Origin of the sequence: Ruegeria atlantica, assembly GCF_013032455.1 — a bacterium.
GTDB lineage: Bacteria > Pseudomonadota > Alphaproteobacteria > Rhodobacterales > Rhodobacteraceae > Ruegeria > Ruegeria atlantica_B.
Genome location: NZ_WQCF01000004.1, coordinates 170185 through 225433 on the forward strand (window position 1 = coordinate 170185; position 55249 = coordinate 225433).

The 55249-nt window shown below is 57.3% G+C and carries 59 protein-coding genes and 1 pseudogene (2 of these 60 running past the window's edge); 29 read left to right on the top strand and 31 right to left on the bottom strand.

The window, feature by feature from the left end:
* From GOW93_RS09630 to GOW93_RS09660, 7 genes are all read left to right on the top strand, one after another.
* Positions 1–434 carry the 3' end of an N-acetylmuramic acid 6-phosphate etherase gene (locus GOW93_RS09630; protein ID WP_170383514.1) on the top strand. Its footprint begins 451 nt before the window's first position, so only the last 434 of its 885 coding nucleotides appear in the window; its start codon lies off the left edge, out of view; its stop codon occupies positions 432–434.
* Between the two features lie 27 nt (positions 435–461).
* Positions 462–1715, top strand: a complete 1254-nt coding sequence (locus GOW93_RS09635) for an ABC transporter substrate-binding protein (RefSeq protein WP_170383516.1) — start codon at positions 462–464, stop codon at positions 1713–1715.
* A gap of 68 nt (positions 1716–1783) precedes the next feature.
* A complete protein-coding gene (locus GOW93_RS09640; protein WP_170383518.1) occupies positions 1784–2698 on the top strand; it encodes a carbohydrate ABC transporter permease in 915 nt (304 codons plus the stop codon).
* 10 nt (positions 2699–2708) lie between these two features.
* Positions 2709–3548: a carbohydrate ABC transporter permease gene (locus GOW93_RS09645; protein WP_170383520.1), complete on the top strand. Its 840-nt coding sequence runs from the start codon at positions 2709–2711 to the stop codon at positions 3546–3548.
* The gene (locus GOW93_RS09650) at positions 3545–4579 is read left to right on the top strand and encodes a Gfo/Idh/MocA family protein (protein ID WP_170383522.1); all 1035 of its coding nucleotides are present in this window, start codon (positions 3545–3547) and stop codon (positions 4577–4579) included. The genes GOW93_RS09645 and GOW93_RS09650 overlap by 4 nt, the downstream gene beginning before the upstream one ends.
* Entirely contained in the window at positions 4576–5571 is a 996-nt protein-coding gene (locus tag GOW93_RS09655) for an ABC transporter ATP-binding protein (RefSeq protein WP_170383524.1), read from the top strand. Before GOW93_RS09650 ends, GOW93_RS09655 begins: the two co-directional genes overlap by 4 nt.
* A 200-nt stretch (positions 5572–5771) precedes the next feature.
* The gene (locus GOW93_RS09660; protein WP_170383526.1) at positions 5772–7661 is read left to right on the top strand and encodes a PhoX family protein; all 1890 of its coding nucleotides are present in this window, start codon (positions 5772–5774) and stop codon (positions 7659–7661) included.
* A 46-nt stretch (positions 7662–7707) separates the two neighbouring features.
* On the opposite strand, the gene GOW93_RS09665 is transcribed toward GOW93_RS09660, so the two are convergent.
* Positions 7708–8271, bottom strand: a complete 564-nt coding sequence (locus GOW93_RS09665) for a tetratricopeptide repeat protein (protein ID WP_170383528.1) — start codon at positions 8269–8271, stop codon at positions 7708–7710.
* 30 nt (positions 8272–8301) lie between these two features.
* Positions 8302–8790, bottom strand: a complete 489-nt coding sequence (locus GOW93_RS09670) for an Lrp/AsnC family transcriptional regulator (protein ID WP_170383529.1) — start codon at positions 8788–8790, stop codon at positions 8302–8304.
* Positions 8791–8892: 102 nt separating this feature from the next.
* On the opposite strand from GOW93_RS09670, the gene putA reads away from it, so the two are divergent.
* Positions 8893–12294 (top strand): bifunctional proline dehydrogenase/L-glutamate gamma-semialdehyde dehydrogenase PutA, encoded by a 3402-nt coding sequence (gene putA, locus GOW93_RS09675; protein ID WP_170383531.1) that lies wholly within the window; start codon positions 8893–8895, stop codon positions 12292–12294.
* 42 nt (positions 12295–12336) lie between these two features.
* The gene (locus GOW93_RS09680; protein WP_170383533.1) at positions 12337–13080 is read left to right on the top strand and encodes a rhomboid family intramembrane serine protease; all 744 of its coding nucleotides are present in this window, start codon (positions 12337–12339) and stop codon (positions 13078–13080) included.
* Between the two features lie 342 nt (positions 13081–13422).
* On the opposite strand, the gene GOW93_RS09685 is transcribed toward GOW93_RS09680, so the two are convergent.
* A complete protein-coding gene (locus GOW93_RS09685) occupies positions 13423–14208 on the bottom strand; it encodes an inositol monophosphatase family protein (protein WP_170383535.1) in 786 nt (261 codons plus the stop codon).
* A gap of 96 nt (positions 14209–14304) precedes the next feature.
* Positions 14305–15210: a LysR family transcriptional regulator gene (locus tag GOW93_RS09690; protein WP_170383805.1), complete on the bottom strand. Its 906-nt coding sequence runs from the start codon at positions 15208–15210 to the stop codon at positions 14305–14307.
* Positions 15211–15304: 94 nt separating this feature from the next.
* Between GOW93_RS09690 and metF the strand changes: the two genes are divergently transcribed.
* Together metF and GOW93_RS09700 are read left to right on the top strand one after the other, a co-directional pair.
* On the top strand, positions 15305–16171 hold the full coding sequence (metF, locus tag GOW93_RS09695; RefSeq protein WP_170383537.1) for a methylenetetrahydrofolate reductase [NAD(P)H]: 867 nt from the start codon (positions 15305–15307) through the stop codon (positions 16169–16171).
* A gap of 213 nt (positions 16172–16384) precedes the next feature.
* Complete coding sequence (locus GOW93_RS09700) at positions 16385–17038, top strand: DnaJ domain-containing protein (protein WP_170383539.1); 654 nt, start codon at positions 16385–16387, stop codon at positions 17036–17038.
* 48 nt (positions 17039–17086) lie between these two features.
* On the opposite strand, the gene GOW93_RS09705 is transcribed toward GOW93_RS09700, so the two are convergent.
* Positions 17087–17605, bottom strand: a complete 519-nt coding sequence (locus tag GOW93_RS09705; RefSeq protein ID WP_170383541.1) for a YHS domain-containing (seleno)protein — start codon at positions 17603–17605, stop codon at positions 17087–17089.
* Between the two features lie 231 nt (positions 17606–17836).
* Here GOW93_RS09705 and yghU point away from each other — a divergent pair, with 231 nt between their 5' ends.
* Entirely contained in the window at positions 17837–18715 is an 879-nt protein-coding gene (yghU, locus tag GOW93_RS09710; protein ID WP_170383542.1) for a glutathione-dependent disulfide-bond oxidoreductase, read from the top strand.
* Between the two features lie 40 nt (positions 18716–18755).
* Here yghU and GOW93_RS09715 read toward each other — a convergent pair whose 3' ends face one another.
* A complete protein-coding gene (locus tag GOW93_RS09715) occupies positions 18756–19544 on the bottom strand; it encodes an SseB family protein (protein WP_170383544.1) in 789 nt (262 codons plus the stop codon).
* Positions 19537–20124, bottom strand: coding sequence for a uracil-DNA glycosylase family protein (locus GOW93_RS09720; protein WP_170383546.1), 588 nt, complete (start codon positions 20122–20124; stop codon positions 19537–19539). The genes GOW93_RS09715 and GOW93_RS09720 overlap by 8 nt, the downstream gene beginning before the upstream one ends.
* Positions 20125–20355: 231 nt before the next feature.
* Here GOW93_RS09720 and GOW93_RS09725 point away from each other — a divergent pair, with 231 nt between their 5' ends.
* The 4 genes from GOW93_RS09725 to GOW93_RS09740 are packed head-to-tail and all read left to right on the top strand — an operon-like array spanning position 20356 to position 24918.
* Positions 20356–21015 (top strand): ABC transporter ATP-binding protein, encoded by a 660-nt coding sequence (locus GOW93_RS09725; RefSeq protein WP_170383548.1) that lies wholly within the window; start codon positions 20356–20358, stop codon positions 21013–21015.
* Positions 20993–22567: a capsule biosynthesis protein gene (locus GOW93_RS09730; protein ID WP_170383550.1), complete on the top strand. Its 1575-nt coding sequence runs from the start codon at positions 20993–20995 to the stop codon at positions 22565–22567. Before GOW93_RS09725 ends, GOW93_RS09730 begins: the two co-directional genes overlap by 23 nt.
* Before the next feature lie 5 nt (positions 22568–22572).
* Positions 22573–23406, top strand: coding sequence for a 3-deoxy-8-phosphooctulonate synthase (gene kdsA, locus GOW93_RS09735; protein ID WP_170383551.1), 834 nt, complete (start codon positions 22573–22575; stop codon positions 23404–23406).
* Positions 23407–23421: 15 nt separating this feature from the next.
* Positions 23422–24918 carry a phosphomannomutase/phosphoglucomutase gene (locus GOW93_RS09740; protein WP_170383553.1) on the top strand — a complete coding sequence of 499 codons (1497 nt, stop codon included), beginning with the start codon at positions 23422–23424 and terminating at the stop codon, positions 24916–24918.
* A gap of 33 nt (positions 24919–24951) precedes the next feature.
* Here GOW93_RS09740 and GOW93_RS09745 read toward each other — a convergent pair whose 3' ends face one another.
* Both GOW93_RS09745 and GOW93_RS21015 read right to left on the bottom strand, forming a co-directional pair.
* The gene (locus GOW93_RS09745) at positions 24952–26325 is read right to left on the bottom strand and encodes an AsmA family protein (RefSeq protein WP_438826192.1); all 1374 of its coding nucleotides are present in this window, start codon (positions 26323–26325) and stop codon (positions 24952–24954) included.
* 51 nt (positions 26326–26376) lie between these two features.
* Positions 26377–26910, bottom strand: a pseudogene (locus GOW93_RS21015) (AsmA family protein); the annotation flags it as partial.
* A gap of 96 nt (positions 26911–27006) precedes the next feature.
* Here GOW93_RS21015 and rimO point away from each other — a divergent pair.
* Positions 27007–28395: a 30S ribosomal protein S12 methylthiotransferase RimO gene (gene rimO / locus GOW93_RS09750; RefSeq protein WP_170383557.1), complete on the top strand. Its 1389-nt coding sequence runs from the start codon at positions 27007–27009 to the stop codon at positions 28393–28395.
* A 105-nt stretch (positions 28396–28500) separates the two neighbouring features.
* Positions 28501–28905, top strand: a complete 405-nt coding sequence (locus GOW93_RS09755) for a hypothetical protein (RefSeq protein WP_170383559.1) — start codon at positions 28501–28503, stop codon at positions 28903–28905.
* A gap of 10 nt (positions 28906–28915) precedes the next feature.
* On the opposite strand, the gene GOW93_RS09760 is transcribed toward GOW93_RS09755, so the two are convergent.
* Positions 28916–29272 carry a diacylglycerol kinase gene (locus GOW93_RS09760; protein ID WP_170383561.1) on the bottom strand — a complete coding sequence of 119 codons (357 nt, stop codon included), beginning with the start codon at positions 29270–29272 and terminating at the stop codon, positions 28916–28918.
* A 131-nt stretch (positions 29273–29403) separates the two neighbouring features.
* Positions 29404–29592, bottom strand: a complete 189-nt coding sequence (locus GOW93_RS09765; RefSeq protein ID WP_170347886.1) for a hypothetical protein — start codon at positions 29590–29592, stop codon at positions 29404–29406.
* A 224-nt stretch (positions 29593–29816) separates the two neighbouring features.
* On the opposite strand from GOW93_RS09765, the gene GOW93_RS09770 reads away from it, so the two are divergent.
* Complete coding sequence (locus GOW93_RS09770; RefSeq protein WP_170383563.1) at positions 29817–30059, top strand: CDGSH iron-sulfur domain-containing protein; 243 nt, start codon at positions 29817–29819, stop codon at positions 30057–30059.
* Here the strand turns inward: GOW93_RS09770 and GOW93_RS09775 are convergent, their stop codons facing one another.
* From GOW93_RS09775 to GOW93_RS09795, 5 genes are all read right to left on the bottom strand, one after another.
* Positions 30060–30320 carry a DUF6455 family protein gene (locus GOW93_RS09775; RefSeq protein WP_170383565.1) on the bottom strand — a complete coding sequence of 87 codons (261 nt, stop codon included), beginning with the start codon at positions 30318–30320 and terminating at the stop codon, positions 30060–30062.
* Positions 30320–30589 (bottom strand): DUF6455 family protein, encoded by a 270-nt coding sequence (locus GOW93_RS09780; RefSeq protein ID WP_302477004.1) that lies wholly within the window; start codon positions 30587–30589, stop codon positions 30320–30322. Before GOW93_RS09780 ends, GOW93_RS09775 begins: the two co-directional genes overlap by 1 nt.
* Before the next feature lie 14 nt (positions 30590–30603).
* A complete protein-coding gene (locus GOW93_RS09785) occupies positions 30604–30855 on the bottom strand; it encodes a DUF6455 family protein (RefSeq protein WP_170383569.1) in 252 nt (83 codons plus the stop codon).
* Positions 30856–30926: 71 nt separating this feature from the next.
* Positions 30927–31295: a YigZ family protein gene (locus tag GOW93_RS09790; protein ID WP_170383571.1), complete on the bottom strand. Its 369-nt coding sequence runs from the start codon at positions 31293–31295 to the stop codon at positions 30927–30929.
* Positions 31292–31999 (bottom strand): M48 family metallopeptidase, encoded by a 708-nt coding sequence (locus GOW93_RS09795; RefSeq protein ID WP_170383573.1) that lies wholly within the window; start codon positions 31997–31999, stop codon positions 31292–31294. The genes GOW93_RS09790 and GOW93_RS09795 overlap by 4 nt, the downstream gene beginning before the upstream one ends.
* Positions 32000–32121: 122 nt before the next feature.
* Here GOW93_RS09795 and GOW93_RS09800 point away from each other — a divergent pair, with 122 nt between their 5' ends.
* Complete coding sequence (locus GOW93_RS09800; RefSeq protein WP_170383807.1) at positions 32122–32370, top strand: hypothetical protein; 249 nt, start codon at positions 32122–32124, stop codon at positions 32368–32370.
* On the opposite strand, the gene GOW93_RS20905 is transcribed toward GOW93_RS09800, so the two are convergent.
* Positions 32358–32837 (bottom strand): DUF167 domain-containing protein, encoded by a 480-nt coding sequence (locus GOW93_RS20905; protein ID WP_368039656.1) that lies wholly within the window; start codon positions 32835–32837, stop codon positions 32358–32360. The two genes, GOW93_RS09800 and GOW93_RS20905, sit on opposite strands and share 13 nt — an antisense overlap.
* On the opposite strand from GOW93_RS20905, the gene GOW93_RS09810 reads away from it, so the two are divergent.
* On the top strand, positions 32771–33349 hold the full coding sequence (locus GOW93_RS09810) for a nitroreductase family protein (RefSeq protein WP_170383577.1): 579 nt from the start codon (positions 32771–32773) through the stop codon (positions 33347–33349). The genes GOW93_RS20905 and GOW93_RS09810 overlap by 67 nt on opposite strands.
* Positions 33349–34044: an EI24 domain-containing protein gene (locus GOW93_RS09815; RefSeq protein ID WP_170383809.1), complete on the top strand. Its 696-nt coding sequence runs from the start codon at positions 33349–33351 to the stop codon at positions 34042–34044. Before GOW93_RS09810 ends, GOW93_RS09815 begins: the two co-directional genes overlap by 1 nt.
* 3 nt (positions 34045–34047) lie before the next feature.
* Here GOW93_RS09815 and GOW93_RS09820 read toward each other — a convergent pair whose 3' ends face one another.
* Positions 34048–34323 (bottom strand): DUF1467 family protein, encoded by a 276-nt coding sequence (locus tag GOW93_RS09820; RefSeq protein ID WP_170383579.1) that lies wholly within the window; start codon positions 34321–34323, stop codon positions 34048–34050.
* 16 nt (positions 34324–34339) lie between these two features.
* On the bottom strand, positions 34340–34744 hold the full coding sequence (gene mce / locus GOW93_RS09825; RefSeq protein ID WP_109313240.1) for a methylmalonyl-CoA epimerase: 405 nt from the start codon (positions 34742–34744) through the stop codon (positions 34340–34342).
* 134 nt (positions 34745–34878) lie between these two features.
* Here mce and GOW93_RS09830 point away from each other — a divergent pair, with 134 nt between their 5' ends.
* A complete protein-coding gene (locus tag GOW93_RS09830) occupies positions 34879–35595 on the top strand; it encodes a response regulator (RefSeq protein ID WP_170383581.1) in 717 nt (238 codons plus the stop codon).
* A gap of 1 nt (position 35596) precedes the next feature.
* Positions 35597–35809 carry a hypothetical protein gene (locus tag GOW93_RS09835; RefSeq protein ID WP_170383583.1) on the top strand — a complete coding sequence of 71 codons (213 nt, stop codon included), beginning with the start codon at positions 35597–35599 and terminating at the stop codon, positions 35807–35809.
* A gap of 4 nt (positions 35810–35813) precedes the next feature.
* Here the strand turns inward: GOW93_RS09835 and aspS are convergent, their stop codons facing one another.
* The 4 genes from aspS to GOW93_RS09855 all read right to left on the bottom strand — a co-directional run bounded on the left by aspS (position 35814) and on the right by GOW93_RS09855 (position 40306).
* Positions 35814–37829, bottom strand: a complete 2016-nt coding sequence (aspS, locus tag GOW93_RS09840; protein WP_170383585.1) for an aspartate--tRNA ligase — start codon at positions 37827–37829, stop codon at positions 35814–35816.
* Between the two features lie 79 nt (positions 37830–37908).
* Positions 37909–38580: a CPBP family intramembrane glutamic endopeptidase gene (locus GOW93_RS09845; RefSeq protein ID WP_170383587.1), complete on the bottom strand. Its 672-nt coding sequence runs from the start codon at positions 38578–38580 to the stop codon at positions 37909–37911.
* Positions 38577–39224, bottom strand: a complete 648-nt coding sequence (locus GOW93_RS09850; protein WP_170383589.1) for an aminotransferase class IV family protein — start codon at positions 39222–39224, stop codon at positions 38577–38579. Before GOW93_RS09850 ends, GOW93_RS09845 begins: the two co-directional genes overlap by 4 nt.
* Complete coding sequence (locus GOW93_RS09855) at positions 39179–40306, bottom strand: aminodeoxychorismate synthase component I (RefSeq protein ID WP_170383591.1); 1128 nt, start codon at positions 40304–40306, stop codon at positions 39179–39181. The genes GOW93_RS09850 and GOW93_RS09855 overlap by 46 nt, the downstream gene beginning before the upstream one ends.
* Before the next feature lie 176 nt (positions 40307–40482).
* Between GOW93_RS09855 and carB the strand changes: the two genes are divergently transcribed.
* Positions 40483–43827, top strand: coding sequence for a carbamoyl-phosphate synthase large subunit (gene carB, locus GOW93_RS09860; protein WP_170383593.1), 3345 nt, complete (start codon positions 40483–40485; stop codon positions 43825–43827).
* Positions 43828–44091: 264 nt separating this feature from the next.
* Complete coding sequence (locus GOW93_RS09865; protein ID WP_170383595.1) at positions 44092–44502, top strand: VOC family protein; 411 nt, start codon at positions 44092–44094, stop codon at positions 44500–44502.
* A 19-nt stretch (positions 44503–44521) separates the two neighbouring features.
* Here GOW93_RS09865 and GOW93_RS09870 read toward each other — a convergent pair whose 3' ends face one another.
* The 3 genes from GOW93_RS09870 to GOW93_RS09880 are packed head-to-tail and all read right to left on the bottom strand — an operon-like array spanning position 44522 to position 49075.
* Positions 44522–47563 (bottom strand): efflux RND transporter permease subunit, encoded by a 3042-nt coding sequence (locus GOW93_RS09870; RefSeq protein ID WP_170383597.1) that lies wholly within the window; start codon positions 47561–47563, stop codon positions 44522–44524.
* Positions 47564–47573: 10 nt separating this feature from the next.
* Positions 47574–48611, bottom strand: a complete 1038-nt coding sequence (locus tag GOW93_RS09875) for an efflux RND transporter periplasmic adaptor subunit (protein WP_170383599.1) — start codon at positions 48609–48611, stop codon at positions 47574–47576.
* Positions 48608–49075 carry a MarR family winged helix-turn-helix transcriptional regulator gene (locus GOW93_RS09880; RefSeq protein WP_170383601.1) on the bottom strand — a complete coding sequence of 156 codons (468 nt, stop codon included), beginning with the start codon at positions 49073–49075 and terminating at the stop codon, positions 48608–48610. The genes GOW93_RS09875 and GOW93_RS09880 overlap by 4 nt, the downstream gene beginning before the upstream one ends.
* 167 nt (positions 49076–49242) lie before the next feature.
* On the opposite strand from GOW93_RS09880, the gene GOW93_RS09885 reads away from it, so the two are divergent.
* Together GOW93_RS09885 and GOW93_RS09890 are read left to right on the top strand one after the other, a co-directional pair.
* A complete protein-coding gene (locus GOW93_RS09885; RefSeq protein ID WP_170383603.1) occupies positions 49243–50367 on the top strand; it encodes a beta-ketoacyl-ACP synthase III in 1125 nt (374 codons plus the stop codon).
* 268 nt (positions 50368–50635) lie between these two features.
* Positions 50636–51427, top strand: coding sequence for an alpha/beta fold hydrolase (locus GOW93_RS09890; protein WP_368039660.1), 792 nt, complete (start codon positions 50636–50638; stop codon positions 51425–51427).
* A gap of 85 nt (positions 51428–51512) precedes the next feature.
* Here GOW93_RS09890 and GOW93_RS09895 read toward each other — a convergent pair whose 3' ends face one another.
* Complete coding sequence (locus GOW93_RS09895) at positions 51513–51974, bottom strand: hypothetical protein (RefSeq protein WP_170383811.1); 462 nt, start codon at positions 51972–51974, stop codon at positions 51513–51515.
* Between the two features lie 356 nt (positions 51975–52330).
* Here GOW93_RS09895 and GOW93_RS09900 point away from each other — a divergent pair, with 356 nt between their 5' ends.
* Positions 52331–52909: a thymidine kinase gene (locus GOW93_RS09900; RefSeq protein ID WP_170383607.1), complete on the top strand. Its 579-nt coding sequence runs from the start codon at positions 52331–52333 to the stop codon at positions 52907–52909.
* Here GOW93_RS09900 and GOW93_RS09905 read toward each other — a convergent pair.
* The 4 genes in view from GOW93_RS09905 to GOW93_RS09920 are tightly spaced (at most 36 nt apart) and all read right to left on the bottom strand, a layout consistent with a single transcriptional unit that may run on beyond the window.
* On the bottom strand, positions 52906–53856 hold the full coding sequence (locus GOW93_RS09905; protein ID WP_170383609.1) for a 2-hydroxyacid dehydrogenase: 951 nt from the start codon (positions 53854–53856) through the stop codon (positions 52906–52908). The genes GOW93_RS09900 and GOW93_RS09905 overlap by 4 nt on opposite strands.
* Entirely contained in the window at positions 53856–54194 is a 339-nt protein-coding gene (locus GOW93_RS09910) for a tRNA-binding protein (protein ID WP_170383611.1), read from the bottom strand. The genes GOW93_RS09905 and GOW93_RS09910 overlap by 1 nt, the downstream gene beginning before the upstream one ends.
* Positions 54187–55002, bottom strand: coding sequence for a pyrroline-5-carboxylate reductase (proC, locus tag GOW93_RS09915; RefSeq protein WP_170383613.1), 816 nt, complete (start codon positions 55000–55002; stop codon positions 54187–54189). Before proC ends, GOW93_RS09910 begins: the two co-directional genes overlap by 8 nt.
* 36 nt (positions 55003–55038) lie before the next feature.
* Positions 55039–55249, bottom strand: the 3' end of a protein-coding gene (locus GOW93_RS09920) for a YbjN domain-containing protein (RefSeq protein WP_170383614.1). It continues 290 nt past the right edge of the window; only the last 211 of its 501 coding nucleotides appear in the window; its start codon lies beyond the right edge, outside the window; it ends in the stop codon at positions 55039–55041.

Consider the following 55249-nt stretch of genomic DNA (forward strand, 5'->3'; position numbering starts at 1 on the left):
AGACCTGCGGCGCGACTGTTATCGGCATTGCGAATAACGCAGGCAGCCCCCTGTTGGAAGCGGCCGATATTCCCATCCTGCTGGCGACCCCACCCGAGCTGATCTCAGGATCGACGCGCATGGGTGCAGGGACCGCTCAAAAGATCGCGTTGAACATGCTGTCTTCGCTGATGGCGGTCGAATTGGGCCACGTGCACGAAGGCATGATGGTGAATCTGCGCGCGGACAATGACAAGCTGCGCGGACGCGCAATCGGCATCGTCGCCGGAATAGCCGAAGTTGACCCTGATACTGCGAAGCACGCCTTAGACATCGCCGGCGGAGATGTGAAACCCGCCATCCTGATCGCCGCGCAGGGTGTTTCACCAGAGCAAGCCCACGCACGCCTACAGGCGACAAATGGAATATTGAGCATCGCGCTCGCACAAGAATGACAAAGATAAATAAACCGGGAGAAAGACATGAAAAACAAAAGCCTGAAACTGGCCTTACTTGGCTCTACACTAATGGCCACGACCGCCTATGCCGAGGACGTGACCCTGACCATCGAAAGCTGGCGCAATGACGATCTGACCCTTTGGCAGGACCAAATCATTCCAGCGTTTGAGGCAAAGCATCCGGGCATCAAGTTAGTATTCTCCCCTTTTGCCCCAACAGAATACGACGCCGCCTTGAACGCGAAACTTGAAGCCGGGTCCGCAGGTGACATCCTAACCTGCCGCCCGTTTGATCAATCACTGGGTCTCTATAACGCCGGACATCTGGCGGACCTGTCTGGATTGGATGCAATGGCCAACTTTTCCGACGTTGCCAAATCTGCCTGGCAGACGGACGATGGGTCGGCCACATTCTGCGTTCCGATGGCTTCGGTAATCCACGGTTTCATCTACAACAAGGAAGCTTTCGCGGAACTGGGCATCGAGGTTCCGACTACCGAAGACGAATTCTTTGCAGCGCTCGACAAGATCAGGGAGGACGGCACCTATATCCCGATGGCAATGGGTACCAACGACCAGTGGGAAGCTGCGACGATGGGCTACAACAACATCGGTCCAAACTACTGGAAGGGTGAAGAAGGGCGTCTTGCACTGATTGGTGGCACACAGAAATTGACCGATCCGCAGTGGGTCGAGCCCTATGTGACATTGGCTAGGTGGAAAGACTATCTCGGAGACGGTTTCGAGGCGCAAACCTACCCCGATAGTCAGAATCTGTTCACGCTCGGTCGTGCCGCCATCTACCCAGCCGGCAGTTGGGAAATTTCAGGTTTCAACACTCAGGCCGATTTTGAGATGGGTGCGTTCAAACCGCCGGTTCGCGCAGCGAATGACACCTGCTATATCTCGGACCACACCGATATCGGGATCGGCATGAACGCCGCCACGGAAAACCGCGAAGCGGCCGAGACATTCCTGGCGTGGGTTGCCAGCCCGGAATTCGCAGAGATTTTCGGCAATGCCCTGCCCGGCTTCTTCCCTCTGTCGAATGCGCCGGTCGAACTGCAGGACCCTCTAGCCAAGGAATTTGTCGGTTGGCGGGATGAATGTGAGTCCACCATCCGTTCGACCTATCAAATACTGTCGCGCGGCGAGCCTAACCTTGAGCTAGAAACATGGAACGCATCGGCCAATGTCGTTCGGGGCGCGGAAAGCGCTGCTGACGCAGGTCATCGTCTGCAGGAAGGGCTTTCCAACTGGTACGCGCCACACCAGTGAGCTAACACCTACCTGGGCGGCGGTGGTGATCGCCCGGGTAATCCCGACACCTTATTGAAAGCTGTCCCATGAACCGCCCCCGCTTCCGCTGGCATATCGTCGTGTTTCTTGCACCAGCCGTACTTGTCTACACGGCGGTGATGATCTTTCCTCTGTTCAACACACTGCGTCTGGCGCTGTTTACAGAGATCGACCAGACCCGCGTATTTGTCGGTTTGCAGAACTTTGAGACACTGTTTTTCGATCCGATCTGGTCCGAGCAGTTCTGGAATGCGTTGGGCAATAACTTCTGGTTCTTCCTGATCCACATGCTGGTGCAGAACCCCATCGGGATCGCGCTAGCAGCGCTGCTGAGCCATCCACGACTGCGGTTTGCAGCGCTGTACCGCTCGGCGATTTTCATCCCCACGATCCTCAGCTTCGTGATCGTCGGCTTTGCATGGAAGCTGATCCTGTCCCCGATCTGGGGCATCGCTCCGTCAATGCTGGACGCCATCGGTCTAAAATCCCTGTTCGCACCCTGGCTGGGGAAAGAAGAATACGCCCTGACCACGTTGGCGCTGATCTCTGTCTGGCAGTTCGTTGGCATCCCTATGATGCTGATCTATGCCGCCCTTCTGACCATCCCTGAAGAAATCCTTGAGGCCGGAGAGATCGACGGCATCACAGGCGCATCGGCTTTCTGGAAAATCAAGCTGCCGTTGATCCTGCCGTCGATCGGCATCATCTCGATCCTGACCTTCGTGGGCAATTTCAACGCCTTTGACCTAATCTATGCGGCACAGGGCGCGCTGGCGGGGCCGGATTTCTCTACCGATATCTTAGGCACCTTCATGTACCGCACCTTCTTTGGCTTCCAGCTGCAACTGGGCGACCCGCATATGGGATCGGCCATCGCCGGGGCCATGTTCGCGATCATCCTTGTTGGTGTCTGTATCTACCTATTCGGCATCCAAACCCGGATGCGCCGGTATCAACTGTGAGGGTCCAGAGATGAACAAAGCACGTCAAAACCCTTTCAACACCGCAGCGATGCATGGCGCATTGATCCTGTATACTCTGATCGCCCTTTTCCCGGTCTTTGTGATCCTGATTAACAGCTTCAAAACCCGCCGGACGATCTTTCGCGAACCACTCGCCCTGCCCAGCGCGGACAGCTTTTCAATGATTGGCTATGAAACGGTAATGAAGCAGGGGGATTTTTTCCTCTACTTTCAAAACTCGATGATCGTGACCGTGGCATCATTATTTTTCATTCTGCTGTTCGGTGCCATGGCGGCCTATGCGCTGTCGGAATACCAGTTCAAGGGCAACCTGCTGATGGGTCTGTATCTGGCGTTGGGGATCATGATCCCGATTCGCATCGGCACCGTGGCGATCCTTGAAATGATGGTGGCAACCGGGCTGGTGAATACACTATGGGCGCTGATCCTGGTCTACACGGCGCAAGGCTTGCCCTTGGCGGTGTTCATCCTGTCCGAGTTCATGCGACAGGTCAGTGACGATCTTAAAAACGCAGGGCGCATCGACGGGTTGTCGGAGTACACGATCTTCTTCCGGCTGGTGCTGCCTTTGGTCCGGCCCGCGATGGCGACCGTGGCCGTGTTTAACATGATCCCGATCTGGAACGACCTGTGGTTCCCGCTGATCCTTGCCCCAGCCGAAGAAACCAAAACGCTCACACTAGGCAGCCAAGTCTTCATCGGCCAGTTCGTCACAGACTGGAACGCAGTCCTGTCAGCCCTGTCGATGGCGATCCTGCCGGTGCTGGTGCTCTACGTTATCTTCTCACGCCAACTGATCCGCGGCATCACATCCGGAGCTGTCAAATGACCCGTGTTCTGATTGCAGGCCTTGGCAATATGGGGCTGAGCCATGCGCTGGCCCATCACCATCACCCAGACGTTCAGATCGTCGGGCTTGTGAACCGATCTGGCCAAGTGGATTACCCTGACCTTGCGGGCTATCCAACCTATTCGGATTTCAATACGGCTCTGGCCGAGTCGAAACCCGATCTGGTCGTGGTTGCCACCTATTCCGACAGCCACGCCGACTATGCCCGCGCAGCGATGGAGGCTGGCGCGCATGTGTTCGTGGAAAAGCCCCTGGCGACCAATGTTGCTGACGCGCGGCGTGTTGTTGAGACTGCGACTCGGCTAAACCGCAAACTGGTCGTTGGCTACATCCTGCGCCACCACCCGTCATGGATGCGACTGATCGCCGAGGCGCGAAGTCTGGGCGGGCCATATGTGTTTCGTTTGAACCTGAACCAGCAATCATCGGGTGCGGAATGGGAAACGCACAAGGCTCTGATGAAGACAACTTCGCCCATCGTCGATTGCGGCGTGCATTATGTGGACGTGATGTGCCAGATCACCGACGCGCAGCCGGTCCGCGTACACGGCATGGGCCTGCGCCTGTCCGATGAGATCGCCGAGGACATGTATAACTACGGTCAGTTTCAGGTGATCTTTGACGATGGTTCGGTCGGTTGGTACGAGGCCGGATGGGGCCCGATGATGTCCGAGACGGCGTTCTTCGTGAAAGATATCGTCTCGCCCAACGGTTCGGTTTCGATTACCGACGGCAACAAGGGGGCATCAGCCGATATCGACGGCCACACCAAGGTTGGCGGCTTACTGGTCCACACGCCAAACGGAGATCGCACTATCGAGATGCCCGATGAGCCCGGTCATCAGGAGCTCTGCGATGCCGAACAAGCCTATATGCTGCGCGCCATCGCGGAAGAAATCGACCTGACGCGTCACATGAATGACGCCGTCCAATCCCTTGCCATTTGTCTGGCCGCCGATGAAAGCATCCGCACCGGCCACCCCGTTTCGCTAAAGGAGCCCACATCATGACCGCTCTGACCCTGACCAATGTGAACAAATCCTTTGGCAACGTGCATGTCCTGAAAGACATCACGCTGGAGGTGGAAGAAGGCGAATTTGTCGTCTTCGTCGGCCCTTCGGGCTGCGGTAAATCCACCCTGTTGCGCGTGATCGCGGGGCTCGAGGATGCGTCCTCGGGCGAGATCAATATCGGTGGTCAACAGGTCAATCTGGTGCCGCCCTCCAAACGCGGGATCGCGATGGTGTTCCAAAGCTATGCGCTCTATCCCCATCTGAAAGTGCGCGGAAACATGACGCTGGCGCTTAAGCAAGAGAAACAGCCCAAGGCGGTGATCGAAGAGCGCGTCGCAAAGGCCAGCCGAATGCTGAACCTTGAGGACTATCTGGACCGCTACCCGTCCGAGCTGTCTGGTGGCCAACGCCAGCGCGTCGCCATCGGTCGCGCCATCGTGCGCGAACCGAAACTGTTCCTGTTTGATGAGCCGCTCTCGAACCTCGACGCAGCCCTGCGCATGAACACACGGATTGAGATTGCCAATCTGCACCGGGCATTGGACGCCTCGATGATATACGTGACCCACGACCAGACCGAGGCGATGACGCTGGCCGATAAGATCGTTGTTCTGCGTGATGGGCGGGTGGAACAAATCGGCAGCCCGATGGAGCTGTATAACAACCCCGCCAACCAGTTTGTCGCCGGTTTTCTGGGTTCGCCGTCAATGAACTTCCTGCCCGAAGGAATGCTTAGCGATGGCGGTCAGAACACCATTGGCATTCGCCCCGAAGATCTGTTTCTATCCGATGATGGCCCACTGACCGCGCAGGTCAGCCATGTGGAAAAACTGGGCGGAGACACAAACGTCATCGCCAAAGTCCATGACCACGCAGTCACCGCCCGGCTGTTTGGCCAACACGCGATTTCCGAAGGTCAGGAACTGCGGTTCGCCTATGCCGCAGACAAAGCCTATCGGTTCGACGCAGCCGGTCAGAGATTGCGCTGACGGGCAGACCTGCAGCCAGCTCGAAAACTGAGAAACTCGCGCCTTGGTAGAGTGGGAAATTTAGCGCTTTCCCGCTCAATTTCGTATTTTGAACCTTTACTGCGCGTCATTCCATAAGTTTCATGTGCACGTTACCAAACTGTCACAAAGGATGCCTAAGGGCCGCTCATCAACTCAGACACGACAGCCAGGAGTCATCCATGAAAGACGCTGAACCCGCCACTCTTTCCGCCGACGATTGGGACGAGTTGCATTTCCCCCGCCCCGAAACCAACGACTTTGACCGCGTTGTTGAACGCGCCATCTCGCGCCGTGGGTTCCTTGGCGGCGCTGTGGCCTTTGGTTCGGGCGCTTCAGCAATGGGTGCGGGTCTGATGGGTTCAACCGCGGCGCATGCCGTTACCGCCTCGCGCTTTGCCTTCACGCCGATCGCGGCGCAGACTGACCGCACCGTGCATGTGCCCGAAGGGTATGAGTGGAAGGTGCTTATGCGTTGGGGCGACCCGTTGTTCTCAGCAGCCGACGGATACGACATTACAAACGGCGGCCCGGTCGAAAACTCGGACAAGATCTTTGGTGAAAACACCGATGGAATGGAAACGTTTTCATTCCGAGGTCACGAACTGATTACGATCAACCATGAAAATTCGAACCTCAAAGTCAACCTGCCTGCCGCGCAGGCAGGTGTTCCGGCCAATGCTGACGAGGTTCTGAAAATCCAGAACATACAGGGCGTGACCGTCATGGAGATCAAGGAAAGCGCCGAGGGTTGGTTGGTGGTCAAAGACAGCCCATTCAACCGCCGTATCCACCATAACACCCCGATGAAGATCGTTGGCCCCGCAGCGGGTCATGACCTGCTGAAAACCGATGCTGACCCAACCGGCACCACATCGCTGGGCACAATGAACAATTGTGGTTCAGGCAAAACTCCGTGGGGCACCTACCTCACCTGCGAAGAAAATTTCAACGGCTACTTTGGGTCTTCGGACGAAAACGCCAGCTACAACCAAAAGGTTGCAGACGGCATGAAGCGTTATGGTATCAAGGCCGAAAGCCGGAACCATTACGAGCTGTATGACCCACGCTTTGACACCTCGAAAAATCCCAACGAACCGCACCGCGCAGGCTGGATTGTAGAAATCGACCCCACCGAACCGGACAGCACGCCGATCAAACACACCGGCCTGGGCCGTTTCAAACACGAAAACGCCGAAGTGACTCTGGCCGCTGATGGCCGCGTGGTCGTCTACATGGGCGACGATGAGCGCGGCGAGTACCTTTACAAGTTCGTTTCCAACGCAGCCTACACACCGGGCATCGACACCGTGAGGCTGTTAAATGACGGTACGCTCCACGTGGCCAAATTCAACGACGACGCAACCGGTGAGTGGCTGCCCCTGACGCCGGAAACCACCGGCATGGATGCGGCGGAAATCCTGATCTTCACCCGAATGGCCGCCACGGCCGCGGGCGGCACGACTATGGACCGTCCCGAATGGGTCGCGTCGAGCCCGGTCGCGGTTGAGGCCTATTGTTGTCTCACCAATAATAAAAACCGTGGCGTCAAAGCGAATGCTGGTGGCGACGACACGTCAGTCAACGGGCCCAACCCGCGTGAAGCCAACAAGTATGGTCAAATCGTGCGCTGGCGCCCAACGGATGACGACCACGCTGCTGAAACCTTCGATTGGGATCTATACGTCATGGCTGGAAACCCAATCGTACATTCGGACGCCCGCGCCGGTTCGGCAAATGTGAACGAGGGCAACCTGTTTAACTCGCCCGACGGTATGGCCATCGACTCGACCGGACTAGTCTGGATTCAGACAGACGGAAATGACGACAACGAGGATGACTTCGCCGGCAACGGAAATAACCAGATGCTGGTTGGTGATCCGATCACCGGTGAAATCGCACGGTTCATGACTGGCCCGAACGGCTGCGAAGTCACTGGACTGGCGTGGTCCACAGACCGGCGCACCATGTTTGTCGGCATCCAGCACCCGGGCGGTAACTGGCCCGATGGCGACACACCTCGTTCCTCGGTGATCACGATCAAGCGTGTAGATAACGGTCTGATTGGATAAACCTATCAGAAACGCCCCTGATCCTTGCGGTTTCGGAGGCGTTTTTTCAGATGTCCTGACCCGCCGGCTCCAAAGGCCCTCCCGGGGCCAGTAGATGTCGCTCTGACAGCCACGGGTTCAGTTCCAAAGCCGCGTTCAGTGTTTCCCGCGCTTCTTCAATCCTATTCAAACCCAGCAAGGTCAACGCGCGCCCGCTGATGGCAGCGACATGGTTCGGAGACAGCTCGATGGCCTTGTCCAGATCGGGCAACGCCGCCTCGAAATCTTGCCGCAGATAATTCGCGAAGGCGCGTTGGTTGTACCCTTCGGCATAGAAAGGGCAATAGGCGACCAGGCTGTCGAAATCCTCGATCGCACCCAACAGGTCCGCAGCTCTGAGGCGCGTCATTCCCCGATCCAGCACTTCCTGCGCGCTTTCATCAGGCGCGTCAGCCCAATACTCCCACAATCGGCTCGACAGAACGCGGGCAGCCTGTTCAGACTCGGCCTGCTGGATTTGGGATATGACGTCAAGGACATCGGCACTGTGGTCAGGTGCGGCGGGGCATTCACCGCCGTTCGCTGCCGTTGACGCAACGAGCAGGATGAAAGCAAAAGCGATTTGTTTCATGCGCCAATGGTGACGTCGATATTCCGTTCGTCAACCCATCCCGTCGATGGCCCCGGATACCCCTGTCTCTTTCACGGCCTGCATCGCAACGAAGGTCGACGTATTGGCAACATGCGGCAGAGATGAGATTTTCTCGGCCAAAACTGCCCGATATTCCGACATTGAGCCGGTGCGGATTTTCAGCAGGTAGTCAAAATTCGATGCGATCATATGCGCCTGCTCGATCTCGGCCACTTTACGCACCGCTGCATTGAACTCGGCCAAAGCCTTCTCGCGCGTGTCGGTCAGGCGCACTTCGACAAAGGCCACATGGTCCAACCCAAGGCGGATAGGGTCCAGCAGAGCGCGATACCCGGTAATGATCCCCTCGGCCTCAAGCCTTTTCACACGCGCCTGTGTTGGGGATTTCGACAACCCGATACGCCGCGCAAGATCGGCAACCGAAATGCGCCCATCTTCAGCCAGAATCGCCAGGATTGATCGGTCAAACCGATCCAGATCAAGCCGGTTCACTTGCATCGAAAAACCCCTGAAATTCAGATCACTGAACTTCGAATACCGCAACTTAAGGCGATTGTCCTGATAAATCGGCACTATATTACTCAAAAGCCCGGAGGAAACATGACACACAGCCTGCGCACCCATATTGATGGTCAGACTTATGCCGATCAAACTGAAGTTCTGGATCAGCTAATCGCACAAGCCGATCTGTCCGACACGGACCGCTCTGCGATCTGCGCCGCGGCGGCACAGTTGGTGCGCGACATTCGATCCAGCACCTCGCCCGGTATGATGGAGGTTTTCCTCGCCGAATATGGTCTGTCGACCGACGAAGGCGTCGCGCTGATGTGTCTTGCCGAAGCGCTGTTGCGTGTTCCTGACGCCGAAACGATCGACGCACTGATCGAAGACAAGATCGCACCGTCTGACTGGGGCAAACACCTTGGGCAGTCCTCGTCCTCTCTGGTAAATGCATCGACTTGGGCGCTGATGCTCACGGGTAAAGTTCTGGACGAAGGCAAGACCTCTCCGGTCAGCGCTTTGCGCGGTGCAATCAAACGGCTGGGTGAGCCCGTAATCCGCACCGCCGTGGGCCGCGCGATGAAAGAAATGGGCCGTCAGTTCGTTCTGGGTGAAACGATCCAATCCGCCATGGATCGCGCCGCCGGGATGGAGGCCAAGGGCTACACCTATTCCTACGATATGCTGGGCGAAGCCGCGCGGACCGAGGCAGACGCAGCGCGGTACCACCTTTCCTATTCCCGGGCGATTGCCGCCATTGCCGACGCCTGCAAGCATGATGATATCCGCGCCAATCCGGGGATATCGGTAAAGCTGTCAGCCCTGCATCCCCGATATGAGCTGGCGCAGGAACATCGCGTGATGGACGAACTTGTTCCCCGCCTGCGCGCGCTGTGCCTTCTGGCCAAAGCCGCCGGGATGGGGCTTAACGTAGATGCCGAAGAAGCCGACCGTCTTTCCTTGTCCTTGCAGGTGATCGAAGAGGTGATGGCCGAGCCTGCTCTGACCGGGTGGGATGGCTTCGGGATAGTCGTCCAAGCTTATGGCCCACGCGCGGGAGCAGTGCTGGATACGCTTTATAGGATGGCCGAACGTCATGACCGCAAGCTGATGGTCCGGCTGGTAAAAGGCGCCTATTGGGATACCGAAATCAAGCGCGCGCAGGTTGAAGGCGTTGATGGCTTCCCGGTGTTTACCCGCAAAGAAGCGACCGATATCTCCTATGTCGCCAATGCGCGCAAACTGCTGAACATGACCGATCGGATCTATCCGCAGTTCGCCACCCACAATGCCCATACAGTCAGCGCGATCCTGCACATGGCGGACACGCAACCCTTTGAGTTTCAACGCCTTCACGGCATGGGTGAAACACTGCACCAGATTGTAAAGGACCAAAGCTACTCGCGCTGCCGAATCTATGCACCAGTCGGCGCGCACCGGGACCTTCTGGCCTATCTGGTCCGACGTCTGCTGGAAAACGGCGCGAACTCGTCTTTCGTGAACCAGATCGTGGATGAGAACGTGCCGCCGGCAGAAGTTGCCTCGGACCCGTTCAACGCCATCCAAGCACCCAAGCCGCACCTGCCTACTGGTCCTGAGTTGTTTCAACCGGAACGGCCCAACTCTAAAGGGTTCGACCTGCAGCACACGCCGACGCTTGACCGGATCGACGCTGCCCGTGACGCATTTCGGGCGCATCATTGGTATGCGCAGCCGCTCTTGTCCGAGGACGCACAACCGGAAGCGGACCAGCCCGTCATCAACCCGGCGAAACCGCAGGACCACCCCGGCGCGGTCGCTCCGGCCAGCGCGCGCGATGTTGAACTGGCCCTTGCCTCGACATCGCCTTGGCAAGCCCCAGCCGCAGAGCGCACACAAGTTCTGAACAAAGCCGCCGATCTGTACGAAACTCATTATGGTGAGCTATTCGCCCTTCTGGCCCGTGAAGCGGGGAAATCCGTACCAGACGCCGTGGCCGAACTACGCGAGGCGGTAGACTTTCTGCGTTACTACGCGGCTAACATCCCTGGCGCTGAACCAGCGGGCACTTTCACCTGTATCAGCCCATGGAATTTCCCGCTGGCGATCTTCACTGGCCAGATTTCGGCCGCATTGGCCACTGGTAATGCCGTTCTGGCCAAACCCGCGCCGCAAACTCCGCTGATCGCGCATCGCGCTGTGCAATTGCTGCACGAGGCCGGCGTTCCACGCGACGTGCTGCAACTGTTGCCGGGCGGCCCAACCGTCGGAGCCGCGTTGACCTCGGACCCGCGTGTGTCGGGGGTGGCCTTCACCGGCTCGACCGCCACCGCGCTGAAGATTCGCGCGGCAATGGCGGACAACCTGCGGCCGGGTACGCCTCTGATCGCGGAGACCGGCGGGCTGAATGCAATGATCGTGGACAGCACTGCTCTGCCCGAACAGGCCGTGCAATCCATCATCGAAAGCGCGTTTCAGTCTGCGGGGCAACGATGCTCAGCCCTGCGCTGCCTCTATGTGCAAGAGGATATTGCCGATGACCTGCTGACCATGCTGATGGGCGCGATGCAGGCGTTGCAGGTAGATGACCCGTGGCTGCTGTCAACTGATTGCGGCCCGGTGATTGATCAGGATGCACAGCAAGGTATCGCGGATCACATCGCAAAGGCGCGCACCGAGGGAAGGGTACTAAAAGAGCTAGCAACCCCACCCGAGGGCATCTTCATTGCCCCAACCTTGATCGAAATATCCGGCATTGCTGCTCTCGAACGCGAAATCTTTGGTCCGGTTCTGCATGTCGCCCGGTTCAAAGCCTCGCAGATTGATCAGATCATCGCCGATATCAACGCCACCGGGTACGGGCTGACCTTTGGCCTGCACACCCGCATTGACGACCGCGTGCAACACATTACCGAGGCCGTTCACGCGGGCAATATCTATGTCAACCGCAACCAGATTGGCGCCATCGTGGGCTCTCAGCCCTTTGGCGGCGAAGGTCTGTCCGGCACTGGCCCCAAGGCTGGTGGACCAAACTACATGGCCCGCTTCTGCGTCCCGGATCGTCAGATCAGCACAAACGCTTGGGAAGGCAATATGGGTGACCTGCCCGCACCGCAGGGCCAACCTGCCGCCATCCGCACGCAATCCCTGCCCGGCCCGACTGGCGAATCCAACCGTCTAAGCGAGTTTTCCCGCCCGCCGCTGCTGTGTATGGGACCGGGGGCTGACACAGCCAAGGCGCAGGCCGAAGCCGTCGAGGCTCTGGGCGGCACCGCTATCCGGGCGACCGGTATGATCGACCTGCACCGGCTGGAAAACGTTGCCGACATATCGGGTGTCATGTGGTGGGGAGACGATGACACCGCGCGCGAGATTGAACGCCATCTGGCCCGCCGTGATGGCCCGATCCTGCCGCTGATCCCCGGCCACCCCGACCGGGCACGCGTACTGGGTGAGCGTCACGTGTGCGTCGATACCACAGCCGCAGGTGGCAATGCTGCCTTGTTGGGAGGTGCGGCGTAAGCGGACCTTGACGCTGGGCTGGGAAAAGCCCAGCGTCGCCGCATGTTTCCGATCCGAGACCACAACCCATCCGGGCGCACCCCCTTTGTCGTCTATATGCTGATGGCGGCCAATATTCTGATTTTCCTCAGCTATGTGGGGATCATGAGCAACGACAGGCTTATCAGCCAGTTGTATTTCGACTACGCAATCATTCCGGCCCGGATCGCCGACGGTTTCGCGTTCGAAACCCTCGTAACCTCGATGTTTCTGCACGGTGGCTGGATGCATCTGGCGGGGAATATGCTGTTCCTGTGGATCTTCGGAGACAACCTTGAAGATGAGATGGGCCACCTGCCCTTTCTGCTATTCTATCTGCTCGCCGGTATCGGGGCGGGCCTGATCCACGTCGTTACCGCGCCAGATTCTGTGGTACCGACCATCGGTGCATCTGGCGCAATCGCCGGAGTAATGGGCGGTTATCTATTGCTGTTCCCGAAGGCACGCGTGGATGTCTTGCTGATCCTGATCATCTATTTCCGGGTTTTCACCATCCCCGCTTTTGTCATGTTGGGCATCTGGCTGGGCATGCAATTTATGGGCAGTCTTGCCAGCAACCCCGACGAAGGCGGCGTGGCCTATTGGGCCCATACGGGCGGATTCTTTGTTGGCCTGATCCTTTGTGTGCCGTTGTGGCTCCTGCGTGGTGGGTCGGCATATTGGAGCCGTACACACGGTCACCCGCCCCACCCCGAACATAAATACAAGCTTTCGCAATCCCGAATCCCTCGGATTCCACGAAAGTAGGCTACCCTATGGGTTTTCAGGTATACGACCACCGTTAAACCGGGTGATCTCTAGCGCTGCGTTCAGAACCAGCGCCCCCAGTTCAAATACCGGCCCGAATGAAAGCGAACTGACAAGCGAGAATCGGAAACCCCGGCGCACAGGCAGATATCAACATTACCATCACCTCAGCGATTGAGCCGCTGGTGACAAAAGGTTGGATCAAACCAGGCACATTTGGTCTGCATGGGTACGAACACGAAGGGCAAACAAGAAGTGTACGCCACATCGATGGCCCACGCGGGTAAAACGAAAAAGCGCGCCCCGATTTGGGCGCGCTTACTCAAGGAATATAGCGGATGATCAATCGCGGATCACCTTGGCAAACTGGTCGAAGATCGGCTCATTGGAACAAACAACCTCACCATCTTCCAGTACGTTGCCTTCGGGGTTCAGCGGCTGAACGAAACCACCGGCCTCTTTCACGATGATGATCCCAGCGGCCAGATCCCAGGCGTTCAAACGGCGTTCCCAGAACCCTTCGTAACGACCTGCGGCCACATAAGCCATGTCCAGTGCTGCAGCGCCCCAGCGGCGTACCCCGGCGCAGACAGGCATTAGACGAGCCAGATCCTGCAGCGTTGCGGGCAGGTCGGAACGCCCACCAAAGGGCAATCCGGTCGAAAAGATCGATTCGATCATGCGATGACGGCCAGATACGCGGATACGCGTGTCATTCATCCACGCACCTTCGCCCTTTTCGGCAAAGAACATCTCATCTTTGGCGGCGTCATAAATCACACCGGCGACGATCTTGCCCTTGTGTTCCAAAGCAATCGAAACGGCCCAGTGTGGTAGCCCGTGCAGAAAATTGGTTGTGCCATCCAGCGGGTCAACGATCCAGCGGCGGGTCGGGTCTTCGCCGTCAACAGCGCCCCCCTCTTCGGCCAGCCAACCATAGGTCGGACGCGCGCCCAGCAGTTCCTCTTTCAGGATGGCCTCGGCGGCAATATCGGCCTTGGAGACAAAGTCACCCGCGCCTTTCATCGACACCTGAAGGTTCTCGACTTCACGAAAATCCTTGACCAAAGAACGCCCCGCCTTGCGCGCGGCCTTGATCATGATGTTGAGGTTTGCACTGCCAACCATTGTCCAAAGGCTCCTGTCCGGTCAAACCGCGCGTATACTGATGCAATGCGCCCTTGCCAAGAGGAATGATGCGCATAGCAGACCCGCGAATTACGCCTATTGTGACTGCAGTTTCCGCGCCTCGGTCCCGGCCAGTTCGATCAATTCTTTCACAAAGGGTTTTTCAAGGTCTTCGGTTCGCACTGCCGCAAAAAGACTGCGGGTGATCCCCTCCTTGGTCAGCGGGCGGGTGACATAGTCAGAATTGTACTTCACCTCTCGCACAACCCAGTCCGGCAACACAGATACGCCCCGGTTCGACGCCACCAGCAGCAGGATTACCGCTGTAAGTTCAACCTGTCGAATTGCGGCGGGTTCTACCCGCGCCGGGATCAGCAACTGGCTGAACACATCCAGCCGGGTGCGTTCTACCGGGTAAGTAATCAACGTCTGGCCCCGAAAATCTTCGGCCTCGATGAAATCTTTCTTTGCCAGAGGGTGCGATGAAGCCGCGACAAAAACAGCGTTGTAGTCGAACAGCTCGATAAACTCGACGCCGGGCAAGTCTTCGGGGTCAGAGGAAACGACCAAATCCACCTCTTCCTTCTGCAATGCAGGCAAGGCGTCAAAGGCCAGACCCGGACGGATATCAACATCCACATCTCCCCAGGATTTTCGGAAGGATTCCAGCACCGGAAACAGCCACTCGAAACAGGCGTGGCATTCGATGGCGATATGCATCCGCCCCGTGCGCCCTTCGCGCAGGGAGGAGAATTCCTGTTGGGTCGCCTCGACTTGTGGCAAAATCTGTTCGGCCAGCCGAAGCAGGCGCAGCCCCGCTGCTGACAGCTTCATCGGCTTAGACCGGCGCAGAAAAAGTTCAACCCCGGCCTGATCCTCCAGTCCTTTGATCTGATGGCTCAGCGCAGATTGGGTGATGTTCAACTGATCCGCTGCGCGGGCCAGCCCGCCACATTCATGGATGGCCTTGATCGTACGCAGGTGCCGGAATTCGATGTGCATTGCAGTGTGACTCATGTTGTTCTTGAGTAATATGAGTTTGTCTCACAATGCGGAAACTGGCACAAGGGCCGCAGATTGGACCTGTGAGGCTGACATGACAAAACCTGAAATCTCATTCGAGTTTTTCCCGCCGCAAACGCTCGAGGCCTCATTCCGCCTGTGGGATACGGTGCAGACGCTCGCCCCACTGGAGCCACGTTTTGTTTCAGTCACCTACGGTGCGGGTGGCACAACGCGGGAACTGACCCGCGATGCGGTGTCGACCCTGCACAAATCGTCGGGTTTGCCTGTGGCGGCGCACCTGACCTGCGTGGACGCCTCACGCCAGGAGACTTTGGAAATTGCTGACACGTTTGCACGTGCCGGTGTCCAAGACATTGTTGCCCTGCGCGGCGACCCCCCAAAGGGGCAAGAGAAGTTCGTGCCTCACCCCGAGGGATTCGCCAACTCTATTGAGCTGATCGAAGCTTTGACTGAGACCGAAATGTTCAGCATCCGCGTCGGTGCCTACCCTGACAAGCACCCCGAGGCGCAGGATCTCGCAGCAGATGTCGACTGGCTGAAGGCTAAGTTGGATGCTGGCGCAGACGAAGCCCTGACTCAGTTCTTCTTTGAAGCCGACACGTATTTCCGGTTCCGTGACGCCTGCGAAAAGGCCGGGATCGACAAGCCAATCGTTCCGGGCATTCTGCCGATCGAGAACTGGAAGGGCGCGCGTAACTTCGCCCGTCGCTGTGGCACTCACATTCCGGCGTGGGTCGAGAATGCCTTTGAAAAGGCGATTCGCGATGATCGTGAGGATCTGCTCGCAACCGCGCTTTGCACTGAGCTGTGCTCGGACCTGATCGACGGCGGCGTGGACAAATTGCACTTTTACACACTGAACCGGCCTGAACTGACGCGGGATGTGTGTTTTGCTCTGGGCATTACACCAAAAGCGTCCCTGCAGAACGTCGCCTGATCTGTCATACATCATGATTCATTTTTGCCCGGACCCTGCTCAGGCTCCGGGCTTTTCTTTGATGACCACAGAGCAAACGCAAGAAAGCTTTCAACAATACCTCACCCACCTCGCTATTGTTCATCAGCAATCGGCAAATTTCACCAAAGTTTGACAAACTCAGGCGGCCTTACAAACTGACGTTGTAGTGTTTGTTTACGAGTTAATTTGGGTATGGAGCCTGTTGAGAAAATCAATGCGCGCGCTGACGCGTTTTGGGCTTTGGGGTTGAACCAAAATGCCGGGCCGGACGAAATTCGCGAGGCCTGGCGCCATACCGCATTTCATGCACATCCTGACCACACGAACGGCGATTGCGCCAATTTTGCACGCGCCAAAGAGGCGTATGATTTTCTTCGCCGTGAAGGATTGACGGTGAAAGGGAAAGCAAGCGGCCACCCGCGGCGGCCAAAACTGCGCAAACGTGTGATTGAACTGGAAAGCGCAGATATCGATGCCTGCCGCGAGCTTCTGATTACAGCGCTGGTACATGACGCGGAAAACAGTGATACGCAATCTGAGACGCACAGCACATCAGACGCGGACCATATTCCCGAAGCCGTCGGCTTCTATGGTCGTAACCTGACCTATTTTGTCTCTACCCCCGTACAAGAAGGGGCCAACCGGGTGGCGCTTCCGACCTCATTTCTGGCGTCGGCTCGACAAATGGAAACCGAAGTACTGAATTTCCGCTCCAATGGAACTGGCGGTGGCGAGGTCGTGGTGCCGGAAAACATTACAGCGCGTAAATTCCCCGGAGCCAAAAGTGTCCGTATCAAATTTGAGGCGGACCAGCAGATGCGGGATGATTTCTGGCTGGTAGGTTAAAAAAACCCGGCCTGGTGATGGCCGGGTTTGTTATTGGTGAGTGGTGGTTTAGTTTGAAACCGGGCCTTCCGAAGTGAATTTCGGAATAACGCTGGTCGATGCGTCATCACCTTCGATCCCCGGCCAGTTGCCCTCGGCCAGATTGATGTTGCCAGGGATATCTTCTTCAAAAAATCCGACAACAACATCAGTGATGTTCAGGTACAGCTTATCATCGACAATCCGCCATAGGTTAGGATTTGCTGGAACCTTGCCGCCCCGCGATACACCATAGGCGCAGTGGCCGTCATAGGCCGGTGCGTAATAGGCCGGGTTCGCAAGGAACTTGTCGCGGTTCTCTTCACTCGAAAACGCCCAAGTGGCGCCGTTATAGTCTGCGGTAATGCTGGAATTGCCGCGTACAGCTTCAGGCTGATCTTGGCCAACCGGTGCCTGATCCAGGCTGCGGTAAGCAACTACGTCATAACCCGAGACTGCATACCCAGTGCCGTCTACATACTGATCACCAGCAAATGCTGGCACAGCAAGGGTCAGTGCAGTCGCAATTGTCAGGGCAAATCGTTTCATGTGGTTAATCCTTTTGTCCTTGGTTTTGGCGCTTGCTGAGAGGATAGGTATTTTCGCCCCAATGGGCAGTCCACCTCGCGCCGCTGTGACCGCGAATGCAGAAACGTGAGAGGTTCGGTCCCGATTGTTACAAAACTGCCCCGACATCCGGGGGTTGGACTCGGGGCATTGCAACATTACCTGTTGAAGCGGACGGTCAATTCACTCGAACTTTGCTGAGAAAGATAACAGATGAGCGAGCTACCCTCATACACGCCCCCAACGGTCTGGACTTGGGACAGCGAAAGCGGCGGACGTTTTGCCAATATCAACCGCCCCATTGCTGGAGCAACCCACGACGAGGATCTGCCGGTTGGGAAGCACCCATTGCAGCTTTATTCTCTTGCCACGCCTAATGGCGTCAAAGTCACCGTGATGTTGGAAGAGCTGCTGGCCTTGGGTCACGACGAGGCCGAATACAATGCGTGGCTGATCGACATTGGTGAGGGCGATCAGTTCAGCTCGGGCTTTGTCGAAGCCAACCCGAACTCGAAAATCCCGGCACTGTGGGATCGTTCGGGGGATGAGCCTGTGCGCGTGTTCGAAAGCGCGTCGATCCTGTTTCATCTGGCCGAAAAGTTCGACGCTTTCCTACCAAAATCGGGGCCTGAACGGACCGAGGTTATGAACTGGGTGTTCTGGCAGATGGGCAGCGCGCCGTATCTGGGCGGCGGGTTTGGCCATTTCTACGCCTATGCCCCTGAAAAGTGGGAATATCCGATCAACCGCTTCACCATGGAAACCAAACGGCAATTGGACGTTCTGGATCGGCAACTGGAAGGTAAGACCTTTATCACGGGTGATGATTATACCATCGCCGACATGGCAATCTGGCCCTGGTACGGTCAACTGGTTCTAGGCCGCCTCTACAGCGCAGCCGAGTTCCTGGACGCGGGCTCCTATAAAAACGTAGTGCGTTGGGCCAAGGAAATTGATGAACGTCCCGCCGTTCAGCGTGGCCGCATGGTCAACCGTTCGTTCGGCGAACCGCACACACAGCTGCACGAACGCCACGATGCAATCGACTTTGAAACCCGCACACAGGACAAGCTGGAACAAGCCGCGGAATAAATTCGAGCGGCCCCGCGACTCAGAGGGTCGCTGGGCTGGCTTACTTTAGGATCGGAGGTTTGTCCGGATCACTGCCCGGCGTGACCCTCTCGACACTGTGCTTCGCTGGCTGAGGCAGATCGAATTTCAGGCCAACCCGCGCCAGTACGGCCGTCGCAGGATCATGCGGGCCGAAGAACCCCACATCCATCGCTCCGGCTTCGATACCGGAAAAGGTCAACGCCTCAGACGCGGCTTTGGCCAAAGCTGATTGAGCGCCATCAACTGCACCGACGAAACCCAGCATGTGGCCCGAGCCGCCCTCGTCCGTCTTGGTTCCGACCAGAAAGGCAGCTTCGGCCAGGCCAACCGCTGTGGCGAGTTTCGCATCCAGCGCTTTCAACAGTTCATCTGGCAGGCCAACAGGCGGTAGGAACTCGGCCAGGCGTTGCTGCACTTCTTCCGGGGCGTGCTCCAACGTAGTAGCGAGCCATGCCAGTGCATCGGACGGGATAAGCATCGACGACGGTGCAACCTCAAGGTTCAGGCCCAGCCCGATGCCTTGCCCAGCCAGCATTGCGGATAGCACCCGCCCCGACAATGCAACATAAGGCACTGGACGTTCTGCAAAACGGGACAGCCGGTCCTCGCGATCAAAGGCCAGGACAAAGCGACCATCGGCCACATCGAACAACTCGGGCGTTATGTTTTCACCCTGTGCCTCTTCCGCCAACAACAGGAACAGCTCGCTATCGGCGAGGCGTTCAAAGAACCGCAGGCGCGCCACGTCATCCTGTGGGTTGGCCTCCATTTCAGCCTGTGCGGCATCAATAGCCGTAGTTTCAGACATCCAGAACCTCTTGCACCCGCGCACGCAGAACCGGCAGCAGTTCCGCTTCGAACCACGGGTTTTTCTTCAGCCATGCCGTATTCCGCCAGGATGGATGAGGCAAGGGGAAGACGCGCGGCGCATGGTCTCGCCAATTGCTAACGGTTTCAGTAACGGCAGTGCGCAGGCCAAGGTGGTATTTGTGCGCGTGCCCCCCGACCAGCACGGTCAGAGGCACCTCGCCCAAATTCTCCATTACCCGGCCATGCCATGTCTTCCCGCAGATAGGCGGCGGGGGCAGGTCAGCCTTGCGCTCATTATACCCCGGAAAACAAAAGGCCATTGGGACGATCGCAACGCGGGCACGGTCGTAGAACACGGTCTCGTCAATTCCCAACCATTCACGCAGGCGGTCGCCTGACGGGTCCGTGAATGGACGACCTGATGCATGAACTCGCGCTCCGGGCGCCTGTCCAGCAATCAGCAATCGCGCGCCGGGCCGGAACCAGACCACAGGGCGGGGCTCATGCGCAGTATGCGTCGCGCGAAATTTGTCCGCGCAAATACGACAGGACTCTATCTCTTTCTGCAGCGAATTCATTGGATCGCAATGCTTCCTGTATCAAATTGGTTGACGGTCAGAATGAAAGATAGTCAACGCGCAGCCCGGGTCCAACCAGCGCAAAAGTCACAAAACCGAATGAGGACTTGGACGCGCATTGAACATTTGTTTCATAATTCGACATAATGTAGCCAACGTGGACCAATAAATTAGCCGCTTGCACCCAACCAAAGCGGTATACCAAACATACGCCAGAGCAGCAGGCCGGGAATGCTTGAGTTTGAAAATGTCAGTAAGTCCTTTTGGACCGGGACGCGCCGCAAGGTGATCCTGGACCGGGTCTCGTTCCGGATTGAACTGGGCCGGTCCATCGGCATTCTCGCACCAAACGGAACTGGCAAGACGACCCTCATCAACATGATGGCCGGTCTGGAAAAGCCGGATGAAGGCGTAATTCGGAAAGACTGCCGGATCTCATTCCCGATGGGATTTTCCGGCGGCGTGGTCAAGAAGCTGTCGGCCCTGGAAAACGCACGCTACATCGCCAAGATCTATGGGATGGATCCCGATTATGTCGAAGCCTACTGCAGTTGGCTGTGCGGTCTTGGCGAATATTTCAATCAGCCACTGGGGACTTACTCATCCGGTATGCGGGCGCGATTCACATTTGCCCTTATGCTGGCGCTGGACTTTGACATGTACCTGATTGACGAGGGCATGCCCGCAACAACCGATGTCGAGTTCAACAGAAAAGCGGGCGATATACTGAGGGAACGGTTGCGCACAACGACACTGGTGATCGTATCTCACAGCCCTGAAGTTCTGGAAAAATTTGCACAGCAGGCCGCTGTTTTAGTGGATGGTCAGCTGTATATGTTCGACACCTTGGAAGAGGCAAAACAGTTATATGACTACCAAGCCCAAGGCTAAGAAATACCGCTGGCGCCGTAATCGTCAGGAATCGGGATCTGCGGATGCCCGTGCGGATGCAATGTCACGCATCAGAAACGCGATGCAGCCGTCCGACGCGGCAAATGACCCACAACCAGCCACCGACATCGACGCAATCAAGCGTGAGGGGCTGACTGGGCGGCAACTGCGTATTGCGCGCCGTCTGGCGCAGAAAAACGGTCTTGCTGCGACATCGGATTACGACGCCGTGCGCCTGTTGCGTCAAAAAGGGATCGACCCGTTCGCACGGGCAAATCTGCTGGACTTGGCGACAGAAAAGAAAGGCGCGGCAGATCAGGCAAAAGACAAGATCACCATCCAGCTGCCGCAGACGATCAAGCAACCAACTCATGATCTACCCGGTCCCGAGTTGAGCCCGGCAGAACGCCGCAATCTGGAAATTGGTGAAATTCAAAGGGACATTGCCCGGCGGCGCAAACGCAAGTTGTTTGCCCTTTTTGCGCGCTTGGCAGCATTTGTTCTGCTGCCCACTTTGATTGTGGGCGTGTACTTCTATCGGATTGCAACCCCGATGTACGCAAGCGATTCCGCCTTTTCGATTCTGCAGGCAGATGGCGGTGGGGCTTCGTTCCGCGGCTTCCTTGCGGGCACGCAATACGCCACCGCACAGGATTCGGTTGCCACTCAGGAATTCATGGAATCAAAGGACGCCCTACTCCGGCTAGAGCGGGACACGAATTTCTCGGAGATTTTCAAGCAGGAATGGATTGACCCCATTCAGCGCTTGCCACAGGACGCGACACTGGAAGACACCTACAAGCTGTTCAGGCGAATGATTACCATCGGCTATGACCCAAGCGATGGCATTATCCGGATGGAAGTCGCGGCACCTGCGCCTGAGATTTCGGTCGAGCTCTCCAAATTATTGCTGTCCTACGCAGAAGAAACGATCAATGGTCTGACCGAGTTAAAACGCGATGATCAGATGCGTGAGGCAATTTCCGGCTTTGAAATGGCCCAGGAAGAACGCCGGAAAGCGCAGGAGCAGTTGATAGACCTTCAATTGCAGGGGGCAGTGCTGGACCCGGAAAACGTTCTTGCCGGTCTGCGAGGGCGCATCAACGCGATCGAGATCGAGTTGCAGGAGAAAAAGCTGCAACTGGCCGCGCTACTGGACAACTTGCGCCCGAACCAAGCCAAGGTAGATGGAGTCCGCGCAGACATTCAAAGGCTTGAGGTAGTGCTGGCCGGGCTGAACGAGGAAATGCTTGATGCGTCGGCAGGCGAAAACTCGCTGGCGCGCTTGAGCGTGCGAATTCAAATGGCTCAGGCTGACCTCGTTGCCCGGGACATGATGCTGCAGACGGCCATGGAACAAATGGAATCCACCCGGACCGAGGCGAACCGAAAAGTGCGCTATCTGACGGTGTCGGTGAACCCGGTCGCCAGCGAAGAACCCACCTATCCGCGAAAGTTCGAAAATACGATTTTGGCTTTCCTGTTGTTTGCTGGTATTTACCTGATGATCTCGCTTACCGCGTCGGTCCTTCGTGAACAGGTATCCTCGTAAGACACATGAAACATGTAAAAATCTCCGATCTCACGGTCGGCAATGATCTGCCTCTGACGATCATCGCCGGCCCCTGCCAGCTTGAAACCGCCGATCACGCCCAAATGATCGCGGGTAAAATGAAAGAAGCCTGCGATGCAGCAGGGGCGCAGTATGTCTTTAAGGCGTCGTATGACAAAGCGAACCGCACATCTTTGTCGGGCAAGCGTGGCATGGGCATTGATGCCGGGCTGAAGGTTCTGGACGACATCCGAAAGACGATGGGCATACCCGTCCTGACCGATGTGCATTCCGAGGCGCAATGCGCCATCGCCGCCGATGCAGTGGATGTTCTGCAAATCCCGGCCTTCCTGTGCCGCCAAACCGATATGCTGCTGGCTGCTGGCAACACAGGCGCCGTGATCAACGTCAAGAAAGGTCAATTCCTCGCCCCTTGGGAAATGGGTAATATCGTCGACAAGGTCGAAAGCACAGGCAACAAGAACATCCTTTTGACCGAGCGCGGAACCTCGTTTGGCTACAACACATTGGTCGCCGATATGCGGGGACTGCCGCAGATGGCCAAGACCGGATATCCTGTCATCATGGACGCGACGCATTCGGTTCAGCAACCCGGCGGCAAAGGTGGCTCATCCGGAGGCCAGCGCGAATTCGCACCGGTCATGGCGCGCGCCGCGGTTTCGCTTGGCATCGGGGCGGTATTTATCGAAACGCATCAGGATCCGGACGCCGCACCATCTGATGGGCCTAACATGATCCCTCTGGATCAGATGCCGCAACTTGTTGATACTCTGATGCGCTTTGATGCGCTTGCCAAAGCCAACCCGATACAGATTTGATGATTGAGATTTGAAATGACCAAACCCATCCCCGAGGTGAATCCAAATACCTGGAGTTTTCTGCGAGACCCCATGATCAAGCCCACGGGGTTTCGCGAATATGACGCCCGCTGGAAATACCCGGATGAGATCAACCTACCCGGCATGACCGCTTTGGGATTGGGTTTGGGCACACAGATTCGCAAACGTGGGATCGAACCTGTGATTGCGGTCGGAAATGACTATCGCGACTATTCTCTGGCCATCAAAAACGCACTGATCCTAGGGCTGATGCAGGCGGGCATTCAGGTGAAGGATATCGGTCCTGCTCTTAGCCCGATGGCCTACTTTGCCCAATTCCATTTGAATGTTCCGGCAGTGGCCATGGTCACGGCCAGCCACAATCCCAACGGTTGGACCGGTGTTAAGATGGGTTTTGAGCGCCCGCTCACCCACGGCCCGGATGAAATGTCGGAACTGCGCGATATCGTTCTGAACGGCGAAGGCGTGCCTCATGAAGGTGGATCGTATGAGTTCGTCGACGGTGTGAAAGAGGCTTATATCGACGATCTGGTTGGGGATTTCAAAATGTCCCGCCCGCTCAAGGTTGTGTGCGCGACGGGTAACGGCACGGCCTCGGCCTTTGCGCCTGAGATTTTTGAACGGATGGGCGTTGAAGTTGTGCCCAGCCATAACCGGCTGGATTACACCTTCCCCAATTACAACCCCAACCCCGAGGCGCTGGAGATGTTGCACGACATGTCCGACACCGTGAAATCCAGTGGTGCGGATCTGGCGCTTGGGTTTGATGGCGACGGAGATCGTTGCGGTGTTGTTGATGATGAGGGCGAGGAGATTTTCGCAGATAAGGTCGGTGTCATCATGGCCCGTGATCTGGCCAAGCTGTACCCGAACTCGACCTTCGTGGCCGATGTGAAATCGACGGGCCTGTTCGCCAGCGACCCCGAGTTGCAGGCGCATGGCGTCAAAGCCGATTACTGGAAAACCGGCCACAGCTACATGAAACGCAGGGTGAAAGAGATCAATGCTCTGGCCGGGTTTGAGAAGTCGGGCCACTACTTTTTGGCCGAACCGATCGGGCGTGGTTATGACTGCGGAATGCGGGTGGCCGTAGAAATCTGCAAACTAATGGACCGCAATCCGGACAAAAGCATGTCGGACCTGCGCAAAGCGCTGCCAAAAACATGGGCGACGCCGACCATGTCGCCCTATGCCGCCGATACCGAGAAATATGACATCCTCGAGCGTCTGGTGGAAAAGCTGGTTGCTAAGGCCGACGCGGGCGAGGCCTTGGCGGGCCGCGAGATCAAAGATGTTGTTACCGTGAACGGTGCGCGGGTCATTCTGGACAATGGCAGCTGGGGTCTGGTGCGTGCTTCGTCTAACACACCAAACCTTGTTGTGGTCTGCGAAAGTAGCGAGAGCGAAGAAGAAATGCGCGCCATTTTTGCCGACATTGACGCCGTCATCCGGACCGAGCCCGGCGTTGGGGATTACGATCAGACGATTTGATTGGGAGCTGGGGCGCCTTCGGCGCCCCACCCCTCAATCGCCACCCAGCAGTTTCAGCAGACCTTTTTTCGCCTCTTCTTCGAGTTTGTTTTTCAGCGCATCCTCAACACTTTCTGTGTCGGTCACTGTTGTGCCAAGCTCATCCCCCACTTTTTCCAAAACCTTCTGCTTGGTATCGTCTTCAATACCTTTCAGCTGACCTTCTGCGGCGGCCTCGATCACCTTGCTTAGGTCTGGTTTGATCGAAGGATTGCTCCACGGTCCAACAATCCTAACTGGCACCGAAAGACCCTCTCCGGAATTGGCACGCAGCGCGGTTGGGGTGAACAGATAATCAAGCGAGCGCGCCCCAAGATTGACCCGCCCCGCCCCATCTGCGCGAAAATTATCCAGCGACATCAACAGGTCTTTGTTGATCAGCACACCCTGATCAATGGTGAAACTGGCGGACAAACTGTTGAACACCGTGGTTCCGCCAGTCCCCTTGCCGCGCCCCATCAGCCGATCCAGGTCAAAACCTGATATTACCCCCTGTCCCACTTTCAGATGACCTTTGCCGCTGAGCGAGCGCATGATCTGATCCTCTGTCTGCCCTACGCCCAGAAACTCAAACTCGCCCGCGCCTGCACCCGACAAACGTTCGATCCCGGCAAGGGTGGACAGGGCTTGTCGTATGTCTACATCCTGAGCGCTCAGTTTGCCGCCAACGGACAGCCCGTTTCGATTATTGGCCACAACCTGCCCGTTCACCTGCCCGGAAAACAATGTGGCCGGGTTCATCCGCAACACGGCCCGTGACCGATCAAGGCTAAGCGTCAGGTCGCTAGGACCCAGTTTTATATCGGGCAATGCAATGGAGGAGGCCGTCAAGCGTATTTCCCCGTTCGCCAGCGCCAAAGCAGATGCATCAATCGGGGTCGTCGACCATCCGCTGTCCGACGATGACACAGCACGTGCACCGCCACCGGTTGCTGCTGACACCTCATTGTACTCAGACAGGTCGATATCCCCAGCCGTGAGTCGCGCAGTCACCTTCGGCGGGTCCGAAATCACGATATCCGCCTCACCGGAAAAGCGGTTGTGGTCGAGTTGCGCCATCATGTTGCGCAACGATATGAGGCCCTCGCTGGTGTAGGTCATATGTCCCGATAAATCTGCCACACGGCCTAGCCCTAGTGGCACTGCAACACCGTCCTGGCCGAACGCGGCCAGCATTTTGTGCGTGTTATCGGTTTTAATCTCGACGCTCCCGTCCATTTCCCCAGCAAGGTTAACAACGCCGTCAAACCCCACTTCGCCCCCCGGTGCCGTCAGGGCAAGTTGCAACGGCGTAGCGATACCTGACGCATAGGCCGGCAGGTCTGGGATTTTAAGATCAACTTTCATATTACCGCCCGGCACTGCCATCTGCGCTTGCATGGTCATGGGGGTAGTGGGACCGGGCCAACTAGCCGACAGATCGACATTTGCGAAATCGAACTTGGTCGCACCATTTTCGATGTAGATCAGCCGCGCGTTTGTCAGTTCCAATTGATCCAACGTCACGGCCCCTTGCTGCGAAGATGCTGGTGCAGCAATGCTTCCTCCTCCAGAGGTTGCCTGAGGCGCCACCGTACCCAACTCCCAGTTCCCGCGCCCGTCGGACAATTCCAGACGCAGCACCGGGTTTTCCGCAATGATCCGCCGGATCCGCAGATCTCCGTTCAGCAGCGCCGAGGCGTCTACTCCCACAGCCAGGCTTTCAGCGCTCAGCATCGGCTCGGACGCAGCCCAAGGTGCGTTTCCAAACGTGACCGGACCGGTCTCCATCCCCAGAACCGGCCAGAAAGACAGGCTCACATCCCCCGTCAATGTCAGGTCGCGCCCGGTCTCACTTTTGACCTGTTCGGCTAGGATCGAGGCGAGCTTATCGCCCGGCATCAGCAACAAGGCGCCAATGACCAAGCCAAACGCGACCACGAGAATAAAGAGAATGCGCAACAGCCACTTCATTTTTCTGCTCTCCGCTTATTGGGCATGCGTTGAAAAGATCATTCAAACCCTGCGCAACATTTGCAAGGGGAAGCTTTCCCTACTATATGCCGCGCCATGACCACGAACCCGCCCAACCTCCGTCCCGACCTGGCACCCGCGGCCCGGATCACCGACACGCCCCGTCCAGACCAGCCCACCATTGGTATGGTGTCTTTGGGCTGCCCGAAGGCTTTGGTCGATAGCGAACGGATTCTGACCCGTTTGCGGGCCGAAGGATACGGCATTTCGCCGGACTATTCCGGGGCCGATGCCGTGATCGTGAACACTTGCGGGTTCCTTGACAGCGCCAAGGCCGAGTCGTTGGACGCCATTGGTGAGGCTCTGGTGGAAAACGGCAAGGTCATCGTGACCGGCTGTCTGGGGGCTGAGCCCGACTATATCCGCGAACACCACCCACATATCATGGCCGTCACAGGACCGCACCAGTACGAACAGGTACTGGATGCAGTGCATACGGCTGTTCCCCCGGACCCTGACCCATTCGTGGACCTGCTTCCTGCTGCCAGCGTGCAACTGACCCCGCGCCACTACAGCTATCTGAAGATATCCGAGGGCTGTAACCACAAATGCAAGTTCTGCATCATTCCCGACATGCGCGGTAAACTGGTCAGCCGCCCCGCCCATGCCGTCCTGCGCGAGGCTGAAAAGCTGGTCGACAATGGTGTGCGAGAGTTGTTGGTGATCTCGCAGGACACCTCAGCCTACGGGCTGGATCGCAAATATGACGTGAACCCGTGGAAAGACCGCGAAGTGCGCAGCCATATCACCGATTTGGCGCGCGAACTGGGGCAGTTTGATGCTTGGGTTCGGCTGCACTACGTCTACCCCTATCCGCATGTGCGCGACTTGATCCCGTTGATGGCGGATGCAGGCTGCAACGTGCTGCCCTATCTCGATATTCCGTTCCAACACGCCCACCCGGATGTTCTGAAACGCATGGCCCGCCCTGCGGCTGCCGCCAAAACTCTGGACGAAATTGCCGCGTGGCGCGCAACCTGTCCTGATATCACCCTGCGGTCGACCTTCATCGTCGGTTACCCCGGCGAGACCGAGGCCGAGTTCCAGACGCTGTTGGATTGGATGGATGAGGCACAGTTGGATCGCGTTGGTTGCTTCCAGTACGAGAACGTCGACGGCGCGCGATCAAACGATCTGCCTGACCATGTTCCAGCCGAAGTAAAGCAAGAACGTTGGGAACGGTTCATGGAAAAAGCTCAGGCGATTTCCGAGGCCAAGCTGGCTGCAAAGGTCGGCCAGACCATCGACGTGATCGTCGACGAGGTTGATGACGAGGCTGCCACCTGCCGAACCAAGTCCGACGCGCCCGAGATCGACGGAAACCTGTTCATCGACGAAGGGTTCGAGCACCTCAAGCCCGGCGATATCGTTCGCGTCGAGGTGGACGAGGCAGGCGAATACGATCTATGGGGCAAGCTGGCCTGATCCAATCACCCTTGGTCGGAAATGCGTGAGACGAGTTGATTGGCGTTTTGCGCCGTTTTCGTGGATCATGGCGGAACATTCATCCTTGAGTTCAAGGAGGGCTCCATGTCGGGCCTTCGCCTAAACATGCTGAAATGTACCATATTGGCGGTTGCCGCCCATCTTTTCGTACAACCTGCAGTCGCCGACAATGTCAGCGCGGGCGGTTTCATTATCATCGACTCAAAACCGCTGAGTCTACATCTTCGCAGCACGCATCGAGTGCACCGATATTACGGCGCGCCCAAAGTCTATTATGAAAAATCCAAGCCAACGGTTTACCACGACAAGCCGAAAGACAAGAAATATCGCCACACCAAGAGACGCTTGCACCATGTCAAACCGGTGAAGCGCTATCATCGTTCGGCAAACAAATTTCCCAGACCAAGCGGCACTGCCTATCACATTCCTCAGCGGTATGGCATTCAGCGCCGTACGTTCGGCTATGGACATTCGCGAAGCAGATATTGACGCGCCTGCCTCAGAACAGACCCCAAAGCCCGACAACCCAGGCCACTCCTGCGGTGAACGCGGTTAAGGCGACGGCTGCGCTGGCCGCGTCTTTGGCTTGCCCGGCCAACTCGTTATGGTCGGTCGAAGTATGATCAACGGCCCGCTCAATCGCGGTATTGAATAACTCTGCTACAAGCACCAGCAACCCAAGTACCAATATCAAGACACGTACGCCGTCGCCCAATGGCAACCAAAGCGCCAATGCCGCAGAGATCAAGTTCGCCCAAACCCACACGCGAAACGAGTACTCGTCCCGCCATGTTGCGGCCAAGCCTTGCCAGCTCCAGACTGTTCGGTCTCTAAGGCGGGTAAAAAAGTTTTTCATCTGCCCTCTGCATGTTGGTGAATGGAACTGAAGCCTTACCGGCACACGGCAAGCAAGAAAAAACCGCCCCAAAGGCGGCTGTTTCGGCAAAAATGTGCGGGCGGTTTCAAATAAAACCGCCCGCGGAATTCTTATTGTGCAACCGGGTTACAGACTGTCTGACCAGCTTCGGTTGTCGCCAATTCGGTTCCTGCCGGGCAACTCGGCGTTCCGAACTTGTCATATTCAGGAGTGATATAAACCGGCGCCGGCTCCTCTTGCTGCGAGCACGCAGCCAAAACCAGAGCAAATGCACCAACGGCGGCAAATTTGAGTTTCATGTCCGTCATTCCTCTAATAATTTTCTGATATCGCCCAAGAACTTGAGACCGGTCTCAGAGTAAGACCTCAGTTGCGGTAATGCAACAAATTGAATCACGCGAATGTGAATTAGGGCGAAACCACGCTGCCCCTCAGAAATTGCGGGACCCTGAGTTAACGCTATCGTTTTTTGCGGTTTGCCCTACACTATTGCAATGACACCAGCCAATGACGGAGAAGCCACATGACAGACAGCCCCACCATTGCGCAAAAAGCCCCTTTCCCGGTCGAAGTGACAGAAGGAAAGACATATTTTTGGTGCGCGTGCGGACAGTCAAAGCGCCAACCTTATTGCGACGGGTCGCACAAAGACACCGGGTTCGAGCCGATCAAATACACTGCGGATAGCAGCAAGAAGGTCTTCTTCTGCGGCTGCAAGCACAGCTCGAAGAAACCACTGTGCGACGGGTCTCACTCCAAGCTGTAATCAGGCTTTTAACCCGTTCAAAAGATCGGAGTTGGCGCAAAATTCAGGAGCCGCAGAGGCCTCTGTCTGTTGTTCGGACAACCAGATAGCGCATTGCCCGCTGCACTGCGACGCCCGACAACGCGTCACCATCTCGGCATAGTGATCCGGCGTCAATCGCCCCTCGACCATCGCTTCGCTCAGCGAGATGTTCATACATCGCGCAACGGATCGAGTAAGCCAGAAATGCGTTTCCACATCTCCTAAGATATCCTTCGCCATCAGCTTACCTTTCCTTGCATTGCTTTCAGTGCCGCAAACCGTTGCTGATTTTTACAAGTCTGCGGGGCGCTTGCAGCACCCTCGTGCCGGTCCAGCCAGTCCGGGTATTGATTGGCCCAGCCGCAGCCTCGGCAATATTGAATCATCTCGGCCCAATCCTGTTGCGTCAGGTGGCCGTTCCGATGCGCCGCAGCCATGTCTGTTCCGGTCGCCTGCCCCATTCGCAATACGAGGCGTAAGTGGGTCATGATCTCTCCGAGATGCAGCATGGATAGTCCGTGTGTTAAGGTAACAGCTTTCCGAGTAAATCCTGATTGCGGCAGTATTCAGGTGTTTGGTGCGTTTGGGCCGACTGGCTCAGAAAGCTCTGGCAATGGTTGGGATTTGGACAATCGGTGCATCTCAGCACTGCGTCGCTCAGCTCATCAATCAATATGTCGCCGTCAATCGCCGACTGTTGCAGATCCACGCCCAGTTTGCTTGCCATCCGGTCAACGAGACCAGCGTGGTGTTTCAGCATTTCTCGGTTGGCCATTGAACGGTCCTCTCCCTCTCGTTCGTACGATACAGGATAGACGAACACAGAAAGCGGGCCTTTGACTCAGGTCAAGGCTCGACTCCGGTATGATCCAGATAGGCGCGGGTGGCATCCTGAACCCGTCGGAAACGGTCGCCACCTAGTTTTTTACCGCCATACCAGCGGGTCACGATCACCACGTGACTTTCCAGCCCGGCCCGTTCGAGCATGCGCAGAATCACCATGCCCGCGCCACTTTCACCGTCGTCGGCCTTGAGCGCCCCAGTCGGCAGAACCGCCGCCCAAGTGTTGTGTGTTGCCTTCGCGTAGGCTTTGTCAGATTTGAGATCTTGCAGCACAGCATCAACATCTGCCCGCGTGCTGACCGTCGCGCCTGACACCGCATATTTCGATCCGCGATCCGTCAGAATCACGCCCAGCCGCGTTAGGGAAGTCATTGCGTCAAACCTAACTGCTTGGCTGTTTTTTGCACGATATCAACTCGCTCGGCGTTTGGAGGGTGAGTGCCTAAAAACTGATCTCCGGGGTCGGGAAGGCGATCAAAATACTTTGCCCCAATCAGTGGATCGTAGCCTGCGTTGTGGGTGATAATCGTACCCAGTTGGTCCGCCTCCAGCTCGAAAGCTTTGACGTTCATCTGCACGCCAACCTCTGCCCCCAGTTTTTGCGAGCGCTCAAGCTCTTTTCCGGTCTCGCCATTTAGCTTACCCAGATCATTAAAAATCGCCGCGCCTTCCTGCGCGCTTTCCGCCTGTCGGGCAATATGCCCTAACACGTGATGTGCCGCTTCATGTCCCATAACAAACGCCAGCTCGTCGGCATTTTGCGCCGACTGAATCATCGCACGGGTAAAGATTATTACCGGCTGGCCCTCATCATCCAGCGTTTGAAATGCGTTGGCCGGGGCACGTGGGTTCAAATCTACCAGTATCGTAAAGTCGCAGTTCCGGACCCTGGCCTGCCGCTGGCATTCGGCGCGGGCCTCTTTGCCGACAGCACGGCTGATCTGTTGAAATGCAGGCGCTTCCACCTGAAATTCTTCTGAACTCTGAGACCATTCCGCCGCTGGCTGAACACGCAAAGCACCGGCGCTACAGGCTGCCAGCGTCAGAGGGAACACAAGAAATGTCAGACGGCGCATTCGCAATCCTTTGAAACGGCGACCTCGTTTTAAAAACCATATCGCGGCCCGAATGGAACTGCCACAGCCCGATTGCGCCGGAACGGGTTGCATTGCGGACTTGCGCCTTGCACTCTGACTTTATGTTTACGATTGAGCATGAATTCGACTCGACAGTCATTACTCTGGTGGATGAAGGTGAAAAGCCTTTGCAAGAGGATGTCGTCATCAACAGCTTCGCCGAATGTGTGACGCTTGAGCAATTGGACCCCCGCACCGACCAGATGCAGAAGATAACCCTGTCTCCGGAACAGGTCCGCGATCTGGCTGCTGCGCTGGACTTGCCGGAAGGTGTTTATCAGATTCACGAAAAACCAGATCAAGACGCATAGACGAACAGCTTGTCCCGCGCGCTTTGCCCTTGTTTCAGCGTCAGTACAGACGGGGCAACACGCATCGCCGCTGCCAAAATTCGGCGCACGGCATCGTTAGCCTTGCCATTTTCAGGAGGCGCGGTAACCGAAATGCGGATTGTCCCGCTGTCGATCACGATACTATCCTTTACAGCCTTAGGCGTGACCCTGACCGCAATCGTCTCGCCAGGCGTGGCGCGGGTACTCAAATTGGGAATGTTGCGCAATTTGGGTTTGGCCATCTTATACCTCATGCCTGCGAACAGTCTTGCACGTGCGGACAGGGAATGAAATTGATCCTGCAACTCCGGCAGATTGCTCTTGAAACGCGTAAGTTGCTCAACCAGATACAAACTGCCCATGTAAAGAAAGTTAACATATGTCCTTGAAGAATCCGGCCGCCCTGGATTTTCTACAATCGCGCCGGTCTCGTCCGGCAAAGACATTGATTGCTCCGGCCCCCACTCGGGACGAACTGTTACCCTTGCTCACTGCTGCCGCGCGCAGCCCCGATCACGGCAAGCTGGAGCCGTGGCGTTTTATCGTGCTGGAGAAAGGCGCAATGTCGCGCCTGTCCGCGTTGACGCAGGACCGAGGCATTGCCCTTGGCAAGACACCTGAAGAAATCGATAAAGCCCGCAACCAGTTTGACATGGGCCAACTGGCCGTGGCGGTGATCGAGGTCCAGAAACCATCCGAAAAAATACCCGCCATTGAACAAACCTACTCAGCAGGTGCAGTCTGCCTCGCCCTGCTGAACGCGGCGCTGGCAGCAGGTTGGGGCGCCAACTGGTTATCTGGCTGGCAGGCGCACGACCCCGAGTTCTGCCGACAGGCCTTTGATTTGCAGGAGAACGAACGCATCGCCGGATTGATCCATATTGCAACCGAAAGCAAAGCCCCGCCGGAACGCCCCCGCCCTGATGTTGCGGCCATAACCGAGTGGGTCTCGGAATGATGATCCTCAACGCATTCTTCGCGGCACTTGGTCAGGTCGGAGACCCGAAGTTCCGTGCCGTTCTGCTGCGCGGCGTTGGTCTGACGATCGTCTTGCTTATCGCGGCCTGCGCCGGAGCCATTTGGCTGATCAACCGAGCCTCTGGGAATGAGATTTCCTTGCCCTGGATTGGTGCCGTGCCGTGGCTGAACGACGTACTGAGCTACTCGGGCATCTTCGTGGTGCTGATCCTGCCGGTGTTCCTGATGGTGCCGGTAGCATCGGCAATAACATCGATGTTTCTGGAAGAGGTCGCACAGGCGGTCGAGGACAAACATTACCCCACATTGCCAGCAGTCCCCGGAATTCCGTTCAGCGAAGGGTTGCGCGATGCGCTGGGCTTCATGGGCGTGCTGATCGTGGCCAACCTGCTGGCACTGATCCTCTATGCGATTTTTACACCACTGGCGCCGTTTATCTTCTGGGCGATGAACGGTTTCCTACTGGGTCGAGAATATTTCACGCTGGCCGCGATGCGTCGCATCGGTCGTGAAGGAGCGCGCAAACTGCGCGCCAAACATTCCGCGACGATCTGGCTGGCGGGCACTTTGATGGCCATTCCTTTGTCAGTGCCTTTGGTGAATCTGGTTATCCCGATCCTCGGCGCTGCCACGTTCACCCATATCTACCACAGGCTTTCAGGGCCTAGGCCCTGACGTTTACTCGCGCGGTTCCAGTTGGTTCAGCCAGTCGAAATCGCGCACCGAGATCACACCCGAAATGATGATCCCCGCGACAATGGCCCAGAGCACCACCGAAATACCGGTGGTGATCCACATTTTCTTCTTCATATGATGCACTTCCGGCGCACCGGCATGGGTTCCCGGAACAATGTCACCCAGATCACCCTGCGTCTTGATACGGATTGGAAGCACAACCAACAGCGTCATGAACCAGATGACGGCAAACAAAACCAGTGCAGCAGTAATCGTCATGACGGCCTCTTTCGGTTTAAACCTGTTCTAGCTCGACCAGGCAGCCGTTAAAGTCCTTGGGGTGCAGAAACAGCACCGGCTTGCCATGGGCACCAATTTTGGGTTCCCCAGAACCCAGAACGCGGGCACCGGTTTCCTTCAGATGGTCGCGGGCGGCGATGATGTCCTCGACCTCATAGCAGACATGGTGAATGCCACCGGCCGGATTCTTTTCCAAAAAGCCGTTGATCGGGCTGTCGTCACCCAGTGGATACAGCAGTTCGATCTTTGTGTTCGGGAGTTCGATAAACACAACTGTCACACCGTGATCGGGCTCGTCCTGCGGCGCTCCAACCTTGGCGCCCAGCGCATTACGGTACTGCTCGGATGCTGCCTCAAGATCGGGCACGGCGATGGCAACATGGTTCAGACGACCAATCATGGAAATCTCCTCTGTTCTGCGTTGCCGCGGTTATGGGGGCAGTTTGATCAAAGAACAAGTGCGCCAAATTGCCGTTAACGTCGTGTTAGCCAGAACTTCCTAGCGTGAGGCATCTGCTGACTAGGAGTTCTGACATGGACGATTCGAGCCCGTTCGCCTCACCCGCGCAGCCGACGGCCACGCGGCCTCTGCTGGGCCAAACCATTCTGGTTGTCGAAGACAGCCGCTATGCCTGTGACGCGATCCGCTTAATGTGTCTGCACAGCGGTGCCCGCATCCGCCGTGCCGACTGCCTGACATCGGCCCGACGCCACCTGCAGATTTATCGTCCTTCGGTCATTCTGGTGGATATTGGCCTACCGGACGGGTCCGGGGCCGAACTGATCGCGGAACTCACCGAAGCGACGCCACGAATAGGAGCCATTCTGGCCATGTCCGGCGACGATCATGGACAGGAAGCAGCGCGGCAAGCGGGGGCTGACGGGTTTCTGGCCAAACCGCTGAAATCTCTTTCCTATTTTCAGCAGTTCATTCTGGAAAGCCTGCCCGAAGATCGCCGCCCTAACAGCCTGCACGCCATTCGGGATGAGGTAATTCGCCCCGATCCGATGGCCTATCGAGACGACATGGCGCATATCGCGGATGTGCTGGCCGGGCCGAATGATTGCCGCACGCTTGACTATGCGGCCCAGTTCATACGCGGGGTCGCGCGTGATGCCGAAGACACAGTTCTAGCAGAGGCCGCACAGCGACTGGCTGAGTCGCGCGTAAGCGGCACTCCGATGACCGCACTGGCAGCTCAGGTCGCAGGTATCGTTCAGGCGCGCCTTGAACAACGCGAGGCGATCTGAGGTGGCAACAGCTTATTTTCTGACGGCCGCAATCCTGAGCATATGGGCATACACGCTGACGCGCGCCGTGGCGCGAAACATAAGGATCGCGCGTGGATCGCTACCTTGTCCACTAGATGATCCACCAAGCACCTATGCCGCGCAGGGTATCAGCCATTCGGTTGACGACCCATCCGACAAAGAAAAAACCCGCCGCGACGAACGCGGCGGGTGATTGATCAGTCTTGCGGGATGATCCGCAGACCCAGTTCCATCAACTGATCCGAGGTCGGATCGGAGGGCGCGTCCATCATCAGATCTTCGGCGCGCTGGTTCATCGGGAACATCATGACTTCGCGAATGTTGGCCTCATCCGCAAGCAACATCACGATACGGTCGATGCCTGCAGCGCAACCACCGTGCGGCGGCGCGCCATAGTGGAACGCGTTGAACAGCGCACCAAAGCGGCTTTTCACTTCATCCTCGCCGTACCCGGCCAGCTCGAAGGCTTTCAACATGATCTCGGGCTTGTGGTTCCGGATCGCGCCCGAAACCAGCTCATACCCGTTGCAGGCCAAGTCATACTGGTAGCCACGCACATCCAGCGGATCGCCATTCAGCGCTTCCATTCCACCCTGCGGCATCGAGAACGGGTTGTGTTCGAAATCGATGGCGCCGGTTTCTTCGTCCTGCTCGTAGATCGGGAAATCCACGATCCAGGCAAACGCGAAACGGTCTTTCTCGGTCAGGTTAAGCTCATCACCGATCACATCGCGCGCTTTACCGGCAACCTTTTCAAAGGCCTTCGGCTTACCTCCTAGGAAGAACGCCGCATCACCGACCCCCAGACCCAGTTGCTGACGGATCGCCTCGGTGCGCTCGGGACCGATGTTCTTGGCCAGCGGGCCGGCAGCTTCAACATTGGAAAAATGTGCGGACAACAAGAAGCTAGCCCTGCGTAGATTTCCATTTTCCTGCGCTTTCGCGACTTTTTCGAGAATATCGCTTTCTAGTGCTGCTTGGACGTCATGTTGGGCTAGAAGATCTTCATAAGCCGCCTCAAGAGCAATATATGCAGGCGCATCGACATCCTCTTCGTCGAAGTCTGCAAGCAGGTCGACAATAACCTTAAGCTTATTCAGTGACTCTCTAGAGGCTAGTTTGTTCTGTTTCTCACGCCAGAAGATATAGCCCATACCGGGCAGACCCTCTTTCTGAGCAAAGGCATTCATGCGGTCACAAAACTTGCGGCTTCCACCCGTCGGCGCAGGGATGGCGCGGATTTCGGTGCCTTCCTGCTCCAACAGCTTCGCGAAAATCGCGAAGCCAGACCCGCGGAAGTGGTCGGAGACCACTTGCATTTTAATAGGATTGCGCAGGTCCGGCTTGTCGGTGCCGTACCACAGGGCCGAGTCCTTATAGGAAATCTGCGGCCACTCCTGATCGACCTTGCGACCTCCGCCGAACTGTTCGAACACGCCTGTCAGGACCGGTTGGATCGTGTCAAACACGTCCTGCTGTTCGACAAACGACATCTCAAGGTCAAGCTGATAGAAATCGGTGGGCGAACGGTCGGCGCGCGGGTCTTCGTCACGGAAGCACGGCGCGATCTGGAAATACTTGTCGAAACCCGACACCATGATCAACTGTTTGAACAACTGCGGCGCCTGCGGCAGCGCGTAGAACTTGCCCGGATGCAGGCGCGACGGCACCAGAAAGTCGCGCGCGCCCTCGGGCGAGGATGCGGTAATGATCGGCGTCTGATACTCCCGGAATCCCTGATCCCACATGCGTTTGCGCATGGATGCCACAACGTCCGAGCGCAGGGTCATGTTCTGCTGCATCGCCTCGCGGCGCAGGTCCAGATAGCGATATCGCAGGCGGGTTTCTTCGGGATATTCCTGATCGCCGAACACCATCAGGGGCAACTCGTCGGCGGCACCCAGAACTTCAAGTTCGCGCACATAAACCTCGATTTCACCAGTCGGCAACTTCGGGTTCACCAGCTCGGGCGCGCGCGCTTTGACAGTGCCGTCGATGCGGATACACCATTCAGAGCGCACTTTCTCCAACTCAGCAAAAGCTGCGCTGTCACCGTCGCACAGAACCTGTGTCACACCGAAATGGTCGCGCAGGTCGATGAACAGCACGCCGCCATGATCTCGGACCCGATGCACCCAACCGGACAGGCGGACGGTTTCACCGACATTGGCGGCGGTCAGAGCGGCGCAGGTGTGGCTGCGGTAGGCGTGCATGGATCATATCCCTTCGGGCGCAGAATTCGTCGCGCCGATACACCCTGTCAGGCTTGGAAAGTCAAGGCGGGTCGCACCGTCAAAACGGCCTTTGCACATTACCCGAGTAGAAATAGATACCCAGCCCTGCAGCAAAGATGATGTTTCCCGCAATTGCATGCAGCAGGACGGCATAGAAAAACGACCCGCGCCGACGATAAGCCCAGGTGAATAGCAGCCCTCCGGCGAAGGTCATGATGGTGACGATCCAGCTCCAATACATCAAATGAGCCAGTGAAAACAGCGCGGCGTTCAGCAGATATGCCGCCTGCCCATTTGGCAGGATCACGTGGTAACGGCGGAAGAACAGGGCCCGGAACAGCAACTCTTGCGGCAGGGCAGACATGATCGGATAGGCAAGCCAGATCACCACCAAAAATTCAGGTCGGTGACGTAACAGGAAGAATGAGGCCTCGGGCCGCGTGACCATCACAAGTGCGGCACAAACAATCGTCATGGCAAGTGCAAAGACAACAACCTCGCGCCAAGACCAGTTGCGCCAATTATAACGCAGCTCTGCCCAGGCAAAGCCGGGTGTGAAATGTAGCAGCATGATCCCGATGGCCGTGAACGTGAAGAGGGACGGGAACATCCAGCTCGGTGGAAACAACACCGCGATAAGCACAGGCGCGGCGATGAAGAACAGCCCAAATTCCAATCGCAAGCGCAAATGCGGTTTCGCGCTGTCCACCCAATCGGTTTGTTTGCTCACTGTACTGCCAACTCCGCCCGGATCAGACCACGCAACGAATTTCCCATGTAGACTTTTGTTGCGTTTTTCAGGTCGGTCAAGGTCAGGGTGGTTTCGGTAACTTGCTTATTACCCAGCAGTTCTTCACGTAGAATGCCCGGTAGCAATCCGCTGGACAGCGTCGGGGTCAGGTGGCGACCGTCTGGCATGTGAATAAATATATTCGTGATCGTTCCTTCGCACAGTTCTTCGCGTTCATTCAGGAACAAAACCTCATCAATCCCTTGCGGCAAGGCCGCCCGGGCGGTGTCGTATAGCGCACGTTTCGTGGTCTTGTGCTGCAGCCAAACGTCGGACGCGGTCAACCGTGCCTCTGCAAGAGCCACCCGCCAAACCGCGGGGTTGTCAGCCAACGCTCCGGTCGTCACGTCCATTTGCCCGTCGGCGGCCAGCGTCAAGCGGCAACGCAGCGGCGCTTCCCCCGCGACCGAGTGGATTTTTTCAACAACAAGCCCGGCATCGTACGGAAATCCGAATGCATCGGCTGATCGCGCCATCCGCGCCATATGGCGATCCAGACGTAAAAATCCCTGCCCTGGTCGATAGGCCAGCGTTTCGATTATGCGGAAGTCAGGATCATCTGGTGGGCAAAGCGGGCTTTCCATAGTGCTTCCTCATACTCGGACGGTGCTGTGCTGTCCCAGACCACTCCGCCGCCTACATTCAGCGTGGCCTTGCCATCCTCAACCATCAGAGTACGGATCGCCACGTTAAACTCGGCCCGTCCATCCGGCGCGGCCCAGCCGATGGCACCACAATAGATGTCGCGGGGCCAGGGCTCGAGGTCGGACAGAATCTCCATCGCTCGGATCTTGGGCGCGCCGGTGATCGAGCCACACGGGAATAGCGCCGTCAGGATATCGGACAGTTCTGCGCCCAGATGCAGTTGCGCCTGCACCAGCGAGATCATTTGATGCACGGTTGCATAGGTCTCGACCTTGAACAGCTCGGGCACTTTGACCGAACCCGGCAAAGCAACGCGGCTGATGTCGTTGCGCAGAAGATCGACGATCATCAGGTTCTCGGCCCGATTTTTGTCGTCAATCGACAGGAAAGCGCGACGGCGGGCGTCCTCGGCCATATCTTCGCTGCGCGGCTGTGTGCCTTTCATCGGGCGGGTTTCGATCCCTCGGTCAGCGTCGGTGCGAAAGAACAGCTCGGGCGAGCGGCTGAGCAGATCGGGCAGACCATCTTGCTGAACCAACGCGCCATGGCCCACTGGCTGTCCTGATGCCAATGCAGCATAGAGCGAAGCGCTGTCGCCCTCCACGGTCAGGTCAATCGGAAAGGTCAGGTTGGCCTGATAGATATCCCCGGCTCCGATGGCGTCATGCACCTGTTTAAAGGCACGGGTATACCGCGCCTCGTCCCAGCGGGGTTCAAAGCCTGTCACTCCGCCCGACGCTGCGGGAAGATCACGTTGCGCGGGCGTGTCATAGACACCAAAGCAGATCAAAGGCAGGCGGCGATCTGAAGGCAGACGGTCGATCAGACGCGGCTCCAGTACATAACCCAGCTCATAGCTGGCATAGCCCGCCAGCCACGCACCGTCGGCGCGCGCCTCATCCAGCGCCGCCAAGGCCTGGGGCACATCGTCCGGCTGGTCCGCACGGATCACACTGGTTGGCCGGTCGAAACTTGTTCCGGCCCCGGCTGGCCCCTGATCGAAACGAATACGCAATTGCATCCTCATTTGTCGTGCTGCGCGGTATAGAGAATACGGCGACAAGGGAAAGAGGGGAAAGCGGCAATTTCACCCCCGTTTCCGATACCCCTTGAACCTTTTCGCGCGGTCCCTATAACGCAGGACAATTTGGGCGCTTGGGGGTGCCCTGACTCGCAGACAACCGAAGGAACAAGGCCATGCCCAGAAGAACCGACATTCAGTCGATCATGATCATCGGGGCGGGGCCCATTGTCATCGGTCAGGCCTGCGAATTCGACTATTCCGGCGCACAGGCCTGTAAGGCGCTGCGCGAGGAAGGGTACCGGGTCATTCTGGTAAACTCAAACCCGGCGACCATCATGACCGATCCCGGGCTGGCGGACGCCACCTATATCGAGCCTATTACCCCCGAGGTTGTCGCCAAGATCATCGAGAAGGAACGCCCCGACGCCCTGCTGCCCACCATGGGCGGACAGACCGGCCTGAACACTTCGTTGGCGTTGGAAGAGATAGGCGTACTGGACAAGTTCGGCGTTGAGATGATCGGCGCCAAGCGCGACGCCATCGAAATGGCCGAAGACCGCGCCCTGTTCCGCGAGGCGATGGACCGGCTGGGTCTGGAAAACCCCAAGGCGACCATCGTGACCGCACCCAAGCGTGAAGACGGATCCACCGATCTGGACGCGGGCGTGCAAATGGCACTTGATGAGCTTGAAGAAATCGGTCTGCCTGCCATCATCCGCCCCGCCTTTACTCTGGGCGGCACCGGCGGCGGCGTGGCCTATAACCGCGAGGATTATATCCATTTTTGCCGTTCGGGCATGGATGCCTCGCCGGTCAATCAGATCCTCGTCGATGAAAGCCTGCTGGGCTGGAAAGAATACGAGATGGAGGTGGTGCGCGACACCGCTGACAACGCCATCATCGTCTGCTCCATCGAAAACGTCGACCCGATGGGCGTGCACACGGGTGACTCGATCACTGTGGCCCCAGCGCTCACGCTGACCGACAAGGAATACCAGATCATGCGCAACGGCTCGATTGCCGTTCTGCGCGAGATCGGGGTCGAGACCGGCGGATCGAACGTACAGTGGGCGATCAACCCCGACGATGGCCGCATGGTCGTGATCGAGATGAACCCGCGCGTGTCGCGCTCCTCGGCGCTGGCGTCCAAAGCGACCGGATTTCCGATTGCAAAGATCGCCGCGAAACTGGCCGTTGGCTACACGCTGGACGAACTGGACAACGACATCACCAAGGTAACCCCGGCCTCGTTCGAGCCGACCATCGACTATGTCGTTACCAAGATTCCGAAATTCGCGTTTGAGAAATTCCCGGGCTCGGAACCCTATCTGACCACCGCGATGAAGTCGGTGGGTGAGGCCATGTCCATCGGCCGCACCATCCACGAATCGATGCAGAAGGCTCTGGCCTCGATGGAATCGGGCCTGACCGGCTTTGATGAGATCGAAATCCCCGGCCTCAACGTAGGTGTCTGGGAGGAGGCCGACGACAAGGCTGCTGTAATCAAGGCGATCAGCCAGCAGACGCCCGACCGTCTGCGCACAATCGCGCAAGCGATGCGCCACGGTCTGACCGATGACGAGATTTTCGGCGTCACCAAGTTCGACCCGTGGTTCTTGGCCCGCATCCGCGAGATCATCGAGGCCGAACGTCAGGTCCGTAAAGACGGTCTGCCGGTGACCGAGGAAGGCATCCGCAAGCTCAAGATGCTGGGCTTCACCGATGCACGTCTGGGCAATCTGACCGGCCGCGACGAAGACAACGTCCGCCGCGCCCGCCGGAATCTCGGCGTCAGCGCCGTGTTCAAGCGCATCGACACCTGCGCCGCCGAGTTCGAAGCGCAGACGCCTTACATGTATTCGACCTACGAAGCCCCAATGATGGGTGAGGTTGAATGTGAAGCACGCCCGAGTGACCGCAAAAAGGTCGTCATTCTCGGCGGTGGCCCGAACCGGATCGGTCAGGGTATCGAGTTCGACTATTGCTGCTGTCACGCCTGTTTCGCGCTGACCGAGGCAGGCTACGAAACCATCATGATCAACTGCAACCCCGAGACAGTGTCCACCGACTATGACACTTCGGACCGCCTGTATTTCGAGCCGCTGACCTTCGAACACGTCATGGAAATCCTGACGAAGGAACAGGAAAACGGCACGCTGCATGGTGTGATCGTTCAGTTCGGCGGTCAGACCCCGCTGAAACTGGCAAACGCGCTCGAGGCCGAGGGCATCCCGATCCTCGGAACCACACCGGACGCGATCGACCTGGCCGAAGACCGCGAACGCTTCCAGGCGCTGGTCAACGATCTGGGCCTGAAACAGCCCAAGAACGGCATTGCCTCGACGGATGAACAGGCGCTGGAGATTGCCGAAGAAATCGGCTTCCCGCTGGTCATCCGCCCCTCTTACGTTCTGGGTGGCCGCGCGATGGAGATCGTGCGCGACATGGATCAGCTGAAACGCTACATCAACGAGGCCGTCGTGGTCTCGGGCGACAGCCCGGTTCTGCTGGACAGCTATCTGGCCGGTGCGGTTGAGCTGGACGTAGACGCTCTGTGCGATGGCACCGACGTACACGTCGCGGGTATCATGCAGCACATCGAAGAGGCGGGCGTTCACTCGGGCGACTCGGCCTGTTCGCTACCGCCCTACTCGCTGTCAAAAGAGATCATTGAGCAGATCAAGGATCAGGCGTTCAAACTGGCCAAGGCGCTGAACGTTGTCGGCTTGATGAACGTGCAGTTCGCGATCAAGGATGATGAGATCTACCTGATCGAAGTGAACCCGCGCGCCTCGCGCACTGTACCTTTCGTCGCCAAAGCCACCGACAGCGCGATTGCCTCGATTGCGGCGCGCATCATGGCGGGCGAAAAACTGGCGAACTTCCCAAAACGCCCGCCCTACAAGACTGTCGACGACACCAAAATCGCCGACCAGATGACACTGGCCGACCCGGACATGCCGTGGTTCTCGGTGAAAGAAGCAGTTCTGCCCTTTGCCCGTTTCCCCGGTGTCGACACCATTCTTGGCCCGGAAATGCGCTCGACCGGAGAGGTCATGGGCTGGGATCGCGACTTCCCGCGTGCTTTCCTCAAGGCGCAGATGGGCGCCGGGATGGTGTTGCCGTCCTCGGGTCGCGCCTTTATCTCAATCAAGGATGCCGACAAGACAGCCGCCATGCTAGAGGCTGCTCAGGTGTTGGTTGAACAAGGCTTCACACTGGTTGCAACCCGCGGCACCCAAAGCTGGCTGGCTAATCAGGGGGTCCCTTGCGATGTGGTCAACAAGGTCTATGAAGGCCGCCCCGATGTGGTCGACATGCTGAAAGACGGTCAGGTACAGTTGTTGATGAACACCACCGAGGGTGCTCAGGCGGTGGAGGATAGCAAATCCATCCGCTCGATCGCGCTCTATGACAAGATCCCTTATTTCACCACCGCCGCCGCCAGCCATGCCGCTGCGCTGGCGATCAAGGCGCAGGCCGAAGGGGATGTCGAGGTGAAGTCGCTGCAGGGCTGACCGGCTCTGCTAGCGGCGAATTCCGCGCATTTTGAACCAATTAGTCCGCGCCCGTTGACCTTGTGTCATCGGGCGCGCATTTTTTTGCAAACGAGCAGAAGGAACAAGAAATGCTTAGGTTTATGGCTTTTGCCGCTCTGATAACGCTTGCCGCGTGCGATGTCCCGCTGATCCCTCTGATCTGACAGGAGACGCAGCACTGTTTTCGCTTTCCCTGCGCTCAGGCTGGTCCCATCATGAGGACCTAAGCCAAACGAGGGAGCTGTGCGCCTTTACACCACATACGGAACCAATAATCTTCCAAGGGCCATTCGGTTTTACGACGCGATCTTTTCCGTTTTAAACCAGCCGCGCCTTCCGGGGTGGAACGAAGGGCGCGCTGGTTGGGGAACAGAGCCTGATGCCGGAACCGGGTTTTGGATATGCACACCCTTTGACGGTAAAGCCGCGAGCGTGGGCAATGGGACGATGATGGCTTTCCCTGCCCGCAGCGCCAAACAGGTTCGGCGGTTCCATGCGGTTGGTCTAGAAAACGGTGGAGCTGATGAAGGCGCTCCGGGCACACGAGACTACTACGCACCTGATTTCTATGTCGCCTATTTGCGCGACCCCGACGGCAACAAGCTGTCCTGTTTTTACTACCACTACGACCCGGCAAAAGATCCGGGCGACTGAAACAGCCGCCCGGTAGCATTTAGACCTTGGCCGCCTCACGCCTTTCATCCCGCGCAAATAACACGAGGTAAAAGACCGGAGCCGCAACCATGGTCAGGATCGTGGCAAAAGCCAATCCCCCCATGATCGTCACCGCCATCGATCGGAAGAACGCGTCCGTCAGCAACGGTGCCATGCCCAGAATGGTGGTGATCGCCGCCAGCATCACAGGACGCAGACGCGAGACCGAGGCCTCGACGATAGCCTCACGCAAAGGTTTGCCGGTTTCGCGGACCAAGTCGATTTCTTCAACCAGCACGATGCCGTTTTTGATCAACATCCCCGACAGGCTGAGCAGGCCCAGCAGCGCTGTGAAGGTAAACGGCAGGCCCGTACCCAGCAGGCCAATCACGACCCCGTTCACCGACATCGGCACCAGCAGCCAGATGATAATCGGTTGTCGAACCGCGTTGAAGATCAGAACCGAAATCAACACCATGATCAGCAGGCTGAGCGGCAATTGGCGCCCGAGGCTTTCATTTGCTTCACCCGCGTTCTCAAATTCACCGCCCCATTCCATCCGGTAGCCCGGCGGCAGTTCCATGCTTTCGATGGCCGCGCGCACCTCGGAGTGGACCTGTGCCGCCGTCATGTCTGGCGGGATATCAGCCCCCACGGTGATCGTCAGCACCCTATCGCGACGATGGACCAGCGTGTTAAGCGCTTTGTAATCGAACCCATCAACCATTTGCTCGACCGGGACAAACCTCTCGGACTGGTCCGAGAACACGACCTGATCCACAATCGAATAATCCCCGTCCGCAGGACGGCGCAGGATGATCGGAATCAGGCGATCCCGCTCGCGGAATTCCCCAGCAACGATTCCGTCCGTTGAAAACTGCAAGGTTGCGGCAATATCTTCTCGCGAGACTCCAGCAGTCTGGGCGCGTTCAGTCGCATAGATCGGTTGTACTGCCAGTTCCTGCTCGCGCCAATCGTGGTAGACGTTAAGCGCGTTTGGTGAGGCCTCATTCATTTTCTGCACGGCCTCATCCGCCAGCGCGCGCAGCACCGCCGGATCACTGCCCGAGAACCGCGCTTGAATCGGATCACCGCCTCCGGGGCCGAAGATCAGGCGCTTGGTGCGGAACTTACCCTCGGGGAATTGTGCCTGACCAAACGCCTCCAGATCCGCTTGCAGCACTGGAATGTCATCCAACGTCTCAGTCCGGATGATCATGTGCCCGTAGCTGGGGTTGGGTTTCTCGGCGGAATAGGTAAGCAGGAACCGGGTCGCGCCCTGCCCTACGAAGGTGGTGACCGACACAACATCATCTCGTTCATTCAGCCAATCTTCGAACACAGCCATATCCGTGGCCGTACGCGCGATGGGCGTGCCCTGCGGCAGGTTGTAATGCACGAAGAACAGCGGTGTATTCGAGTCAGGAAAGAACTGCTGTTTCACCAGCCCAAAGCCAGCAAAACATGCAGCCGTTACCCCGATCAACGCGGCAATCACCAGCCAACGCATCCGAAGCGCCCAGCTTAGGATCGCGCCATAGACGCGGAACATGATGCCACCATAGGCATCCACTGCACCCACTTTGCCTTGCTTGAAAAAGTAGTGGCCCAGCATCGGTGTCACGGTCAGCGCCAGCACCCAGCTGAGCAACAGCGAAATCCCGATTACCGCGAACAGCGAGAACAGGAATTCACCCGTCGCATCCGGGCTGAGACCGATCCCAGCGAACGCCATGATGCCAATGATCGTAGCCCCAAGTAGCGGTATCTGCGTCTTCGAGGCCGCCTCGTCCGCTGCGTCACGCGAATTCTTGCCTCGCAGCATGGCGATTTGCATCCCCTCGGCCACCACGATGGCGTTGTCCACCAGCATCCCCATCGCGATGATCAAGGCACCCAATGAAATCCGCTCCATCTCAATTGAGAAGATCGACATGAACAGCAGCGTCCCCACTACCGTCAGCAACAGGGTTGAACCAACGACAACGGCTGCACGCCACCCCATGAAGATACCCAGCACCGCAACCACGATGCTAACTGACAAGGCCAGATTTACCAGAAAGTCGTTCGAGGCCTGCTCGACCACCACGTGCTGCTGATAGATTGGCAGGATTTCAACTCCATATGGAATCTGTGAATCCAGCTCGGCGAGTTTTGCATCGGCTCGTTGGCCTACTTCGACAATGTTCTCGGTCGAAAGACCCGCGATGCCCAACGTAAACGCCTCGGTGCCGTTGAACCGGATCATGACCTCGGGGTCTGTCTGACGCCCCCTGGAAACATGCGCCATATCGAAAAGATTGATTACCTGCCCTTGCGATCCCAGGGACAACCCGGCGATGGCCGACACGGTGTCCGACCCTTCGGCGGTCAGAATCGTGGTGCGGTCATTTTCCGTCCGGACTGAGCCCGAAGCATTCACCGAATCCGCGTTGGCGATCGCCTCGTTGATGGCTGTGATGGGGACATTCTGGTTCACGGAAATGGCCAGATCTGGTTCGACAAAGATCGCCTCGTCCGGCAAACCCATCACCTCGACATCCGCAACGCCGGGAACAGTCAGCAATTCGCGCCGCAAAAAGGTGGATAGCTCATGTTTCTCGGCGTCTGAAAACCCTTCGGCTGTGACAGCGTAAAACAGGCCGAACACGTCGCCGAATCCGTCATTCACCAGTGGCGGGCTTACACCTGACGGCAATGTGCGTGATGCGTCGCGCACCTTGGCCCGCAGCTTAGTCCAGATTTCGGGAAGTTCGGTACCGTCATAGGTCGACTTGATCTCGACCTCGATCAGCGAAAATCCGGGCTGGTTGACCGAGGTGATCGTATCGACCTCGCCCATCTGCTGGATGGCAGATTCCAATGGTTCTGAGACCTCCAGCGCCACTTCTTCCGCTGTGGCACCGGGGTATTGAGTTGCAATGACGGCGTTCTTGATGGTGAAGGCCGGGTCTTCCAGACGACCCAATGACAGGAATCCCCAGATGCCCCCAAACAGGGCAATCAGGATGATCAGCCACGTATAGATCGGCCGGTCGATTGAGGCGCGCGCAATGTTCATCTGTCCGCCCTCAATTCGCAAAGCCGGCAAAGCGGCGCACGGCCTGTCCATCGGTCAGCGCGCTTCCACCCGCGACAACGATTTCGTCACCATCCGACAAGCCCCTCAGCACCCGAACTTCGCCGGTTTGGGTCGGTTCGATAGTGACAGATACGTGCTTGATGGTGCCTTCATCTGCTCCCGTTGGCGAAAACACCATGACGCCCAGCGCACCATCAGCGCCTGCCACAATGGCTGACGCCGGAATGATGATACCGGTTCGGCCATCTTGCACCTGAACATTCACAGTCACGGACGAACCCGGCAAAATTTGCAGCCCTTCGGGCGGGGTCAGGCCAAACTGGATGCGGAAGGTCTGCCCGACAGTCGAGCTTTCAGCGTCAAACTCACGAACCTGAAGAGGGAAAACCTCGTCACTGACCGGGAACTTGGCTGTGATCGAGATGTCTTCTTCCTGACCCGAACGCTGGAAGAGAATTTCAGGCACATCGACTTCGATCCGCAACTCGGACATGTCGTGAATGCGTACGATGGGCGCGCCAGCGGACACGGTGGTAAAGGCTTCGACCGCCCGGCTGGACACCAGTGCATCGAACGGCGCAGTCAGAGTGGCGTGTTCCAGATCATATTCCGCATCCCGCACAGCGATATCGGCCAGTTGCGCTTCGGTCTCGGCATCGTCCACGGCCACTTGGCTGGCGGCAGTGCCACGCAAACGCGACAGGCGGGCCACGGTGCGGTCAGCCTGATCCTTTTGCAAAACTGCGCGGTCGTAACGACGCTGAAACGGAGCCTTGTCTAATTGCGCGATCAACTCACCCTTGGGAATTACAAAGCCTTCGGTCACCGGCATCTCGACGATTTGACCAGATACCTGAAAGGCCAGATCAACGGTTTGCCGCGCTGCAACCCGTCCAAAAAACTGTCGTGAAAAGCCTGGCGCGGTTTCACGCACCTGCATCAGCTTGACCGGCTTTGCAGTGTTTTGTGCAAGTACCGGCGTCGTCAGTGTGATCAAAGCCGCAGTCAGAACAGAGAGGAGTTTCATTTCGTCAATCCCTCGGGAATTCCTGTTTTCAGGATGTTGTCTCGGATTTTACGCGCCAGTCGCGCGAATTCGACAGTTTCTTCGGCAGTCAGCCCAGAGGCACGGCGAAAAAGATCCCCGGCTTCGGCCACCAACATATCTCGGGCACCTTCACCCTGATCGGTCAGAACCAGCAACCAAGCACGGCGGTCTTCAGGGTCACGTTTACGGGTTAGGTACCCCGCCTTTTCCAGACTATCGGCCGTGGCAGTGATGGTCGATGGAACGCTCAGCATGTCCGCCGCCAGAACCCCCATACGCTTGGGTTGGTCGAGCTTGATAAGCATGTGGCATTCCGGATGGCTCAGGTCCGTTTCCATGCAGTTAAACGTCTCTTCCAGTTTCCAATACAGGGCATACACCCCCATGATCGACTGGATTTCCGGGCTCAGGCGGCCAAGCCTGGTACTGATATCGTCTTGCATGAAATTTTCCCGTGTGAGCCCGACAGGCCACATACTTCATATTCTGAACTATTCAAGATGTGAACCTAAATTTGACGAATACCCGTATGTTCCGTTGGGTCACCATCCCTTGATCAAAGCCTGCCACAACTGCATTTTAAGCAAATTCGATACCTTCAGGACCCGCCATGTATACGCCCGCAATCACCGGCACAGGTGTTTTCACACCCGAGAACGTCATCACCAATGCCGAACTCGTCACTGCATTCAACGCATTTACCGACAAGCAGAATGCCAAGAACGCCGACGCGATTGCGGCGGGTGAGGTCGAGCCTATGCAGCACTCCTCGGAAGAGTTCATCCTCAAGGCATCGGGCATCCAGAACCGCTATGTGATGAACAAGTCCGGCGTTTTGGACCCGGACGTGATGCATCCCCAGCTGCGCCAGCGCGCGGATGACGAACCCGGCATCATGACCGAGATGGCCGTGGACGCCTGCAAAAAGGCACTGGAGCAGGCGGGCCGCAGTGCCGAGGATGTCGATCTGGTGATCTGCGCCGCATCGAACCACGAACGCGCCTATCCCGCGATAGCGATTGAGATTCAGCAGGCACTGGGGATCAAAGGCTTTGGTTTCGATATGAATGTCGCCTGTTCCTCGGCCACGTTCGGCATTCAGGCGGCAGCGGACATGATCCGCTCGGGTTCGGTCCGGTCGGCGCTGGTGGTGAACCCCGAGATTTGTTCGGGCCATCTGGAGTGGCGCGACCGCGATTGCCATTTCATCTTTGGCGATGTGGCGACCGCCACCCTGATCGAACGGATCGAAGACGCGACGGGGCCGCATTTCGAAATCCTCTCGACCCGCTGCGCCACGTCGTTCTCAAACAATATCCGCAACAACAACGGTTTCCTGCGCCGCTCGCGCCCCGATGGGGTGATCGACCGGCGCGACATGCAGTTCATGCAGAACGGCCGCAAGGTGTTCAAGGAAGTGCTGCCGATGGTCAGCAAACATATCTCGGACCACATGGCGTCCGAGGGAGTGGCCAGCGGCGACCTGAAACGCCTGTGGCTACATCAGGCCAACAAGACGATGAACGATTTCATCGGTAAAAAGGTGCTGGGCCGTGAGCCAGAAGCGGGAGAGCAACCCAACATCCTGCAGGACTATGCCAACACATCCTCAGCCGGCTCGATCATCGCGTTTTCAAAGTACTCGGATGATCTTGCGGAAGGGGATGTCGGGCTGATCTGCTCTTTCGGCGCGGGATATTCGGTGGGATCGGTGATCGTGAAGCGGCACGGGTGACGGTCGGTTTCCCGAATTCACACAAGAGAGTATTCGACTAACTGCTTTGAGCCTAAACTGACATCTGCATTTCACCATGCGGACCAATTGTTTTGGTATCAAAATGTGAGAATGGCTTGTAGCGTCGAATCAGGTCTTTGCAAATATTCCAATGAACTCACGACTTAAAGATATTTCGTTTTAGGAGAACAACTTGACTGAACACATAACTCTCAGAGATGGTAGAACGCTCGCTTTCAGCACTTACGGCGACCCAAACGGAACACCTGTGATTTTTAGCCATGGGTTTTCCGACTCTCACGTCATTCGTCAACCTGACGACAACCTAACCGCTTCGCTTGGAGTGCGATGGATTGCAGCGGACCAACCCGGTGTCGGAGGGTCGAGTCCGAAAAAGGATCGGAAAATGGTCGACTGGGGCGTAGATATGGAGGATCTGGCGGATCATCTTGGCCTTGATACCTTCAACGTGGCGGGCCATTCCGGAGGCGGCCCCCACGCTTTGGCGGTGGCATTTCACATGCCCGAACGTGTGCGCAAGGTAGCGCTCGCTTCTCCTGTGGCGCCATTCGATGAGCCCGGCGTTACCAAAATGCTGGTACTGCAGGATCTGAAGACCATTGCGAAACTGCGCCATCTAACCCTGCTGATCCGTTGGGCAGAACGTATGGGCGCCAAAAGTGCTTTGAAAGACATCCCTTCATATGTGGAGTCTGTCGTTGATCAAATGCCCAACGAAGCCAAAACAATACTCCGCAATCCAAAGCAGCAAGCCTTATTCGAAGAAAACTTTCGCCTCGGTTATCAACAACACGAGGAAGGTGTTTTCGAAATGACGATGGCTCTTTGGGATTGGGGGTTTTCGCCAAAGGAAATCCAGCAACCGGTTGAGATGTTTTATGGCACTGCGGACGACATTATCTCACCGGAAATGCCTCGACACCTTTGCTCTGAGCTTCCCAACTGCACAGCGCACGAGTGGTCGGGCGCAGGACACTATGGGTTTGTGGATCGCGAGCGGTGGACCGAATTTGTCGGCGCGGTCGCAAGTCTGTCGTAGCAAGTGAAAGGCAGCAATGTCGGCAAATCAGGTGTTCAAAGCTCGTGTCGGCAGCTTTTCCTCACAGGAAGATCAGCGATCAGCCTCAGCTCACGCTTTCCTCCTCCAGATGCAGCTTCATCTCGATCAACACCTGTTGCAACTGGCTGGTTTCTTTCAGCAGACGCTTGGCTTCATTCACGGTAATGATTCCGTCTTCGATGGCGGCTTGATATTCGGTCATCAGCATCGCGAAGCGCTGGCTTAACGCAATAACGTCTGAGTTCACCCCTCCGGTACGCGGTTTGTCCGAGTTGCGACCGTCATAGGACAAGGTGATGTTCTTAAGATCGGCCAGGGCAGACGTGACGTGCGGATAGCTGGATACGGCCTCAAGCCGAGCGACAGCATCGACAGGCATAAACCGGTCGGCATGTTCTGCGTTGTCTGAATAATACCGCCCCAGTGTCGCCTTGGATTTGCCGGTGATCTCACACGCAGATTCGATACCGACATCTTTGACCAATGCTTCTGTATGCTTTTTCAGATAAGCCCCGATATCTGCCATGTTATTACCTTTGCTGCCTGCCTCACCCACAACATCTGCCATTGTGGGGGAAAGGGACAGGAAATTTCCCATACTCTAGTCATAATTGAAATGTCATATATTGGCTATCCCTCAGATATGCAGGGGTTTTGTGAGTGAGTGGCGGCCGTTCCGGCCGGTAACGAGTGCTTGCGGGGCGCTATTTCAGCCTCGCACTTTGTAGGCCGCATGTTGGCCGACGGCGTCGCTGTTGTAGGCGTGGGGGATCCATCCCCTTTGAGCATACGCTCTGCCCCTGCAACAACAACGGCGGCGTCGCATCTTTAACGGCTTTTGGTACCTTGCCCAGACTGGTCTTGCCATTTAGACCCGGGCGCATGGCAAAGCTTTACTTCAATTATTCCACCATGAACGCGGGCAAATCGACCGTGTTGCTGCAGGCTTCGCACAACTATCGTGAGAGAGGCATGGACACCTATCTGATGACCGCGGCGCTGGACGGGCGCGCCGGTGTCGGCAAGATCGCCTCACGGATCGGGATATCCGCTGACGCAGACACCTTCGTGGCCGGAGATAACGTCTTTGTGATGATCGAAGCGCGACTGAGCCAAGGCAAGGTCGCCTGTGTTTTCGTGGATGAGGCGCAGTTCCTGACCGAAGAACAGGTTTGGCAACTGGCACGCGCCGTTGATGACCTGAAAGTGCCGGTTCTGGCCTATGGGTTGAGGGTAGATTTTCAGGGGCGCCTATTTCCAGGCTCAGCGGCCTTGCTGGCGCTGGCCGATGAAATGCGCGAGGTCCGCACGATCTGCAAATGCGGGCGCAAAGCGACTATGGTGATACGCCAGGATGAGAACGGAAACACCATCACCGAAGGCGCGCAGGTGCAGATTGGCGGGAACGAGACCTATGTTTCGCTTTGCCGCAAACACTGGCGCGAGGCGGTCGGCCCCTAAACCAGATTCGGCAAAGGGCGACCCGCGACATAGGCCGCCACGTTGTCCAGCGCCATATGCCCCATATCCGAGCGGACTTCCTCGGTCGCGGTGCCCAGATGGGGCAGCAAGGTCACGTTTTCCATGTCGCGTAGCGCCTGCGGAACAGCGGGTTCGAATTCGTAGACATCCAACCCTGCACCCGCGATCTCACCGGCTTGCAGCGCCGCAATCAGAGCCGACTCGTCCACGACCTCCCCGCGCGCGATATTGATCAGGATGGCCGAAGGATTCATCGCCGCAAGCACCAAAGCGTTGATCAGATGACGGGTTTCCGCGCCACCGGGGACGGCAAGGATCAGGAAATCGACAGATCCGGCCAGTGCCTTGAGATCGCTGGTGTACACAGCCGGAAAGTCCAGCTCCTTGGCGCTGCGCGACTGATACGCCACTTGCATTCCGAACCCGAAATGGCAACGCCGGGCGATAGCCTGACCGATACGGCCCATGCCGACAATGCCGACTCGCTTGCCCGTCACGTGGTGACCGAGCATTTGCGTCGGATGCCAGCCCTGCCAGCCGCCTGCACGGACCAACCGTTCACCCTCACCTGCTCGGCGGGCGGTGGACAGTAACAGGGTCATGGCAATGTCCGCAGTGGCATCGGTCACTGCCCCGGGTGTATTGGTGACGGCCATGCCAGCGGCACGGGCCGCGTCCACGTCGATGTGATTGTAGCCGACGCCAAAATTCGCCAGCAGCTTGCAGCGGGAATTGGGCGTTTCGGCGAACACCTGCGCCGAAAATTGATCGCCCAGCGTTGGCACGACCACGTCGAACTCCGTCAACGCGCGCAGCATTTCCTCGAACGTCATCGGCAGCGTTTCACTGCGGATCTCGACATCAAATTCGGCCCGGGCGCGAGCTTCGACAGAGGCGGTCATTGGACGGGTGATCAGCAGTTTCATCAGTGCATCCGTCCTCCGGTGGGAACCTCGCCATCCGGACCAATCAAGACAACCTCTCCATTCTCATCGGGCAAGCCCAGCACCAAAACCTCGGACATGAACCGGCCGATCTGACGCGGTGGGAAGTTCACGACGGCCATCACCTGCTTGCCGACCAGCGAGGCCGGATCGTAATGCGCCGTGACCTGAGCCGAGGTTTTCCGCTCACCAATCTCATCGCCAAAGTCGATCCACATCTTGATCGCGGGCTTACGAGCCTCGGGGTACGGTTCGGCCCGGATCACTTCGCCCACACGGATATCGACCTTGAGGAAATCGTCGAACGTTATCTCACTCACGAGACAGCTCCTTGGATCGGTCTGTTGCGGCTTTGACCGCCCGGTGCAGCAGGTCAGGGAAGCCTTCTTCTTCGTGCATCAGAACTTCTAGCGCAGCCTGCGTAGTTCCGTTGGGTGATGTCACGTTGATGCGAAGTTGCGAGGGGTCTTCCTCGGCAGCCATAGCCAGCGCACCTGCCCCGGCCACGGTGGATTTTGCCAGCTTCATCGCCAGCTCATGCGGCAATCCCTGCGCCTGACCGGCGGCGGCCAGCGTTTCGATCAGGTGGAACACGTAAGCCGGCCCCGAACCGCTGAGGCCCGTGACCGCGTCCATCTGCGCCTCATCTTCCAGCCGGACAGTTTGGCCAATGGCCGACAGCAGGCTTTCAGACAACGCAACATCTGCGTCAGACGCATGTGTGTTGCCGATGAGTGCCGTAATTCCCTGTCGAATCGCGGCGGGTGTGTTCGGCATGGCCCGTACGATCGGGGTTCCTTCACCCAATACGGATTCGAAAGTGGCAATCGAGGTGCCTGCAGCAACCGAGACAAACAAGCTGCTGCCACCGCCCAACGCCTGGATTGCAGGCAGGGCCTCGCCCATCATCTGAGGCTTGACGGCCACCAAAACCACTGCGGGTGCTTCGGGCAAAGGGGTATTGATATTGACGCCCTGCGCTTTCAGCCAATCTGACGGGTTCGGGTCGATCACCCAGACCGCTGACGCAGGAAGGCCATGCTCTAACCATCCGGCGAGCATGGCCGATCCCATCTTACCGCATCCCAGAAGAACCAGCCCCTGCTCGGCGACACGTGACATATCCATGATTGCCCCTCCCCTTATTCGGTTTGGGGCAAAGCTTTACGCGCGGCCGTAGGCCTCTGCAATGGCGACTTGCATCGCTTCTTCTGGGGTACGGTTACCCCATGTAACCAATTGTATCGCCGGATAGTAACGTTCGGCGCTCAGGACTGCGGCGGTGATCATCGTATCGATTTGTTCCGGGCTGGCCGTCTGTCCGCCTGCCAGAACCAGACCGTAACGGTAGACCATCAATTTCTGATTGGCCCAA

What these genes read in the sequence shown, in the direction of transcription:
- GOW93_RS09640 (WP_170383518.1), top strand. Translation starts at nt 1,784, where the DNA reads ATGAACCGCCCCCGCTTCCGCTGGCATATCGTCGTGTTTCTTGCACCA.
- GOW93_RS09650 (WP_170383522.1), top strand. Translation starts at nt 3,545, where the DNA reads ATGACCCGTGTTCTGATTGCAGGCCTTGGCAATATGGGGCTGAGCCAT.
- GOW93_RS09635 (WP_170383516.1), top strand. Translation starts at nt 462, where the DNA reads ATGAAAAACAAAAGCCTGAAACTGGCCTTACTTGGCTCTACACTAATG.
- GOW93_RS09790 (WP_170383571.1), bottom strand. Translation starts at nt 31,295, where the DNA reads ATGACTTCCCTAACGCGGCTGGGCGTGATTCTGACGGATCGCGGATCG.
- GOW93_RS09665 (WP_170383528.1), bottom strand. Translation starts at nt 8,271, where the DNA reads ATGAAACAAATCGCTTTTGCTTTCATCCTGCTCGTTGCGTCAACGGCA.
- GOW93_RS09660 (WP_170383526.1), top strand. Translation starts at nt 5,772, where the DNA reads ATGAAAGACGCTGAACCCGCCACTCTTTCCGCCGACGATTGGGACGAG.
- GOW93_RS09785 (WP_170383569.1), bottom strand. Translation starts at nt 30,855, where the DNA reads ATGGCCAACCGAGAAATGCTGAAACACCACGCTGGTCTCGTTGACCGG.
- GOW93_RS09775 (WP_170383565.1), bottom strand. Translation starts at nt 30,320, where the DNA reads ATGGCGAAGGATATCTTAGGAGATGTGGAAACGCATTTCTGGCTTACT.
- GOW93_RS09765 (WP_170347886.1), bottom strand. Translation starts at nt 29,592, where the DNA reads ATGAAACTCAAATTTGCCGCCGTTGGTGCATTTGCTCTGGTTTTGGCT.
- GOW93_RS09895 (WP_170383811.1), bottom strand. Translation starts at nt 51,974, where the DNA reads ATGGCAGATATCGGGGCTTATCTGAAAAAGCATACAGAAGCATTGGTC.
- GOW93_RS09645 (WP_170383520.1), top strand. Translation starts at nt 2,709, where the DNA reads ATGAACAAAGCACGTCAAAACCCTTTCAACACCGCAGCGATGCATGGC.
- GOW93_RS09850 (WP_170383589.1), bottom strand. Translation starts at nt 39,224, where the DNA reads ATGGAAAGCCCGCTTTGCCCACCAGATGATCCTGACTTCCGCATAATC.
- mce (WP_109313240.1), bottom strand. Translation starts at nt 34,744, where the DNA reads ATGATTGGTCGTCTGAACCATGTTGCCATCGCCGTGCCCGATCTTGAG.
- yghU (WP_170383542.1), top strand. Translation starts at nt 17,837, where the DNA reads ATGAGCGAGCTACCCTCATACACGCCCCCAACGGTCTGGACTTGGGAC.
- GOW93_RS20905 (WP_368039656.1), bottom strand. Translation starts at nt 32,837, where the DNA reads ATGTCTTTGCCGGACGAGACCGGCGCGATTGTAGAAAATCCAGGGCGG.
- GOW93_RS09760 (WP_170383561.1), bottom strand. Translation starts at nt 29,272, where the DNA reads ATGAAAAACTTTTTTACCCGCCTTAGAGACCGAACAGTCTGGAGCTGG.
- GOW93_RS09795 (WP_170383573.1), bottom strand. Translation starts at nt 31,999, where the DNA reads ATGCGCCGTCTGACATTTCTTGTGTTCCCTCTGACGCTGGCAGCCTGT.
- GOW93_RS09705 (WP_170383541.1), bottom strand. Translation starts at nt 17,605, where the DNA reads ATGAAACGATTTGCCCTGACAATTGCGACTGCACTGACCCTTGCTGTG.
- GOW93_RS09745 (WP_438826192.1), bottom strand. Translation starts at nt 26,325, where the DNA reads ATGGCAGTGCCGGGCGGTAATATGAAAGTTGATCTTAAAATCCCAGAC.
- GOW93_RS09830 (WP_170383581.1), top strand. Translation starts at nt 34,879, where the DNA reads ATGGACGATTCGAGCCCGTTCGCCTCACCCGCGCAGCCGACGGCCACG.
- GOW93_RS09770 (WP_170383563.1), top strand. Translation starts at nt 29,817, where the DNA reads ATGACAGACAGCCCCACCATTGCGCAAAAAGCCCCTTTCCCGGTCGAA.
- GOW93_RS09655 (WP_170383524.1), top strand. Translation starts at nt 4,576, where the DNA reads ATGACCGCTCTGACCCTGACCAATGTGAACAAATCCTTTGGCAACGTG.
- GOW93_RS09885 (WP_170383603.1), top strand. Translation starts at nt 49,243, where the DNA reads ATGTATACGCCCGCAATCACCGGCACAGGTGTTTTCACACCCGAGAAC.
- GOW93_RS09880 (WP_170383601.1), bottom strand. Translation starts at nt 49,075, where the DNA reads ATGCAAGACGATATCAGTACCAGGCTTGGCCGCCTGAGCCCGGAAATC.
- putA (WP_170383531.1), top strand. Translation starts at nt 8,893, where the DNA reads ATGACACACAGCCTGCGCACCCATATTGATGGTCAGACTTATGCCGAT.
- proC (WP_170383613.1), bottom strand. Translation starts at nt 55,002, where the DNA reads ATGGATATGTCACGTGTCGCCGAGCAGGGGCTGGTTCTTCTGGGATGC.
- GOW93_RS09870 (WP_170383597.1), bottom strand. Translation starts at nt 47,563, where the DNA reads ATGAACATTGCGCGCGCCTCAATCGACCGGCCGATCTATACGTGGCTG.
- GOW93_RS09780 (WP_302477004.1), bottom strand. Translation starts at nt 30,589, where the DNA reads ATGCTGCATCTCGGAGAGATCATGACCCACTTACGCCTCGTATTGCGA.
- GOW93_RS09815 (WP_170383809.1), top strand. Translation starts at nt 33,349, where the DNA reads ATGATCCTCAACGCATTCTTCGCGGCACTTGGTCAGGTCGGAGACCCG.
- GOW93_RS09755 (WP_170383559.1), top strand. Translation starts at nt 28,501, where the DNA reads ATGTCGGGCCTTCGCCTAAACATGCTGAAATGTACCATATTGGCGGTT.
- GOW93_RS09800 (WP_170383807.1), top strand. Translation starts at nt 32,122, where the DNA reads ATGTTTACGATTGAGCATGAATTCGACTCGACAGTCATTACTCTGGTG.
- metF (WP_170383537.1), top strand. Translation starts at nt 15,305, where the DNA reads ATGACAAAACCTGAAATCTCATTCGAGTTTTTCCCGCCGCAAACGCTC.
- GOW93_RS09685 (WP_170383535.1), bottom strand. Translation starts at nt 14,208, where the DNA reads ATGGTTGGCAGTGCAAACCTCAACATCATGATCAAGGCCGCGCGCAAG.
- GOW93_RS09670 (WP_170383529.1), bottom strand. Translation starts at nt 8,790, where the DNA reads ATGCAAGTGAACCGGCTTGATCTGGATCGGTTTGACCGATCAATCCTG.
- carB (WP_170383593.1), top strand. Translation starts at nt 40,483, where the DNA reads ATGCCCAGAAGAACCGACATTCAGTCGATCATGATCATCGGGGCGGGG.
- GOW93_RS09875 (WP_170383599.1), bottom strand. Translation starts at nt 48,611, where the DNA reads ATGAAACTCCTCTCTGTTCTGACTGCGGCTTTGATCACACTGACGACG.
- GOW93_RS09700 (WP_170383539.1), top strand. Translation starts at nt 16,385, where the DNA reads ATGGAGCCTGTTGAGAAAATCAATGCGCGCGCTGACGCGTTTTGGGCT.
- GOW93_RS09855 (WP_170383591.1), bottom strand. Translation starts at nt 40,306, where the DNA reads ATGCAATTGCGTATTCGTTTCGATCAGGGGCCAGCCGGGGCCGGAACA.
- GOW93_RS09680 (WP_170383533.1), top strand. Translation starts at nt 12,337, where the DNA reads ATGTTTCCGATCCGAGACCACAACCCATCCGGGCGCACCCCCTTTGTC.
- rimO (WP_170383557.1), top strand. Translation starts at nt 27,007, where the DNA reads ATGACCACGAACCCGCCCAACCTCCGTCCCGACCTGGCACCCGCGGCC.
- GOW93_RS09810 (WP_170383577.1), top strand. Translation starts at nt 32,771, where the DNA reads ATGTCCTTGAAGAATCCGGCCGCCCTGGATTTTCTACAATCGCGCCGG.
- GOW93_RS09690 (WP_170383805.1), bottom strand. Translation starts at nt 15,210, where the DNA reads ATGCACATCGAATTCCGGCACCTGCGTACGATCAAGGCCATCCATGAA.
- GOW93_RS09900 (WP_170383607.1), top strand. Translation starts at nt 52,331, where the DNA reads ATGGCAAAGCTTTACTTCAATTATTCCACCATGAACGCGGGCAAATCG.
- GOW93_RS09820 (WP_170383579.1), bottom strand. Translation starts at nt 34,323, where the DNA reads ATGACGATTACTGCTGCACTGGTTTTGTTTGCCGTCATCTGGTTCATG.
- kdsA (WP_170383551.1), top strand. Translation starts at nt 22,573, where the DNA reads ATGAAACATGTAAAAATCTCCGATCTCACGGTCGGCAATGATCTGCCT.
- GOW93_RS09725 (WP_170383548.1), top strand. Translation starts at nt 20,356, where the DNA reads ATGCTTGAGTTTGAAAATGTCAGTAAGTCCTTTTGGACCGGGACGCGC.
- GOW93_RS09715 (WP_170383544.1), bottom strand. Translation starts at nt 19,544, where the DNA reads ATGTCTGAAACTACGGCTATTGATGCCGCACAGGCTGAAATGGAGGCC.
- GOW93_RS09905 (WP_170383609.1), bottom strand. Translation starts at nt 53,856, where the DNA reads ATGAAACTGCTGATCACCCGTCCAATGACCGCCTCTGTCGAAGCTCGC.
- GOW93_RS09730 (WP_170383550.1), top strand. Translation starts at nt 20,993, where the DNA reads ATGACTACCAAGCCCAAGGCTAAGAAATACCGCTGGCGCCGTAATCGT.
- GOW93_RS09740 (WP_170383553.1), top strand. Translation starts at nt 23,422, where the DNA reads ATGACCAAACCCATCCCCGAGGTGAATCCAAATACCTGGAGTTTTCTG.
- aspS (WP_170383585.1), bottom strand. Translation starts at nt 37,829, where the DNA reads ATGCACGCCTACCGCAGCCACACCTGCGCCGCTCTGACCGCCGCCAAT.
- GOW93_RS09720 (WP_170383546.1), bottom strand. Translation starts at nt 20,124, where the DNA reads ATGAATTCGCTGCAGAAAGAGATAGAGTCCTGTCGTATTTGCGCGGAC.